At 66.3% G+C, this 57,671-nt stretch carries 50 protein-coding genes (1 of these 50 running past the window's edge); 23 read left to right on the top strand and 27 right to left on the bottom strand.

Annotation, left to right across the window (positions count from 1 at the left end; all coding sequences use genetic code 11):
* From TY25_RS05725 to TY25_RS05700, 6 genes are all read right to left on the bottom strand, one after another.
* Window positions 1–42: the beginning of an FAD-dependent monooxygenase gene (locus tag TY25_RS05725; protein ID WP_042254647.1), read on the bottom strand. It extends 1,401 nt beyond the left edge of the window; 42 of the gene's 1,443 nt are visible here — the first part of the coding sequence; its start codon is at window positions 40–42; its stop codon lies off the left edge, out of view.
* A gap of 20 nt (window positions 43–62) precedes the next feature.
* The gene (locus TY25_RS05720) at window positions 63–719 is read right to left on the bottom strand and encodes a response regulator (RefSeq protein ID WP_042254646.1); all 657 of its coding nucleotides are present in this window, start codon (window positions 717–719) and stop codon (window positions 63–65) included.
* Window positions 716–1,858, bottom strand: a complete 1,143-nt coding sequence (locus TY25_RS05715) for a sensor histidine kinase (protein ID WP_052382823.1) — start codon at window positions 1,856–1,858, stop codon at window positions 716–718. Before TY25_RS05715 ends, TY25_RS05720 begins: the two co-directional genes overlap by 4 nt.
* Window positions 1,855–2,634, bottom strand: a complete 780-nt coding sequence (locus tag TY25_RS05710; RefSeq protein WP_042254645.1) for a hypothetical protein — start codon at window positions 2,632–2,634, stop codon at window positions 1,855–1,857. Before TY25_RS05710 ends, TY25_RS05715 begins: the two co-directional genes overlap by 4 nt.
* Complete coding sequence (locus TY25_RS05705) at window positions 2,631–3,545, bottom strand: ATP-binding cassette domain-containing protein (RefSeq protein WP_042254708.1); 915 nt, start codon at window positions 3,543–3,545, stop codon at window positions 2,631–2,633. Before TY25_RS05705 ends, TY25_RS05710 begins: the two co-directional genes overlap by 4 nt.
* 91 nt (window positions 3,546–3,636) lie before the next feature.
* Window positions 3,637–4,608: a hypothetical protein gene (locus TY25_RS05700; RefSeq protein WP_146153955.1), complete on the bottom strand. Its 972-nt coding sequence runs from the start codon at window positions 4,606–4,608 to the stop codon at window positions 3,637–3,639.
* A gap of 146 nt (window positions 4,609–4,754) precedes the next feature.
* On the opposite strand from TY25_RS05700, the gene TY25_RS05695 reads away from it, so the two are divergent.
* The 3 genes from TY25_RS05695 to TY25_RS05685 all read left to right on the top strand — a co-directional run bounded on the left by TY25_RS05695 (window position 4,755) and on the right by TY25_RS05685 (window position 9,417).
* On the top strand, window positions 4,755–5,123 hold the full coding sequence (locus tag TY25_RS05695) for a hypothetical protein (protein ID WP_146153954.1): 369 nt from the start codon (window positions 4,755–4,757) through the stop codon (window positions 5,121–5,123).
* On the top strand, window positions 5,120–5,788 hold the full coding sequence (locus TY25_RS05690; RefSeq protein ID WP_146153953.1) for a hypothetical protein: 669 nt from the start codon (window positions 5,120–5,122) through the stop codon (window positions 5,786–5,788). The genes TY25_RS05695 and TY25_RS05690 overlap by 4 nt, the downstream gene beginning before the upstream one ends.
* Window positions 5,789–5,934: 146 nt before the next feature.
* A complete protein-coding gene (locus TY25_RS05685; RefSeq protein WP_042254640.1) occupies window positions 5,935–9,417 on the top strand; it encodes a WD40 repeat domain-containing protein in 3,483 nt (1,160 codons plus the stop codon).
* A 671-nt stretch (window positions 9,418–10,088) separates the two neighbouring features.
* On the opposite strand, the gene TY25_RS05680 is transcribed toward TY25_RS05685, so the two are convergent.
* Entirely contained in the window at window positions 10,089–10,541 is a 453-nt protein-coding gene (locus tag TY25_RS05680; RefSeq protein WP_115347047.1) for a hypothetical protein, read from the bottom strand.
* 106 nt (window positions 10,542–10,647) lie between these two features.
* Between TY25_RS05680 and TY25_RS05675 the strand changes: the two genes are divergently transcribed.
* Together TY25_RS05675 and TY25_RS05670 are read left to right on the top strand one after the other, a co-directional pair.
* The gene (locus TY25_RS05675) at window positions 10,648–11,904 is read left to right on the top strand and encodes a sensor histidine kinase (RefSeq protein ID WP_052382821.1); all 1,257 of its coding nucleotides are present in this window, start codon (window positions 10,648–10,650) and stop codon (window positions 11,902–11,904) included.
* Window positions 11,886–12,548, top strand: coding sequence for a response regulator transcription factor (locus TY25_RS05670; RefSeq protein ID WP_226887310.1), 663 nt, complete (start codon window positions 11,886–11,888; stop codon window positions 12,546–12,548). Before TY25_RS05675 ends, TY25_RS05670 begins: the two co-directional genes overlap by 19 nt.
* A 66-nt stretch (window positions 12,549–12,614) precedes the next feature.
* Here the strand turns inward: TY25_RS05670 and TY25_RS05665 are convergent, their stop codons facing one another.
* The 3 genes from TY25_RS05665 to TY25_RS41455 form a co-directional block, all read right to left on the bottom strand.
* The gene (locus tag TY25_RS05665) at window positions 12,615–13,262 is read right to left on the bottom strand and encodes a hypothetical protein (protein WP_146153952.1); all 648 of its coding nucleotides are present in this window, start codon (window positions 13,260–13,262) and stop codon (window positions 12,615–12,617) included.
* Window positions 13,263–13,471: 209 nt separating this feature from the next.
* Window positions 13,472–14,113, bottom strand: a complete 642-nt coding sequence (locus TY25_RS05660; protein ID WP_042254635.1) for a DUF6461 domain-containing protein — start codon at window positions 14,111–14,113, stop codon at window positions 13,472–13,474.
* Window positions 14,114–14,338: 225 nt separating this feature from the next.
* The gene (locus TY25_RS41455) at window positions 14,339–15,064 is read right to left on the bottom strand and encodes a helix-turn-helix domain-containing protein (protein WP_081868686.1); all 726 of its coding nucleotides are present in this window, start codon (window positions 15,062–15,064) and stop codon (window positions 14,339–14,341) included.
* A 512-nt stretch (window positions 15,065–15,576) separates the two neighbouring features.
* Between TY25_RS41455 and TY25_RS05655 the strand changes: the two genes are divergently transcribed.
* The 5 genes from TY25_RS05655 to TY25_RS05635 are packed head-to-tail and all read left to right on the top strand — an operon-like array spanning window position 15,577 to window position 26,041.
* Window positions 15,577–16,602: a DUF1702 family protein gene (locus TY25_RS05655; RefSeq protein WP_081868685.1), complete on the top strand. Its 1,026-nt coding sequence runs from the start codon at window positions 15,577–15,579 to the stop codon at window positions 16,600–16,602.
* Window positions 16,599–18,578 (top strand): CRTAC1 family protein, encoded by a 1,980-nt coding sequence (locus tag TY25_RS05650; protein WP_042254634.1) that lies wholly within the window; start codon window positions 16,599–16,601, stop codon window positions 18,576–18,578. Before TY25_RS05655 ends, TY25_RS05650 begins: the two co-directional genes overlap by 4 nt.
* A complete protein-coding gene (locus TY25_RS05645) occupies window positions 18,575–19,630 on the top strand; it encodes a hypothetical protein (protein ID WP_042254633.1) in 1,056 nt (351 codons plus the stop codon). Before TY25_RS05650 ends, TY25_RS05645 begins: the two co-directional genes overlap by 4 nt.
* Window positions 19,631–19,633: 3 nt before the next feature.
* On the top strand, window positions 19,634–25,558 hold the full coding sequence (locus tag TY25_RS05640; RefSeq protein WP_081868684.1) for a type I polyketide synthase: 5,925 nt from the start codon (window positions 19,634–19,636) through the stop codon (window positions 25,556–25,558).
* Window positions 25,559–25,561: 3 nt separating this feature from the next.
* On the top strand, window positions 25,562–26,041 hold the full coding sequence (locus TY25_RS05635) for an acyl-CoA thioesterase (protein WP_042254631.1): 480 nt from the start codon (window positions 25,562–25,564) through the stop codon (window positions 26,039–26,041).
* Between the two features lie 32 nt (window positions 26,042–26,073).
* Here TY25_RS05635 and TY25_RS05630 read toward each other — a convergent pair whose 3' ends face one another.
* From TY25_RS05630 to TY25_RS05605, 6 genes are all read right to left on the bottom strand, one after another.
* Complete coding sequence (locus TY25_RS05630; protein WP_042254630.1) at window positions 26,074–26,772, bottom strand: winged helix-turn-helix transcriptional regulator; 699 nt, start codon at window positions 26,770–26,772, stop codon at window positions 26,074–26,076.
* 399 nt (window positions 26,773–27,171) lie between these two features.
* Window positions 27,172–28,086, bottom strand: a complete 915-nt coding sequence (locus tag TY25_RS05625; RefSeq protein ID WP_042254628.1) for a homocysteine S-methyltransferase family protein — start codon at window positions 28,084–28,086, stop codon at window positions 27,172–27,174.
* On the bottom strand, window positions 28,086–29,213 hold the full coding sequence (locus tag TY25_RS05620) for a trans-sulfuration enzyme family protein (RefSeq protein WP_042254625.1): 1,128 nt from the start codon (window positions 29,211–29,213) through the stop codon (window positions 28,086–28,088). The genes TY25_RS05625 and TY25_RS05620 overlap by 1 nt, the downstream gene beginning before the upstream one ends.
* A gap of 5 nt (window positions 29,214–29,218) precedes the next feature.
* Complete coding sequence (locus TY25_RS05615; protein WP_042254624.1) at window positions 29,219–30,091, bottom strand: class I SAM-dependent methyltransferase; 873 nt, start codon at window positions 30,089–30,091, stop codon at window positions 29,219–29,221.
* Between the two features lie 13 nt (window positions 30,092–30,104).
* A complete protein-coding gene (locus TY25_RS05610) occupies window positions 30,105–31,424 on the bottom strand; it encodes an aminotransferase class V-fold PLP-dependent enzyme (RefSeq protein WP_042254623.1) in 1,320 nt (439 codons plus the stop codon).
* Window positions 31,425–31,456: 32 nt separating this feature from the next.
* On the bottom strand, window positions 31,457–32,155 hold the full coding sequence (locus TY25_RS05605) for a crotonobetainyl-CoA--carnitine CoA-transferase (protein ID WP_226887309.1): 699 nt from the start codon (window positions 32,153–32,155) through the stop codon (window positions 31,457–31,459).
* A gap of 66 nt (window positions 32,156–32,221) precedes the next feature.
* Between TY25_RS05605 and TY25_RS05600 the strand changes: the two genes are divergently transcribed.
* Window positions 32,222–32,872 carry an NHL repeat-containing protein gene (locus TY25_RS05600; RefSeq protein ID WP_042254620.1) on the top strand — a complete coding sequence of 217 codons (651 nt, stop codon included), beginning with the start codon at window positions 32,222–32,224 and terminating at the stop codon, window positions 32,870–32,872.
* On the opposite strand, the gene TY25_RS05595 is transcribed toward TY25_RS05600, so the two are convergent.
* Both TY25_RS05595 and add read right to left on the bottom strand, forming a co-directional pair.
* A complete protein-coding gene (locus TY25_RS05595) occupies window positions 32,859–34,157 on the bottom strand; it encodes an ABC1 kinase family protein (protein WP_042254618.1) in 1,299 nt (432 codons plus the stop codon). The two genes, TY25_RS05600 and TY25_RS05595, sit on opposite strands and share 14 nt — an antisense overlap.
* 18 nt (window positions 34,158–34,175) lie before the next feature.
* Window positions 34,176–35,252, bottom strand: a complete 1,077-nt coding sequence (gene add / locus TY25_RS05590; RefSeq protein ID WP_042254616.1) for an adenosine deaminase — start codon at window positions 35,250–35,252, stop codon at window positions 34,176–34,178.
* 350 nt (window positions 35,253–35,602) lie between these two features.
* Here add and TY25_RS05585 point away from each other — a divergent pair, with 350 nt between their 5' ends.
* The 9 genes from TY25_RS05585 to TY25_RS05545 all read left to right on the top strand — a co-directional run bounded on the left by TY25_RS05585 (window position 35,603) and on the right by TY25_RS05545 (window position 45,315).
* On the top strand, window positions 35,603–36,931 hold the full coding sequence (locus TY25_RS05585) for an aminotransferase class V-fold PLP-dependent enzyme (protein ID WP_042254614.1): 1,329 nt from the start codon (window positions 35,603–35,605) through the stop codon (window positions 36,929–36,931).
* Window positions 36,928–38,685, top strand: coding sequence for an ABC transporter substrate-binding protein (locus TY25_RS05580; RefSeq protein WP_052382820.1), 1,758 nt, complete (start codon window positions 36,928–36,930; stop codon window positions 38,683–38,685). The genes TY25_RS05585 and TY25_RS05580 overlap by 4 nt, the downstream gene beginning before the upstream one ends.
* Window positions 38,686–39,061: 376 nt before the next feature.
* A complete protein-coding gene (locus tag TY25_RS05575; RefSeq protein ID WP_162184183.1) occupies window positions 39,062–40,324 on the top strand; it encodes a sensor histidine kinase in 1,263 nt (420 codons plus the stop codon).
* Window positions 40,325–41,008: a response regulator gene (locus TY25_RS05570; protein WP_014985448.1), complete on the top strand. Its 684-nt coding sequence runs from the start codon at window positions 40,325–40,327 to the stop codon at window positions 41,006–41,008.
* Entirely contained in the window at window positions 40,998–41,372 is a 375-nt protein-coding gene (locus TY25_RS05565; RefSeq protein ID WP_146153951.1) for a hypothetical protein, read from the top strand. The genes TY25_RS05570 and TY25_RS05565 overlap by 11 nt, the downstream gene beginning before the upstream one ends.
* A gap of 340 nt (window positions 41,373–41,712) precedes the next feature.
* Window positions 41,713–42,246 carry an EF-hand domain-containing protein gene (locus tag TY25_RS05560; RefSeq protein ID WP_014985450.1) on the top strand — a complete coding sequence of 178 codons (534 nt, stop codon included), beginning with the start codon at window positions 41,713–41,715 and terminating at the stop codon, window positions 42,244–42,246.
* Window positions 42,247–42,554: 308 nt separating this feature from the next.
* Window positions 42,555–42,992: an SRPBCC domain-containing protein gene (locus TY25_RS05555; RefSeq protein ID WP_042254609.1), complete on the top strand. Its 438-nt coding sequence runs from the start codon at window positions 42,555–42,557 to the stop codon at window positions 42,990–42,992.
* A gap of 221 nt (window positions 42,993–43,213) precedes the next feature.
* A complete protein-coding gene (locus TY25_RS05550; protein ID WP_236639089.1) occupies window positions 43,214–44,017 on the top strand; it encodes an SAM-dependent methyltransferase in 804 nt (267 codons plus the stop codon).
* Between the two features lie 41 nt (window positions 44,018–44,058).
* Window positions 44,059–45,315, top strand: coding sequence for an MFS transporter (locus TY25_RS05545; protein WP_052382819.1), 1,257 nt, complete (start codon window positions 44,059–44,061; stop codon window positions 45,313–45,315).
* A gap of 43 nt (window positions 45,316–45,358) precedes the next feature.
* On the opposite strand, the gene TY25_RS05540 is transcribed toward TY25_RS05545, so the two are convergent.
* A complete protein-coding gene (locus TY25_RS05540) occupies window positions 45,359–46,330 on the bottom strand; it encodes an NAD(P)/FAD-dependent oxidoreductase (RefSeq protein ID WP_042254607.1) in 972 nt (323 codons plus the stop codon).
* A 106-nt stretch (window positions 46,331–46,436) separates the two neighbouring features.
* Between TY25_RS05540 and TY25_RS05535 the strand changes: the two genes are divergently transcribed.
* Complete coding sequence (locus tag TY25_RS05535) at window positions 46,437–46,979, top strand: EF-hand domain-containing protein (RefSeq protein WP_042254605.1); 543 nt, start codon at window positions 46,437–46,439, stop codon at window positions 46,977–46,979.
* A 3-nt stretch (window positions 46,980–46,982) separates the two neighbouring features.
* Here TY25_RS05535 and TY25_RS05530 read toward each other — a convergent pair whose 3' ends face one another.
* The 4 genes from TY25_RS05530 to TY25_RS05515 all read right to left on the bottom strand — a co-directional run bounded on the left by TY25_RS05530 (window position 46,983) and on the right by TY25_RS05515 (window position 51,286).
* On the bottom strand, window positions 46,983–48,335 hold the full coding sequence (locus tag TY25_RS05530; RefSeq protein WP_042254602.1) for a cytochrome P450: 1,353 nt from the start codon (window positions 48,333–48,335) through the stop codon (window positions 46,983–46,985).
* A 33-nt stretch (window positions 48,336–48,368) separates the two neighbouring features.
* A complete protein-coding gene (locus TY25_RS05525; protein ID WP_042254601.1) occupies window positions 48,369–48,908 on the bottom strand; it encodes an SRPBCC family protein in 540 nt (179 codons plus the stop codon).
* Between the two features lie 77 nt (window positions 48,909–48,985).
* The gene (locus TY25_RS05520) at window positions 48,986–49,474 is read right to left on the bottom strand and encodes an SRPBCC family protein (RefSeq protein WP_029903449.1); all 489 of its coding nucleotides are present in this window, start codon (window positions 49,472–49,474) and stop codon (window positions 48,986–48,988) included.
* A gap of 99 nt (window positions 49,475–49,573) precedes the next feature.
* Window positions 49,574–51,286, bottom strand: a complete 1,713-nt coding sequence (locus TY25_RS05515; RefSeq protein WP_081868681.1) for an ABC transporter substrate-binding protein — start codon at window positions 51,284–51,286, stop codon at window positions 49,574–49,576.
* Window positions 51,287–51,385: 99 nt separating this feature from the next.
* Here TY25_RS05515 and TY25_RS05510 point away from each other — a divergent pair, with 99 nt between their 5' ends.
* The gene (locus tag TY25_RS05510; protein WP_042254595.1) at window positions 51,386–53,098 is read left to right on the top strand and encodes an ABC transporter substrate-binding protein; all 1,713 of its coding nucleotides are present in this window, start codon (window positions 51,386–51,388) and stop codon (window positions 53,096–53,098) included.
* Complete coding sequence (locus TY25_RS05505; RefSeq protein WP_042254594.1) at window positions 53,095–54,354, top strand: DUF885 domain-containing protein; 1,260 nt, start codon at window positions 53,095–53,097, stop codon at window positions 54,352–54,354. The genes TY25_RS05510 and TY25_RS05505 overlap by 4 nt, the downstream gene beginning before the upstream one ends.
* On the opposite strand, the gene TY25_RS05500 is transcribed toward TY25_RS05505, so the two are convergent.
* The 4 genes from TY25_RS05500 to TY25_RS05485 form a co-directional block, all read right to left on the bottom strand.
* Window positions 54,341–54,979 carry an NHL repeat-containing protein gene (locus TY25_RS05500; RefSeq protein WP_042254593.1) on the bottom strand — a complete coding sequence of 213 codons (639 nt, stop codon included), beginning with the start codon at window positions 54,977–54,979 and terminating at the stop codon, window positions 54,341–54,343. The genes TY25_RS05505 and TY25_RS05500 overlap by 14 nt on opposite strands.
* Window positions 54,979–55,839, bottom strand: coding sequence for a class I SAM-dependent methyltransferase (locus TY25_RS05495; RefSeq protein WP_042254591.1), 861 nt, complete (start codon window positions 55,837–55,839; stop codon window positions 54,979–54,981). The genes TY25_RS05500 and TY25_RS05495 overlap by 1 nt, the downstream gene beginning before the upstream one ends.
* Window positions 55,840–55,980: 141 nt before the next feature.
* Window positions 55,981–57,192: a DUF6004 family protein gene (locus tag TY25_RS05490; protein WP_226887308.1), complete on the bottom strand. Its 1,212-nt coding sequence runs from the start codon at window positions 57,190–57,192 to the stop codon at window positions 55,981–55,983.
* A 194-nt stretch (window positions 57,193–57,386) separates the two neighbouring features.
* Window positions 57,387–57,671 (bottom strand): ClpB D2-like domain containing protein (locus TY25_RS05485; protein WP_042254589.1); only part of this gene is annotated, 285 nt, incomplete at its 5' end.

Raw genomic sequence — 57,671 nt, 5'->3', positions numbered from 1 at the left:
GCCGGTGGGTCCGGCCCCGCTGATGAGGGTGTGGATGCGCATGACAATGTCTCCGGGACGGGTCAGCCGGGTGTGACCAGACCGGTTTCGTAGGCAGCGATCGCGGCCTGGGTGCGGTCACGCAGCCGGAGTTTGGCCAGAATCCGGCCGACGTGGGTTTTCACGGTTTCCTCTGCGATGCCCAGGGTTTCGGCGATTTCGGCATTGGACAGACCGCGGGCGATCAGGGTCAGCACCTGGGTTTCGCGGTCGGTGAGGGCCTGTAGGCGCGCATCGTCCGGTCGGTGCCGGGCGGGTAAGCGGGCGAACTCGGCCAGCAGACGCCGGGTGACCGACGGCGCGAGCATCGCGTCCCCCAGCGCGATCGTACGGATGCTGTCCACGATCACGAGCCCACTGGTGTCTTTGAGCAGAAAGCCGCTGGCGCCGACGCGGAGCGCGCGGAAGACATATTCGTCGAGATCGTAGGTGGTCAGCACGATCACCCGGGCGGGTGCGCCGGAGGCGACGATGCGAGCGGTGGCTTCGAGCCCGTCGAGTCGCGGCATCCGAATATCCATCAGAACCACGTCCGGTCGGAGGTCGGCCGTCAGACGGGCCGCTTCGACGCCGTCGGCGGCCTCGCCGACCACCTCGAGATCCGGCTGGGCGGTCAGCAGCACCGAGAGTCCGTCGCGGATCAGGGCCTGGTCGTCGGCGATCAGCACACGAATCGTCATGGCGCGTTCCGCTCCGTCAGTGGCAGGACTGCCTGGACGGAGTAGCCGCCCTCCGGTGTCGGCATGGTCTCCAGACCGCCGCCCAGGACGGCTACTCGTTCGCGCATTCCGATCAGCCCACGACCGCCGCTTCGCGACGGCGCAACGGCGCCTCCGGGCCCGTTGAGCACCGATATCTCCAGTTCCGCAGTGCGATAACACAATTCGATTCGAACGTCGGCGCCGGGAGCGTGGCGTACCGCATTGCTCAGCGCTTCCTGCACAATGCGGTACGCACAGATCTCCACGCCCGTCGCAAGCTCCCGCACCGTCCCCTCGCGGCCCAGGAGCACCTGCCGTCCGGCCGCACGGATGCCCTCGACCAGGCCATCGATATCGGCGATGCGAGGTTGCGGCTGGGTGGGTTCGTCGGCTTCGGCGTGCAGGACACCGAGAATGCGCCGCATCTCGGTCAGGGCCGCCGAGGCTCCGGTGTGGATCGCCGACAGACTCGTCAGCAATTCCGGCGGCGGGTCGGCGATCCGGTAGCGCGCGGATTCGGCCTGGATCGCGATCACCGACATGTGGTGCGCGACCACGTCGTGCAACTCGCGCGCGATCCGGGCCCGCTCCTCGAGCAACACGGTGCGTTGCTGCTGGTGCGCCGATTCCCGCGCCTGCTCGTACGCGGCGCGGCGGGCGTCGATCACCGCCCGCACCGCCGCCGCGGCCACCAGTACCAAACCCGCCAGCACCGCGGACCCGACGATATCGGTCCACCGCGCGTGCGGCATCACCACAGTCAGCACAACGCCCATACCGGTGGTGGCGGCCCATACCACCGCGGCGGTGCGCCAAGGCACCCGCACCGCCAGCAGGGCGAGCACCACCAGGTAGCTGTTGAACATCGGCTCCACCCACGACGGCCCGCCCACCGCGACCGACGCGTACCCGACCGCTACCGCACTGACCAGCCAGCCGAGCACGGCGAACCGCAGCTGCAACACGATCGCCAGGGCTTGCAGCAACGCCAACCCGGTGGACTGCCGCAGGCCGAGGTCCGTGTCGGACACCAGCGTATGGTCGACCACCACGAACACGAACACCGCAACGACCAGCACCGCCGGCACCAGCCACCGCTCCCCGATCCGAATCGTCATACGTCCCTGCGTTCCAGCGCCCGCCGCGCCGAGTACAGCGCCGACACCGCGGTGGCGGCGACGAGGACCAGCCGTGGCCAGCCGCCGAGCGAACCCATGAGCTCGGGGGCGGCATCGGCGTTGTGTGACAGTTTCGCCACCACGGCGCTCGGCGCGGCCACGGTCGCCCACTTGTGCAACTCCCCGAATGCCTGTGCCGCCGTCAGTTGTGGCACCACGACATGTGCCGCCACCATCGCCACCGCACCCACCGACCCGCGCAGCAGCACCCCGGCGCCGACGCCGAGCAACGCGACCAACGGGAAACAACACCAGATACCGATCAGGCCCGGAAAGACTTCGCCGACTGGATATTTCGCCGCATCGATGGTCGCCGATCCGATCAGCAGCGACGCCGAGGGCGACAGCACGCCCACGACGGCGGCCACCACGGCGACCACAATCGCCTTCGCCGCCAACACCACGGTCCGCTGCGGCGTGGCGGCCAATACCGGGCGGATCGTGCCCGCGGAATACTCGGTCGTCACCACCAGCGCACCCCAAGCCGCGACCACCGCCAGTGCTGCCGACACTCCCGTCAGCGCGCCGCCCATCAGGGTGTCGCCCGGCGAGAGGCTCCCGGTCACCCCCACCAGCACCGCCGACACCGGGCCCAGCACCGACGCCGCCACGGGCAGTAGCGACAGCGTCCGTGCCGACCTGATTTTGACTGTCTCCGAACGGATCTGGTCACCCAGGAGCGACCGGTACGGCACGGCGACGCGCACCGCGCTCATGCCGCCCGCCCCGCCGCACCGTGCGCGAACTGCTGATGCTGCTCGACCAGTCCGGTGAACACGTCCTCCACCGAAGCGTGTATCGGCGTCAGCTCATCGAGCACGATGCCGTTGCGCGCCGCCAACCGGCCGATCGCGCGCGACGAGATCCCGTGCACCACAGCGGAATCGCCATGCAGCTCGACCCGCGCTTCGGCGCCGATCGTCTCGACCAACACCGGGAGCTCGGCCGCGCGGACCCGCACCACCGGATCCGCATGCCGCTCGATGAACCGCGTCATCGGCTCGTCCGCGAGCAACGTGCCCGCGCCGATCACCAGCAGATGATCGGCGACCAGCTGCATCTCGCTCATCACATGGCTGGACAGCAGCACCGTGCGGCCCTGGTCGGCCATTGAGCGCAACAGTCCGCGAATCCACCGGATGCCCTCGGTGTCCAACCCGTTGACCGGTTCGTCCAGCACGACGATCGCCGGATCGCCGAGCAATGCCGCGGCGATACCCAGCCGCTGCCGCATCCCCAGCGAGAACTCGCCGACCCGTCGTCCGGCCACCTCGGCCAAACCGACCGCACCGAGCACCTCGTCCACGCGCGAGCGGCGAATCCCGTTCGCCGCCGCCAGCACCCGCAGATGCGCGACCGCGGTCCGCGATGCCAGTACGTCACCGGCGTCCAGCAACGCGCCGACGACATGCAGCGGACGGACGAGTTCGCAATAGCGTTTGCCCGCCACCCGCACCTCCCCACTCGACGGGGTAGCGAGGCCGAGAATCATCCGCAGCGTCGTCGTCTTGCCCGATCCGTTCGGGCCGAGGAACCCGGTCACCCGGCCGGGCGCCACGGTGAACCCCCCGTCCCGCACCGCGACTGTCCGGCCATAAGCCTTGGTCAAGCCTCTTGCTTCGATCACCTCCCGACCATAAGCGGCCTCCGCCGCCACCCACATCCCACTGCAGAGCCCACTTCCGCGTAGCTCGCACGAGCGACGACCCGCGCTGCGCTCAGCGGGCGAATTCGTTGTAGAGGCGGGTGAGCTCCTCGGCGAGGGTGGTGGCGGCGGCGCAACCGCTGCGCGCGGTGACCTCGACGGTCTCGGTTTGGACGCCGCTCTCGGTCTCGGGCGGGTCGGTCGCAATATAGATCGCGCAGGTGCCCGGTTCCGAGTCGATGGGCTCGGGGTCCTCCAAGGCCTGGAATCCGCCGATCGTCAATTTCCGCTGCCCGCGCAGCGGTTTCATGTGGCTGTAGCTCCGATACACGTAATGGATCGCCTGGAAGCTCGACTCGTCTCCTTCGTCCAGGCGGTAACCACACCAGAACAGGAAGTCGTCGAAGTCCGGCTCGAGCACGGGACGGTGTCCGGGCCCGACCTTGCCGAGCACGGCGCATGGGTCGATGGCGGCCAATCGCGAATTCATTTGCGGATACTGCGATTCCGCGCGCAACGGGCGATCGGTGCGCCGGGCGGCAGGCGCTGCGGCGAGGTCTGCGGCCATGTTGCACGCTTCCACCGGCGTCGGCGGATCACCGATGTTCCGCCGCAGGATCACGCCGAAATCGACGCCATAGCTGTCATTCAGGCGCAGTTGGGCATAACACGAGTTGCCGGACTCGTCCGCATGGTGGATCCACACCGTGGTGCCACCGACCACGCGCGGCACGGCGTCGGCGACCACCTTGCCGATGTCGATCGTGATCCGCGGGCCGTCGAACCAGATCTCGCACGGCCCGAAGACGAAGCCTGACGCACCGCTCATCACCGGCTTCCCGATCCGGCTCAGTGCCACGGCATCGACGTAGGCACAGGGATCCAGCGCTCGAATACTGTTGCGGAAGTTGATCTTTTCCCGGTCCGCCGCCGACAACTGATCCGTGTACGACGGCAACTCCGGCAGTTCCGGCCGTTTCTGGGGTGTTGCCGTGGCACACGAACACAGCGCCGCGGTAACGACCCACGACAACACGATCGCCATGACCAGAACGATTCTTCGCTTGATGCGCGTCAACTCACGCGCGGGGATGGACATGCGGCAAAGGTAGTCGGCTGCCGATCAGGTCAGAAGACCACTGTGCCGAAGGTCGGCTCGCCGCCGTGGCAGGTGGGGTAGCTTTGGACATCGTGAACCTGACTCTCGTCGCGGCCAGCTCGATCATCGCTGCGGTGACCGCGTTCGGTGCGACGATGTACGAGTTATGGCAATTCACCAGTAAAGAAGGCAGATGGCCGTGGCGGTCCGAACAGGAGTCCGCCGCAGGGGATCTCACTCGCCCGCCACCAGGTTTCTGGTGGTGTAGCAATGTCGGCCTGCGCCTGCTCGCGACAGCCGTGCTCGCCGGTGCCCTGGCCGGCGCAGGCTGGATAGCGGATGCCAAGGCCGGAATCGCGGTCGGACTCACCGGCGCACTGTCTTTGAGTTCTCTCGCAAACGGCAAGGACACCGGCGTCGTACCCGCAACACCGGAGCAACCCGCCCGGGAGGAGACATGAACTCCATCCTGGGTACTTGGCGGCGCCCTACCGGACGCACGCTTGCCAGGCCCGCCACCTTTCTCGACCGGGTTGCGGCCGCCATGTCCAACCGTCCGCTTCCCAGCGCATCCCCCACTCCGCCCGCGGACATCGGCCGATCGCCGCACAGCAATCGTCGCGCGGGCGAGAGATCCGAATCCGAATACTCCGCACCGCTGATGGTAATTCCCGCCTGGCGCAGTGAACTTCAGGATGCGTCTACGACCGATGACCAAGAGCTGCCCGCGCATCATCTCCACCAGGACGGTAAAGATTTCGCCTGGGCACCTTTCGACAATCGATACCTGCTCACCGTGTCCCTGCCCCCAGCTTCGATCGATGCTGATCTCCTCAGAATTCATGCCGTCGGTCAGCCGACGACAGCCGACCTGCTGCTCGTGCTGCATCCTGGTCCGGACAACCGTCGCATCGGCCGGATCATCACCACCATCGCCGGTTACGACGAGCTGACGCTCACTGCGATCCTGGCCACGGAACTTCGCGCCGAGTTTCGCGAGCAGATCATCGCCGCGATCGGTGCGTCCCTCACCGGTGAACGCAATGCCTGGCGGCGAATCGCGCGCAATCTCCTTGCCGACGACCCTGTTCGGCGCGCAATCGTCGATGGACTCGAGCGGACGTGAAACTCCCGGCCGCGCTGTGCTCGCGTCCACGGTGGCGACATTCATGTGACGCCGATGATCACGATGGCGCGGCCGAAATCGACGTGATTGCATCATCTTTCATCGATTGACGACCGTCTCGTCGAGTCGCGAGCGGGAAGGCACTGATGGTGGACCCAGAGCAGGCGCCCGATCTGGACGAGCGTGCGTTGCGCGAGCTCTACGAACAGCTCACCGGCTCACGGGCACAGCCGACCTGGCTCGCGCAATGCCGACGTGCATTCTCGGACAGCATGACACGCGATCTGCTCGACCCGACCACGCGCGAAGCGCATGCCCTGACGTGCTATTCACGACAATGGCGGACCGACCCGCTCCGGGACGAGGCCGAGACACCGGACCAGTCCGGTAGTGTGCGCGCTCCGTTCGACTACTCCGCCGCATTGGCAGTCGCGCATCTCACCTGCGCGATCGCCGGCACACGCGAGCCCGCGCAAGGTGCCCAGACATTCCTCGACCACTTCGCTGCCAGCGGGCTCTGCTCGGTGGGCACCCCCTTCGTCGCGGGGCCTCGACCACACGGTCCCGCCACACTGGTACAGGTATTCGCGCAGCTGTGGCGCGATGCGCCGACGCAACTGCGAGGTTTCGCGATCCTGACCGCGCTGGAGGTCGCCGGAGTCCGGCCGGCCGAGCGACGCACGACCGAAATACCTGTCCTGCTCGTCGCCAGCGATCGCGACAGCAATGGCAACGAAAAGGGCGAGGTCGGCCGACTGACTCTGCACCTACTCGAATCCGGCCCCAGCGGAATGCATCCCGACCCGGCCTGGAGCGGATTCACCCAACCCGACCCCGAATTCATCCGAAGCCTGCATTCCGCCTGGAACAGCAGCACACTCACAGAAACCGACTCGTGTGTGCTCTGGTCAGTGACCGGCGAACATGGCGGTCCCTACGCGAGGCTGCGCGGCGCCTCGATGAGCGTCGCGATAGCGATAGCACTCAACGACATCGCGCCCCGCCACCCGCGCTTGCACGCACTCAGGCCACACACGCTCGACCCGAAAACCACAGCCACTGCCGATCTGAACACCGACGGCACACTCGCGCATGTCACCGGCTACGCGGCCAAACTCCCTGCCGCGAACAGCAAAGGCCTGCGGATCATCGTCCCCCTCGATGACTACAACGAAGCCAAAGACTCTGTACCGCATGGCTTCTGTCCGCAACTCGTACCCGCCCACACACTGGCGGACGCAATCGCCGAGGCGAGAACCAGACCCAACCCCACCCGACGGGTCGTGGCACTCGCCATCGCGATGGTGGCCGTCCTGGCGGGCGCATGGACATGGGTACTCGACGCGAACCACCGCGCCGAACTCGAGGTGACGCGCTCCCGACAGCTCGCCGACACCGCACGCACGCTGCGCGAGATCGATCCCGCCGTCGCCCAGCAACTAGCGCTGGCAGCGTTACGCATCGCCGACACTCCCCAAGCGCGCACGGAGTTGCTCAGCTCCTCAGCGGGCGATGTGCCGTACCGGATCACCGGCGCCGGAACGATTCTCACTACCGCCCCGAACACTGACCGTCTCGCCGCCGCCGCCCCTGACGGCCGAGTGACATTCGCGACGATCACTGCCAGCGGAGTCAACGAGTTGGCAAGATTCCCAATAGATTTCGAGGTATCCGGCATCTCTCTCAGTCCGGATGCGCAGCGACTCACTGCCTGGCATCAGATCGACCGGAAGCAATGCACGCCATTCGGCAACGACGCGGTCAGCTGTGACGCCGTCCCAGGCACCGCGCGCGTTCAAGTGTGGGATATGAAAGGTCGACCGCGCCCGATCTACGACCTTCCCGTCGGGGACGACGAAGTCGTCTCCACAGCGACCGCCGCAAACTCGCGCGAGATAGCCGTAGGGATGCGAAACGGCAAGATCCTGCGATGGGACATCAGCAGCGACACCGCACCGGCTCCGCTGCCCACCCTCGAGCTTCCCAGTGGCTATCCCATCGTGGCGTACAGCCCGGCAGGAACACTTCTGGGCGCGGCCGGGACCGTGTCGCCAGGGCAAACCAACCAGGTGCGCATCTGGGACACCACACGAGTCCGCTCCGACGGCGCGGTCCCGGATTTCGATCGTCCGCCGACCAGCATCGCCGTCATGACGAACCAGACACGCCGACTGATGTTCAGCCCCGACAGCCGAACTTTGATACTCCGGAACTCGAAACTGCCCGGTCTGGAATTCTTCGACCTCAGCAATGGACCAGCGCACGCCGAACCCACCAGCGTCGTCGCACCGATCGGAACCAGCACCGATCGACAGCCGCTGCTGGATCTGGACTACTCCAGCGACGGCGCCTACCAAGCCATCGCCGCACAAGGCCGAGAAATCACTGTGAACTCCAGCGACGCAGACAAAGGCCGAACCCTGCACACACCGGCAGACGTCTATTCTGTGCACTTCTTGCGGCAAGGGCGCTCACTCGCAGCCGCCACCAGCGACGGAACGGTCTGGATATGGTCGCTTCCGACGCAGCGCACAGACTTCGGCATCGCCATCGACGCCCTCCCGAACACACCGGGTGCCGGGTACTCCGTAAGTGCACCGCTGCTACGTCGATGGAACTCGGTCGGAGCAGGATTCCTTTCCAGCCGACAACTCGACGCAGCGATCATCACCCGGGACATGGACGCTTGGAGGTCTGCCGAACCAAGAAAGAACTTCGACGGACTGCACACCACCGTGTCGGCCGACGGACGAGTCGCAGCCATCAGCGAAGGCAGCAGCGGCGTGTACCTATGGGATCCAGGCGCACCCGATCAGAACTCCGCACACTCGCCATGGCGCGCCACCCGGCGACTACCCCCGGTCGATGTCCGCTCGAGCGGCACCGGTTCTGTCGCAACGAATCCCAGCGGGACGCTCCTCGCTGTCGCATCGCCTTCGAAGATAGCAATCTGGAACCTCGAAGAAGTCGCCGACGCGTCGACAAACCCTCGCGTCCTGGACAACGACAACCCGCTCGACCAGCCGGGCAGCTACCCTGACCATCCCACCATGGCCCTCACCGACACGGGTGTCCTGGCAGTACTCACCCGCGGCAACGATATCGACGTCTGGGATCTCCGCGGCTCGTCCGTCCCCCGCAAGCAGACCATCGCCCGCAATGACATGGCCCGGGATCCGCGTGCGATCGCCCTCAATCATCAAGGCGTGCTCGCTGTTTCGAACGGTGCCGCAGTCGAGATCCGTCGCATCGACGAAAGCCGAGCAGTGACCACCCTCGGGGGACCGTCCGGTGATCGAGCAACCATATCCGCTCTCGCCTTCGCGGCCGATGGCACCGAACTCGCGATCGGCCGCGACGGATCGATCGAGATATGGAACATCGCGGACCCCGCATCGCCACACGTGACGCTGGAATTGCATACCGTTGACGACGGTCCCCGGCATGTCAGCTTTGCGGGAACTCCCGGCTATCTCGCGACCGCCACCAGTAATGCCTTGCCCGCCCGCGTCTATGCCCTTCGAACCGAGGAACTCGCCGCAGCGATCTGCGAGAGTAAAACCACACTCCTCACCGCGGCGGAATGGCAAACCTACGCCAGAGAAGTCCCCATGCCGGCCTTGTGCTGAGCGACGGCTCCACGGCAATTGCTCACGGCTGGTGCCAACGGGAGCGTCCGTCCCCGGCGGGGCCACACACCATGGGTTTGCCGGTCTTGCTGATGCCCGGGGCGCCGTCGGGGCTGCAGAAAGCACCGGGCGTCACTCCCGCTCTGGGAGCAGGCGCGTCCGCTGTAGGTGCGGGCAGCGGACGGGGTGCGGGCGCCGGGGCGGGGAGTTCCGGCGCCGGCACCGGCGCGGCTGTCGACGGAACCGACGGCGCGAAAGGTTGGATCGCCACCGGAGTGGTCGGTGCCGGGGTAGCCGGGATCAGTGTGGGTTCAGAGCTGGTTGCCGGCGTGGGTGCAGGTTTGGGTATGGGTTTCGTAATCGTAGTGGCCGGTGTCGTGCTGGGCTCTGAGTTCGTTTGCGTGCCCGGTTCGACCGAATCCGCTTTCGGCGCAACGACTCCGATCATGATGAGCAACAGAAAAGACATCGCCAAGACCCATCCTGCCGTCTTGCGGTTGCGAATGCGCGCCCAACCCCAGTCGACCACGCACCAGTCCGCAACCATTACCGACTCCGCGGGTACGACTGCGTACCCATCCGCTTGCGCTCGTCGATGCACCAACGCGCTGACGGAGAATCGGCCTGCGGCGACAGCTGGGCCAGAGCCTGTTCGACTGTGCCACCACGGGTCAGCGGGTCGTGGTGGGGGTTTGGGAGGACCGGGCGGTCGGGGTGGCTGCGCGGGATTTGCGGTGGGCGGCGATCAGGAGGGTGAGGATCGAGAGCCAGGTGAGGAGGAGGGGGCTCGGGCCGCCGAGTAGGTCGCAGGCGGTGATCCAGAGGGCGAGGGTGCAGGTGAGGAGCGGGGGTGGGACCAGGTTGTGGTGGCCCATTCGGGTGATGGCCCAGCCGGTCAGGAGAAGTGGGATACCGAAGCTGGCTACCGAGACGAAGAAGGCGCCCAGGATCGGTTGGGGCGCTCGCAGATCCAGGGAGCTGTCCCAGAGATCGCCGGCCAGCCAGTCGTCGAAGAAGCCGCGGGTGAGGATGAGGGCGCCGACCGTGTGACCGGCACCGAGCAGGGTGATCAGACGGCCGGCCCAGACTACTGAGCGGGCGTTGTCGAATGTTTTGATAGTCATGGTTCGACTGTTCTGCACGGCGGCGTGCACCACTTCCCGCCGCGGAGTGAATCGACTCCCCCATTCGAGTGAATCGCCGTATCCGTGGTTCTGGGATGATCGACGTGTGCAATTCCGGCAGACGCTGCGGTCGGCGACGGGCCCGCTGGTGCGGCCGTCGACCTATCTGCGCGGCGTCTATCTGGCTCTCGGCGGGGTCGCGGTCATCCCCTACGTCGGCCTAGCAGCAACCTTCGTGATCGGCTTGCGGCGCGCGGAGGCCACCGCGGGTGACCTGGCCCTCGTCCTCGCGCTCGCCGTCGGTACGGCCGTGGTCGCCGTGGGCGTGACATTGCTCCCGGCAGTGCGGACGCTCGAAATAGTCGTTGTCCGAGCGCTTTTGGGGGTACCGCTGCCGGATCCGGACCCGCCGTCGAGTCGTGCGTGGGAATCACGGACACGGGGCGCCGTCTGGTACTTCCTGACGCTGATCGTCGGCGGTTGCGCGACGAGTGTGTTCATCTGGGCCGTCCCGACCGCCGCGACGATGCTCGTCGTGCCGTTCGCCGGTTCGCATAAGGCGACGCTGCATCTGACCGAGCGGTTCACGGTGTCGGCTCCCGACCTGCCGACGGCCATCCTGACCGGCTGTGCGGGTGCCGGGTTACTGGTTGTCGCGGTGTACGTCGTCGCGGGGGCGGGTTCGCTGCTGGTGCAGCTGGCCCCGGCGTTGCTCGGACCTACCCAGGCCGATCAGATGGCCGCGCTGCGCCGTCAGGAGCGCAAGCTCGCCGCAGGAAACCGGCTCGCCCGCGAACTGCACGATTCGGTCGGCCACGCATTGACGGCGATGACGATGCAGGCGGCGGCCGCCGGTCGGGTGCTCGACGACGATCCGGAGTTCGCCCGGCGCGCGCTACAGCAGATCGAGGCAGCCGGACGAGCCGCCCTGGACGAACTCGACCAGGCGCTCGGCATGCTGCGCCGGGGCGTAGACGAGGAGCTGTCCGGCTCGACCCTGGCGGGCCTCGATCGACTCACCGCCGGCTGCCACGGCGCGCGGATCGCGACTACCATAGTCGGCGATCTGAATACCGTGCCCGACTCGATATCTCGCGAGGCTTTCCGAGTACTGCAGGAGGCTTTGACCAATGCCGTGCGGCACGGTGACGGTGGCGCAATCGATCTCGTCGTTCGTGCGGCGCCGCCCGTCGTTCAGCTCGAGGTGTCGAACGGTGTGGCCCGCGGGTCGTCGACCGGACACGGGCGCGGATTGATCGGTATGCGGGAACGGGTTCTGGTGCTCGGCGGCGAGCTACGTGCCGGTGCGACGGGTGAGCGATGGTCGGTCGATGCCACCCTGCCGTGGGTGGTGACGCCGTGATCGCGGTGCTCGTCGTGGACGACGATCCGCTGGTGCGCACCGGCTTACGCGCAATCCTGGATGCTGAGCGCGACATCGATGTGGTGGGCGAAGCGCAGGACGGCAGCGAGGTGCTCGACCGCGTCCGCGCAACGCGACCGGACGTCGTGCTGATGGACGTCCGGATGCCGACCGTGGACGGTATCGCCGCCACGAGAAATCTGTTGGCCGCCTTGGCCGACCCGCCGAAGGTAGTGGTGATCACCACCTTCGAGAACGACTCGTATGTCTACGACGCACTGCGCGTCGGCGCGAGGGGCTTCCTGCTCAAGCGAGCTCGGCCCGAAGAGTTCGTGCAGGCCGTCCGCACGGTCACGACCAGCGACTCGGTGCTGTTCCCGAGCGCGATCCGCTCGCTGGTCGCCGCGCGCCCCCCACTGCCGAACAACGTTCTGGCACAGGCGAAACTGACCGACCGCGAAACCGAAGTACTGCGCGCCATGGCGAGCGGCCTGAGCAACGCCGAGATCGCGGCCTCGATGTTCCTCGGTGTCGAAACCGTCAAAACCCACGTCCGCAACGTGTTGATGAAACTGCGCGCACGAGACCGCACCCAGGCGGTCATCACCGCCTACGAGTCCGGTTTCATCGCACCGGGCCGTTGACCGGCGCAGTCCAGGCTCCAACTGTGGCGATGCCGAATAGTGTGCACCACATCCGAAAACGATTGGCTACGAGCGCAGCAGGGCGTCTACCTGTGTTCGTTCGGGATCAAAGGTTGTCGTCATGGTCCGTCTGCCACTGGAATCGGTGACACTTATCGTGGTGTCATCGCTGAAGGACACCCGCACCGGGCAATATCCTTCGGTCTCCTCCCACACCAGAGACTGCCTGCTGAACAACCCGCCGCGCTCCCGAAGCCACACGCGACAGCCCGAATCGAATGCGGAATAGGACACCGCGACGGCTTCGTGGCGACCATCCGGACTCACCTCGACCATGGCGGTCTTGCCCGTATGCGGGCTCAGGGACATCACCAATGCCGTCCATACCCATACCGGAACCGTAATCAGCGTCAGGACAGCAGCCGACGTGCGCCACATCCATTTGAGGTACGCCGGACGCCTCGGCGGGAAGACGACGAAGAGCACCACGGCGGCCGTCCAGAGCAGCGGAGCCACCGCGAGCGGGATGACGTCGAACCGGAAGAAGCGAACCGCCAAACCGTCTACAGGCCAGGCGATGATCCCCGCCACGAGCGCCGCGACGGCCAGCGCGAGGGCGGCGAGCATCGGCCGGAGCTGCCGCCAGGTCGAGCCTCGATCCGCTGCGCCCGCACCCGAAACAGGCGGACCCACGTCAATCGACTGCTCGGTCAAACGATCTACCCACCTCGTGCGATCCATGTCCGGCACATCTCGGCCGGACAACGTCATCCTATTGCGCCGACCCGCAATCGCCCGTCATCGTGCCATCCAGGTGGGCGATGCGATTACCGGCAACAGTTCGATTCCTTGCACAGCAACAGGTTTGCTTGCCGGGGCTGCTGACCGTGCTGCGCCGCCGGCCGGCGCGAGTGGCATCGCGCTCAGCCGAAAGGGGTGAGTAGCAACGGGATACGGCGGAGGTCGGCGAGGGTGGGTGGGAGGGCGGCCAGGGCGGTGACGGCGCGCATGCAGATGGCGTAGTCGGCGTCGCCCGGCTCGAGGTAGTCGAATTCGAGGGTGCCTGCGGCTTCGAAGGCCGCGCGGAGTTCGGCGGGGAGGTCGGCCAGGTCGGTGTCGAGTTCGAGGTCGTCGACGTTGATCCAGGCGATCTCGTTTCCGTCGGCACAGTAGGTCAGGCTGGCGTCCGCGTTGATCGAGTAGTAGCTGGTCGCCGCGACTCGCCCGTCGGCCGACAGGGCTGCCACATCGTCGGTGGCCCCGGCGTCGTCGTAGACGAAGGTCCATTCGCCGATCCGGCCCGCCAGCAGCGTCGCCGCGGCATCGCCGCGCTCGCCGCCGAGCGCCGCCGCGGGCAGGGACGTCCGCTCGTCCGGCTTGCCGGCCGGTAGTTCGCATGGACGGAACAGCCGTGCCTTGGCCCCCAGCACCTCCAGCGCCGCGGCGGGTTCGAGCCCACGGACGACGTGCACACAATGATTGGGGTCGTCGTCCGCCAGCTCGCTGATCCACAGCGGAACGCCCTCGGTATCAAGCGTATTCGGCGGGAAGCCGGGTGTTGCCATACATCCCTCATCTACCGGTGATCTTACGGTGCGCCGCCGGTGCCCCGGCACGACCGCGGTCTCGACCCAGTGAACATAGTTCACCTGATCTTTGATCGCCAGGCGGGGCCGGAGGTGCCGAGCACGTCCGCCCCAGGGCCGCAGGACGATTCACCCCAGCACGATCAGCCCGGCCAGACTGGCGGGCCGGGCTGAACGCGATCTTGCCGGGGCGCGGGGTGGGTTTCAGAGCTGCGGCAGCGCCAGCAAGAATGGGGCGCTCCGAATCGTCTGCTCGCTCAGCGTGATACCGATTTCGAGTCGATCGTTTTCCCGCAGCCGGAACTCACAGATTCCCGTGCGGACATCCCTGACTGTTCGACGATTTCTGTCGTCACAAACAGTGGAGACCGCGATCGCCCGAGCCACCCATTTCCCGGGTGGTAGGCAGCTGATACTGAACGCTCCCCGATCCGGAACATTGAATAACGCAACGGCGGACGTCAGCGGGTTCGCCGCGGAGTATATACTCATATACCTGCGGCTGGCCGCGATTCCGCCGGGATCGGACAATTTTCCACACAGCAACGGCCTGCTGGAATCCCTGCCACAATATGTGTGTTGCTCGGACCATCTCAGCGGAACATGTTCGCCGCGGATGTAGCGCCGATACTGCGACGGACTGAGTCCGACCGCTTCGGTGAATCGTGACGTGAAGGTCCCGTAACTCAAATACCCGACAGCATATGAGATCTCAGAAACTTTCATAGAAGTGGACGCCAATAACTTCTTGCTGCGCGCCAGCCGGATCGCCGCGAGAAACCGCACCGGCGACCAGCCGGTTTCTACGCGAAACCGTCTCACGAAGTGAAACTTACTGCATTTCGCCACGTCGGCGAGGTCATCCAAGGAAACTTGCTGCCCACAATTTTCCCACATGTACTTGATGCTGTCAGCGATATGATCGGACACGAACTCTCCAAACTCATAACAATCCAGGATGCCCGAGCCGGCAGCAGAATCAAGCCTTCCGCAGCCGTACGGCTGCGAAATAGCTGCAAAATAGCGTCTTTGCTGGGACAGCGAAACCAGGTCGCTGCCGCTGATTTTTCACTGACCGGCCGCCTCCGGCACCGAGGTCGAACCATTCAGGTGTCGCTCCCAAGACCGCACGCTCATTACGAAAATGTCGGTGACCCATCGGCCGTGGGATGAATGCTTGATAAGTGAAGCCGTCGATTCCGCAGTGGCGGTTGCACTTCCGCTCGGTACCCCCTTGCCCCGTAGCCCCGACGCAAGCCCCACAGCCCCGATGCAGCGAGGCAGCGCGCGGAGTGCCGCTGGTGGCTCAGTTAGCCACCCTGATTGTCATATCTAACTGGACGGTAGAATACTTCTATTTTGTAGATTGAGCAACGAGGAAGAAGCCCCAGACGCGGCCGGATGGCAATCTTGAGTACAGGTTCCGCGAGGGAGGACTTCGGATGGTCTCCGCACTGGGAAAGCTTCGCCGGAAGATCTTTACGCCGGACACGCGGCAAGCATCGTTGAGGGTTCGGGGATTCCCCGCACGCAATCCACACGCCGCATCATGCCTGGAGACGGCCGGCGCGACGTTCCTCGAAGGATTCGGGGTGGCCGCGGAGTGTGGCACAGCAGCCGAAGCCGCGCAGAGATTATCCGAAATAGAAAGCAACAGAAGAGGTTTCGCATTCGAAGGTGCCGCAATGGCGCTGGCGATCCGCGACGGGCTGCCGCTGGGCCACAACCATCACGTGACAGATTTCATCGCGGCAGCCGACGAGCATCTCTACATGATCTACGTCGGCGTCGGCTGGGCGCTGGCCAGACTCCCCCGGCCGCTGCACCGGGCGGCGCTCACCGGCGCGGCGGATCCGGTTCTGATGTGGCTGGCGCTAGATGGTTACGGGTTTCACCAAGCCTATTTCCATACAGATCGCTACGTGAAACAGCAGTATGTTGATGCGAAGCCGCCCGTCGTGTCGAACCGGCATCCCGGCTATACACCGCGCGCGATCGATCAGGGCATCGGGCGCGCACTGTGGTTCGTCTCGGGCGCCGATCCGGCCGCCGCGTGCACGCTGATCGACGGGTTCGCGGCGGCCCGGCAGCCAGACCTGTTCGCCGGCCTCGGCCTGGCGGCGACCTACGCCGGCGGCGCCACCGCGGACGAGCTCGCCGCGTTGCGCGACCGCGGCTCGGCCTACCGCCGAGACCTCGGTCAAGGTGCGATATTCGCCGCCGAGGCACGTGCCCGCGCCCGCATCGTGCAGCCGAACACCGCGACCGCTCTGGCGATACTCACTGGTCAGCGCGTCGCCGACGCGTCCGCGATCGCGATCGACGCCCGGCCCGTGGTGCACACGATCAACGGCGGCCCTGGCTTCGAGCTCTGGCGCGAGCGGATCCGGCGCCGATGCCTGACCGCGGAACCACCCGACCCGACCGCTTCCGCAGACCCGGAAACAACCGCAAAGGCCGAATCATGAACTCCCGCACGAGAGCCCTGGTGCCGACCATCTGCGCGGTGGCGGTATTGCTGGCCGCCTTCCTGATCGCCCAGGCACAGGTGACCACCGACGACCCGGCCGACGTGGCGCAGGACTACAGGTTCGAATCCATGTCGATCGCGATGCCACCCGGATACGACCGATTACCTGCGAAAACCGTACGTGAGGTGAACCCGGCGTATCAGAACATCCGCTCCTGGATCTCTTCCGTCGGTGCGTCGATCGCCATCAACGATCTGGTCGGACACGGGCGGTCCAACGGCATGTGCATCGTCGACACGCGCACCGATTCGGTGATCGTGACCCACACACCGACCGCGCCGCAGGAGGATCGCTTCACACCATTCCTGCTCCGGCCGGACCCGCTCATCATGGATTCGACGATGGCGCCGATGGGTTGTGCCCCCGGCGATTTCAACGGCGACGGCGGCATGGATCTGCTCGTCTACTACTGGGGACGCACTCCGATCATGTTCCTGCACAGGGACAATGCCGCCGATCCGGCCCCGGCGTACGTCCCGGTCGAGGTGGTCCCGCCGGGTAACACGCGCGATCAATACAACGGCGAGCGCTGGAACACCAACGCTGTTTCGATCGCGGACTTCGACGCTGACGGCCATCCCGACATCGTGTTCGGGAATTACTTCCCGAACTCCGGCGTCCTCGACCCGAACGGCCGGCCCGACGTCGTCATGAACGACTCGATGTCGAATGCGAAGAATGCCGCGGGCGAGCGCGTACTGCGGTGGAACGGCAACGACCCCAATGGCATCCCGATCTACACCGAAGAGAAGCAGGCCGTCCCGTACGCCCAGGCCACCGGCTGGACGTTGGCGCTCGGCGCGGGCGATCTGACCGGTGACCTGCGGCCCGAGCTCTATATCGGCAACGACTTCGGCCACGATCACCTGCTGTACAACCAGTCCACGCCGGGCAATATCCGCTTCGGCATCGCGCGCGGTCAGCGCACCTGGACCGATCCCAAATCCTTTGTGCTGGGCGCAGATTCGTTCAAGGGCATGGGCGTTGATTTCGTCGACCTGTACAACCGCGGCAAATTCGACATGCTGGTCAGCAACATCACGACCCCGTGGGGAATCCAGGAGAGCAACTTCGCCTGGCGCAACGACACCGCCTCCCCGGAGGACATGCGCCGGGAACTCGCCGACGGACGGGCCCCGTTCTCCCAGCAAGCCCAGCAACTCGGCTTGGCCTGGTCGGGCTGGGGCTGGGATATCAAGGCCGCCGACCTGCGCAATTCGGGAACCCTCAACGTGCTCCAGACGACCGGATTCGTGCAGGGCGACGGCGAGAACCGATGGACCTGGCTGCAGGAGCTGGCCACCAGCAACGACGTCCTGGTGCACGACCCGAGGGCGTGGCCGCGGGTGGCGCCCGGTGACGACATCGCCGGGGATCACACCATGGCGTTCTACGCCAAGGGCACCGACGGCAAATACGTCAACATCACCGATCAGCTCGGCACCGACGCACCGATACCGACCCGCGGCGTCGCTATCGCCGACACCACCGGCACCGGGACCCTCGATTTCGCGGTGGCCCGCCAATGGGGACCGCCCGCGTTCTTCGCGAACCGCTCACCGAGTATGGGAAATCCGTTGCAGCTGAGCCTTTATCGGCCGGCACCGCAGGCCCGCAGCGGGTCGGCCGCGGTCATCGGCCAGCCTGCGTACAACGCGACCGTCACGGTGCGCACCGCCGACGGCCGGACCATGCACAGCCAGCTCGACGGCGGCAGCGGCCACAGCGGTAAGCGCAGCTTCGACGTCCATTTCGGACTCGGCGCGAGCACCGGTCCGGTCACCGCCGAGATCGCATGGCTCGACACCAACGGTGTCCCACGGCACCAGACACTCCAGCTGAGGCCCGGCACGCACGCGCTGATGCTGACCGACACGGCCACCGAGATCGCCGAGGGGATCACCGCACCATGACTCTGCTCAACCGTAAACGAATCCAGCGCGATCATCCGTCCGTGACGACGGCCGCACCGCCGGCCACCAACGGTGCGGGCCCGAGCGACCGGCAGCGCGACCCCCAACCACCCAAGAAAGATGTGCGGTATCTGGCGCTGCGCAATTTCGCCATCTCGCTCAGCGTCCTCAATATCATCGGCTACACCCTGCTCGGCTTCGAACAACCACCGTTATGGCCCATTCTGGCGCTCTTATCGGCTTACGTGCTGGATCTGACCTTCGAAGCGATCACCGCGTGGTCGCGGCACGCTACCCCGCGGTTCCAGGGTCGCGGGGCCCGCGGCGTGTACGAGTTTCTCCTGCCGGCGCATATCACCGCTCTGGCAGTGAACATGCTGCTCTACGCCAACAATCAGTTCTGGCCGGTCCTGTTCGCCGTCGCGGCCGCGATCACCGGCAAGTATGTGTTCCAGGCCCCGTTCGCCGGGCGGATGCGGCATTTCATGAATCCGTCCAACTTCGGGATCACGCTGGCGCTGCTGTGCTTCAGCGCCTGGGTCAGCATCGCGCCGCCCTACGAATTCGGCGAGAACATCAACACGATGTTCCGGGTAGCGGTCCCGCTCGTGCTGCTAGTCGCGGGCTCGGTGATCAACGCGACGCTCGTCGGCCGGGTGCCGCTGATCGTCGGCTGGCTCGGCGGATTCGTGATCCAGGCCCTGGTCCGCGACGGACTGTTCGATATCGCGCTCGTCGCCGCGCTCGGCACCATGACCGGTACGGCGTTCATCCTGTTCACCAACTACATGATCACCGACCCCGGCACGACACCGTTCCCGGCCAGGCTCCAGTTCATGTTCGGTGCCTCGGTGGCGACCGTGTACGGGGTGCTGATGGCTCTCAATGTGGTCTACACGTTGTTCTTCGCCCTCACGATCGTGTGCGCGATCCGCGGCTGTTACGCCTGGTTCACCCACTGGCGCAAGGCCGCCGCCGACCGCGACGCCGAACGTCGGCGCGGCGAACGGGTTCCGGCGCTGTCTCCCGGCGCCCCCACGCAGCGAGCATGACCGATGGCTCGGTTAGCGATCGTAGGTATGGCTTGCCGGTTTCCCGACGCCGCGACTCCGGCTCAACTGTGGGACAACGTCCTTGCCCGCAGGCGCGCATTCCGGCCGATCCCGTCCGTCCGGTTGAACGCGGCCGACTACTACGCGAGTGACCCCGCGGCGGCGGACCGCCATTACGCGACACATTCGGCGGTCATCGAAGGCTGGACCTTCGATCGTGCCCGGCATCGCGTCGCCGCCAGTACCTTTCGCGCCACCGACATCGTCCACTGGCTGGCCTTGGACACCGCCGCGGCGGCGCTCGACGACGCGGGCTTTCCCGCGGGAGAAGGCTTGGACCGCAAGCGGATCGGCGTGGTGCTCGGAAATACGCTCACCGGCGATATGACCCGTGCTTCGACCATGCGGCTCCGGTGGCCCTACGTCCGGCGCACGCTGGCCGGGGCACTGCAGCGCAAGGGTTGGCCCGCGGCGGAGATCGCCGTCTTCCTCGACGAATACGAGGCGGACTACAAGGCGCCGTTTCCGGCGATCACCGAGGACAGCCTGGCCGGCGGTCTGGCGAACACGATCGCCGGGCGGATCTGCAACCACTTCGATTTCGGCGGTGGCGGTTTCACCATCGATGGCGCCTGCTCGTCGTCGCTGCTGTCGGTCGCGCAGGCCGGTGACGCCCTGGGCGCCGGGCATATCGACGCCGCGGTCGTCGGTGGCGTCGACCTGTCCATCGACCCGTTCGAACTGGTCGGGTTCGCGAAGACCGGCGCGCTGTCGCGGTCGGAAATGCGCGTGTACGACGAGCGATCGAACGGCTTCTGGCCAGGTGAGGGCTGCGGGATCCTGGTGTTGCTGCGCGAGCAGGACGCAATCGCCCGTGGCGCGCGCATCTACGCGACGATCGCCGGCTGGGGTATCTCCTCCGACGGGCGCGGTGGCATCACCAGACCCGAACGCAACGGCCACCTGCGGGCCATCGAACGCGCTTACCGGATGGCGGGATTCGGGATCCACACCGTCGACTATCTGGAAGGCCACGGGACCGGTACGGCGGTCGGCGACCGAACCGAGCTGGAGGTGTTCAACACGGCCGTCGCCGCGCGGGATGCGGGCAGGCCCCCGGTGGCGATCGGATCGATCAAGGCGAACATCGGTCACACAAAAGCGGCGGCCGGCGTCGCGGCGCTCATCAAAGCCGCACTGGCCGTGCACCACGGCACCATTCCGCCGATCACCGGAACCGACCGGGCCCATCCGGTCCTCGCGGGTGCCGAGAATCGACTCCGGCTCCCCGACCGGGCCCTCGAATGGCCGGGCGCACAACAGCTTTCCGCGGACGCGACGCCGCACGACCCGGACACCGTGCCGTCGCGCCGGGCCGGAGTATCGTCGCTGGGTTTCGGCGGCAGCAACGCCCATGTCGTGCTGGAGAGCCGGATACCACCGCGCGCGCTGTCGCGCACCACCGGTACTCGGCTGGCACGCAGCGCACAGGACGCCGAACTGTTCATCGTGTCCGCCGCGACACCGCTGGAGCTGGCGGACAAGCTACGCGCGGCCGCCGCACTCGCCGCGCGCTGTTCGTTCGCCGAACTCGGTGATCTCGCCGCCGAGCTGACCCGGGTCGACTCCCGGCTGCCGAGCAAGGCGGCGGTGGTCGCGGCCGATCAAAAGCAAGCCGCGGACCGGTTGACTGAACTTGCCGACGCCCTCGCGGCCGGTGAACGGCACCGGTTCGCGCCGGGCACCGGCCAATTCCTCGGCGCGGACCTCGGTTCCGCGCCGCGCATCGGACTGATGTTTCCGGGGCAGGGTGCGCCGGGGCACGGCGACGGCGGCCGGCCCGCACGCCGCTTCGCGGGCATCGCCGACCTGTATCGACAGGTCGGCGTGCACGCCGAAGGCGAAGCCACCGAGGACGCGCAGCCACGCATCGTGACGGCCTCGCTCGCCGGTCTGCGGGTGCTCGATGCCGCCGGCGTGCACGTCGTCGGCTGCGTCGGGCACAGCTTGGGCGAACTGACCGGGCTCTACTGGGCGGGCGTGTTCGACGAAACCGAACTGGTGCGCGTCGCGACATTTCGCGGCCAGGCGATGCAGGCCGTCGCCGTCGACGAGCCCGGCACCATGGCGACGATCTTCGCGGCCGCCGATCATGTCGCACCGCTGCTGAACGACAGCCCCGTGGTGATCGCCGGATACAACAGTCCGAAACATACGGTGATCGCGGGCCCGGCCAAAGCCGTCGACGCGGTGCTGGTGAGCGCGCGCGCCGCCGGCCTGCGCGGCCGCGGGCTGCGCGTCTCGCACGCGTTCCACTCGCCGCTGGTCGCACCGGCCGCGCACGCCTTCCGCCGCTACCTCGACGAACTCGATCTCGGCGATATCAAACGATCCGGCCTGTTCTCTACCGTCACCGCGGGTCCGCTGGAGGCCGGCTGCGCCGTGGCCGATCTGCTCGAACGCCAAGTGCACGCACCGGTCCGATTCGCCGACGCGTTGTCGCAACTCGCGCAGACCTGCGATCTGCTCGTCGAGGTCGGTCCGGGTGCGACGCTGTCGGCCCTCGCCGCCGAGGTCTGTCCCGGAGTACCCACCCTCGCCATGGAAACCGACGGCGATTCCGTCGCCGGGATCCTGCGCACGCTCGCCGCGTGCTATGTCCTCGGCGCCCGGCCCGATCTGGACGGATTCGCCGCCGAACGTTTCACGCGCTCGCTCCCGCTCGACAAACAGTTCGTTTTCCTCGAAAGCCCTTGCGAGCAAGCACCGAACGACTCGTTCCTCGCCCAAGCACGGTCCGCGGCGCACGCGGAAGTCCCACCGGCCGTGGCCGAACAAGCCGACCCGGCAGCGGTCGACGACACCTCGACCTTGCAGACGCTGCGGCGGTTGATCGCCGAGCGCGTCGAACTCCCCGTCGACGGCATCACCCCCGAGACCCACCCGCTCGACGATCTGCACCTGAGCAGCATCACGATCACCCAATTGGTCGCGGACGCACTGCAATTGCTCGGCACCGAGATCCCGGAACCGACCACCAACGTCGCCACCGCCACGATCGCCGAACTCGCCGAGGCGATCGACGATATCGTGCACGCGGCGCGCGACGATGCGCCGCCGAAGCCGGCCGACGATCTCACCGGAGTCGATATCTGGGTGCGGCCGTTCACCATTGATCTCGTCACCGCCTCGGTGCCGGCCACCTTCCGTGGCGACGAGCCGGGCCGGTGGCGGGTGTTCGCACCACCGGACGACGAACTCACCACCGCCCTCCGGCACCGGCTCGACACCGCCCGCCTCGGCGACGGTGTGCTGCTCCGGCTCGGGCCGGCGACTGCGGAATCAACCGAGATCGCTATCGACAGAATGCTTTCCGCGGCCCGCGCCGCGATCGACGCCGGGTCTCGCCTGGTGGTTGTCGACGACGGCCGCGATGCGGCCGCGCTGGCCAAGACGGTGCATCTGGAGGCGCCTGCGGTCCGCACGACCGTCGTCCACCTGGCCGCCGGGCCGGCGCCCGCGGAGAGCGCGCGGCTGATCTGCGCCGATATCGCCGCGACCACCACCTTCCGGGAGGTCCACTACGACCCTGCGGGCACCCGGACCGAGCCGGTCCTGCGTGAGCTGCCCGTGGTCGGCGCTCGCCTGCCACTCGGCGCCAGCGACGTGGTCGCCGTGACCGGCGGGGTGCGCGGTATCGCGATCGAATGTGCCGTCGCGCTCGCCAGACAGACCGGATGCGTGCTCGCGATCATCGCGCGTACCCCCGCGGACGATCCCGATATCGCCGCGAATATGGTTCGACTGCGCGAATCCGGTTTGACCGCACACTATTACACCGCCGACGTCACCGACCGGAACCAGGTCGCCGACGCGACCGCCACGATTCGACGCGAACTCGGTGCGATCACCGGCATTCTGCATGGTGCAGGCATCAACATTCCCGCGGCGATCGGATCACTGACCGAGGACCAGATGGCGCGAACCATCGCGCCCAAGGTCGACGGCCTGCACAACCTGCTCGAATCGCTGCACCCGGCCGAACTCCGTCTGGTGGTCGGCTTCGGCAGCATCATCGGCCGGGCGGGACTGCGCGGTGAGGCGCATTACGCGATCGCCAACGACTGGTTGCGCTCGGCCATCGATACCCTCGCGGGCGAACTACCGGCCTGCCGGTGCGTCACCATCGAGTGGTCGGTCTGGGCGGGAACCGGGATGGGGGAACGGCTCGGCGTGCTCGATTCGCTGGTCCGCGAGGGTATCGAGCCGATTCCGACCGACGTCGGCGTCGAACTCATGCTGGATCTGCTGCGCACTCCGGCCTGTCCGAGCAGTGTGGTGGTGATCGGGAGAACCGGCGGCTTGCCGACGATCCGGTTCGACGAGATCGAACTGCCGCTGCTGCGCTTCCTGGAACGTCCGCGCCTGCATGTCCCCCGGATCGAATTGCTCGCCGACGCCGATATTTCGACGGCGACCGACCCCTATCTCACCGATCATCAGTTCTCCCGCGACGCGCTGTTCCCCGCGGTGCTGGGCATGGAGGCGATGGCGCAGGCCGCCACCGCGCTGTTCGGCGAACAGCATCCGGTGCAGTTGCACGATCTCGAATTCCTCCGCCCGATCGTCGCGGCACCGGACCGCGTCACCACGATCCGAGTCGCCGCGCTGCGCTCGGGCGACACCGTCCGGGTGGCCATCCGGTCGAACACCACCGCGTTTCAGGTCGACCATTTCCGCGGCGTTTGCCGGCAAGCCCGGCAGCGCAACGACATTGCCGTCGGCGCGACGCCGGCGATTCCGGCGGCGGCGACCGAACCGCTGCAAAGACTGGTCGAATTCGCGCACACCGCGCGCACGGCGACCGCCGGCCTGGGGATGGCTGTCGACACCGACTTCTACAACCGAATCATGTTCCACGGACCGATGTTCCGGTCCATCGAGGATTATCACCATCTGTCCGCTCGACAATGCGTGGCCCGGATTCGCGTGCGCGACGAACGCTGGTTCTCGCCGATGCTGCCGGGTGCGCTCGTGCTGGACGATCCAGCGGCGCGCGACGCGTTCATGCACGCCATCCAAGTCTGTGTGCCGGATTCGACTCTGCTGCCGTCGAAAGTGGCACGGGTGCTGTCGTTACCGGTGGCGCCCGACGTCCGGACCGTAGTCCTGGCCGCCCGCGAACGGTCTCACGAACAGTCGACGTATATCTACGACGTCGTCGTGCACGACGAGAACGGCGCGGTCGTCGCGATCTGGGAGGCGCTGGAACTCACCGCGGTCGCGCCTATTACGTCACCGTCCGGATGGACACCCGAATTGCTCGGTCCACACCTGCAGCGGCGTCTCGAAACCCTGCTGCCCCGGCCTGTGCAATTGGCGATCGTCCGGGATCAGCCGCGGCAGGTCGCCGACGACGACACCGACCCGCGGGTCCCGGGCCGCCGTGCCGCAACCCGGCGCGCGCTGGCTGCCGCGCTCGGACGGGCAGCGGTCCTGCGGCACCGCCCCGACGGGCGGCCGGAGATACCGGACGGATACGCGAGCTTCTCGCACGGCGCCGGACTCACCGTCGCCGTGGTGGCCGCCTGCCCCGTCGGCTGCGACATCGAACCCGTCCAGGCGCGCACACCGGCGCAATGGACCGGCCTGCTGGGCAATTCGGGTGTCTCGCTCGCCCAGCTGTGCGCCCGCGCCACGGGTCAGTCCTTCGATACCGCCGCGACCCGGGTGTGGAGCGCGCGCGAGGCCGTCACGAAACTCGGCGTCACGGTGAGCCGGGCCCGATTGACCCTGGACAACCGGTCCGCGGCCGACGGGTGGCTGGCGCTGCGGCACGGTACCGATGTCATCTGGTCGTTCAGCACCACCCTGGCGTTACCGGCATTCCAGCAATCGATGGTGTTCTCGGTGACCGAGAAAGGTTGATACGTGCGCGCTTACGAGATCTCCCATATCGTCGGCTTCGAGGAGACCAACCTCGTCGGCAACGTCTATTTCGTGCACTATTTTCGCTGGCAAGGCCGCTGCCGGGAAATGTTCCTGATGGAGCACGCCCCGGACGTGCTCGACGAGATAAACCGGGACCTGAAACTTTTCACGATCAGGTGCGAATGCGAATACTTCGCCGAACTGACCGCGTTCCAACGCCTCACCATCCGGATGACCTTGGTGGACCTGACCCAGACGCAGATCGAATTCGAATTCGCCTACCTCGACATCGACGACCAGAGCGCGGTCGAACACCTGGTGGCCCGCGGCCGGCAACGGGTTGCGTGCATGCGCGACAACGGAACTCGGATCGAGCCGACCCGGGTGCCGGAAAGCCTGCGGCGCGCACTCGAGCCCTACGCCGAATCCGACCATCCGAGAAGCGGCGTGCGCGTCCCGGCCGGTCGCCGTGCCGACTGAGTCATGGCCGATCAGTCGCGCGCGGAGCGCGGTCAGGACACGTCGGCGTGGGCCTCGGCCGGCTGCGCCTTCGAGGTGAGCTCGAGGTCGAGCAGGCGCAGGCAGCGCGTCAACGAGGTGGTATCGCCGCTGACCGTCAGGTTGCCGGACAGCATCGCGTCGAGGATGCCGATCTGCTCGGTGCCGATCCGGATGAACGTCTCCGGATCGGCGGTGACGACGAGCGCCGGTTCATCCGGCGGGATTCCGTCGACGACGCGCGCCGTGTGGTCTTCGCACCGCACGTGGAACACCTCGTCGCCGATCCGGAACTCGTACGCCTCGTCGACCTCGGGCGGCGGGCCGACCGAGATCATCGCTTCCAAGGCCAAGCGTCCCCACTCGGAGCGGACGAGCCCGTCCTGCTCGTAGGAGGAGATGTGGGTGAGACCCCACGACGCCAACCCGATGATCACCGGCCGGAGCGCTTCGCCACTGGCCGTCAGCCGATACTGGACACCGCGGCCGTCGCCGGATACCGGCTCGCGCTGGATGACCCCGTGTTCGGTGAGCATTTGCAACCGCGCGGCGAGCAGATTCGGCCCGATGCCGACCAAGGTCTCTTCGAGCAACTGGTTGTATCGCTTCGGACCTGTCGTGAGATCGCGGATTATCAGCAGGGTCCAGCGCTCGCCGACCAAGTCGAGCGCGGCCGCTACTGCGCACATCTGCGCGTAGCGCTTCGTTCCCATGGGGGCACCTCGGGTCTCGGGTCACTACAACTTACTAGTGACATAGATACTACGTTAAGTGTTTCCCTTCGGTAGCTGTGGCCGACCCGCCGACCGCCAGTACCTTCCGAGCTAACGGTGCGGCAACGGCGGTGCCGGACCGGTCCGCAGGCTGTGCCACGAGAACTGATCCATCCGGAAATAACACTTCGATGCGGGGGCCGGAGCGCGAGCGGCCGATCCGGCCCGCGTCCGTACCGGCCCCGGGCCGCAAGCCGCGACCGGCTGTCGGACGGTCGCCCGACAGCCCGCAGCACATCTCCCCGATAAAAATATCTTAATATATAGTTATCTATGCTAAGCCTACGCCTCGGAAGGGGCTGGGACCACTCGGGCCGAGGTCGCCGTCGAACCGGGACCTCACGTCGCGACAGCCGCGCTCAGCAGCCCTTTCGCCGCCGCGAGGTGCGCGGGCGAGGTGCCACAGCAGCCACCGACGATGTCCAGGCCGTAGTCGGTGCACCACCGCGCGACCAGTTCCGCGTACTCGTCGGGAGACAACGCCGCGGGCACGGCGCGATCGACATGTTCGTAGGGCGGCAGGCCGGTCCGGTCCTCGATATTCGGATAGGCCCCGATCAGCCCCGCCCGCCCACGGCACAGCACCCGCAAGGCGACCTCCGTGCCGTGCGGTGAGGTGCAGTTGATGAGCACGGCCTCGGCGCCGTCGCGCTGTACCGCGTGTACCGCGCCGGTCAACGGCTCCCCCGACAGCAGCGTCGCATCGTCCGCGCAGACGAACGACACCCACGCCCGCCCGCCCGCGGCGAGCACCTGCGCCAGCGCGATCCGGGCTTCGCGGATGGTGTTCATCGTCTCGATCAGGAACAGGTCCACGCCGGCCCGCGAGAGCTCGCGCACCAGCCAGCCGTGCTCGGCGCGCAGTTCCTCGTCGGAGGGCACCAGGTCAGGTCGATAACAGTCTTCGACCGGTCCGATCGAGCCCGCGATGCGCGCCTCGGGCACGCGGGCATGTTTGCGGGCGGCCCCGGCCACCCCGACGGCCGCGTGCACCATCCAGGCCCGGCCCGCGTCGTCGAGCTTGGTCCGGCTCAGCGCGCGCAGGTTCGCCCGGAAGGTGTTCGCGGTGATCACCTGGGCGCCGGCGGCGAGATACGCCTCGTGCACCGATTGCAGCACGCTCCGGTTCGCGTCCGTGAGCATGGCCCGCGCCGTCCACCACGGCGGGCGCACCGACAAGCCGGCGCGTTGCAGCTCGGTCGCACCGCCTCCGTCGAGCAGCACGACCCCTTGGCCAGCATAGGAATTCGTCATCAGTCACCCTCCAGCGCAGTCGTCAGATCCTCGACCAGATCGGCCGGATCCTCGATCCCGATCGAAAGTCGAACCAGGTCGTCGGTGATGCCGGCGGCGTGCCTGATCGCGCGCGGTATCGGCCGGTGCGTCATCAATGCCGGGCACTCGATCAGCGAGCGCACCCCGCCGAGACTCACCGCGCAGGCGAACAGCTGCGTACGCGCCATCAGTTTCTCGGGATCGCCGCGGTAGCGGAAACTCACGATCGAACCCGGCCCCGACATCTGCCGAGCGGCCAGCCGGTACCCGGGATGCGACGGCAGGCCGGGATAGCACACCCCGCGGACCGCGGGATGTCCGCACAGCTGCTCGGCGATCGAGCGCGCGGTGGCGGTCTGGCGATGCACGCGCAGGGACAGCGTTTTCACGCCGCGATGCACCAGGTAGCAGTCCAGGCCGCCGGATACGGCACCGGTCACCGTCCGGTGCTCGACGAATCGGGCATGCAGCGCTTCGTCGCCGCACACCAGCGCACCACCGAGCACATCGGCGTGCCCCGCGATGAATTTTGTTGTGCTGTAGAGGCTTACATCAGCTCCCAGATCCAAAGGCCGCTGCAGGGCCGGGCTCGCGAACGTGTTGTCGACCACCACCAGGGCACCCCGCGCCCGCGCCAGCCGGCTGACCTCGGTGACATCCGTGATCTTCAGCAAGGGGTTGCTCGGCGTCTCCACCCACACCATCGCGGTGTCGGCCGCCAGCGCACGCCGCACCTCGGCCGGATCGGTCAGATCCGCATAGTCGACCTCGATGCCGAATCGCCCCAGGGTCGAGAACAACGCGTAGGTGCCGCCGTACACATCGTCGGACGACACCAGACGCTGCCCGGGCGACAGCACGGACAACGCAGTGGTCGCGGCCGCCTGCCCCGAGGAGAAAGACGCGCAGCACCGCGCGTCCTCCAGCGCGGCCAGGCATTCCTCCAAGGCCTCCCTGGTCGGGTTCTCACCACGAGAATAGAAGAGCCGCAACGGTTCCTGTGCGAAGCGATCGTAGGTGGTGGCGACATGGATCGGCGCCACGATGTCACCGGTGCCGGGCGCGGGCCGCTGCCCGCTGTGCACGAGCCGGGTGTCGAAGCGCATGGCGATCAGCCGATCGGCGCGACGGCCCGCACCAACAGGGCCTTGCTCGGCAGGGCGATCTCGCCCGCGGAGGTGCGATACGGCTCGACGGCCTCGCCCACCGCGGTCCAGGTTTCCGGATCGTCGGCACTGCCGAACTTCTCCCGCAGCATGGTCTTCAGGCCGGGCGGACTGACCACCTTGCTGAATTCGATGTAGTGCTGCGGGGATTCGAGCACGAACGGAACCCGGAACGGGGTCACTTCGACATCGGTGAAACCGGCCTTCGTCACTTCGGCGGCGAGTGCCTCCGGGTCGCCCATGCTGAACGGCCCCGGCGTTCCCGGTGGCGCGGGCGGCAGTTCGAGTCGTCTGCTGAGGACTTGGAAGGCGAGGGACATCATGGGTACTTCCGACCCCGGCACCGCCCACACTGCGGCGGCGAACAGCCCGCCGGGCACCAGCACCCGCGCCAGGGACCGGAACGTCTCGACGTGATCGACCGCGAACATCAGGCCCCATCGGCTGAGCACGACGTCGAACGACGCGGCGGGAAATTCCAGCGATTCGACGTCACCGACGGCGAATTCGACATTGTCCCGACCGCGCGCCCGCTCCCGCGCCCGGCTGATCATCTCCGGCGCGAGGTCGATTCCGACGACCGCGCCGGCCGAGCCGACGACCACAGCGGCCGACAGCGCCGGTTCTCCGGTGCCGGTGCCGACGTCGAGCACCCGATGACCCGGCCGCACTCCGGCGAGTTCGAGCAGTCGCGCGGTCACCGGCGCGCCGCCCCTTTCGAAGTCGGCCGCACAGGACACCCAGCCGTCGCTGATCGCGTTCCAGTTGGCTCGTTGCGTCCGTTTGAAACTCACCGGATCGAAATCGGCAGTGGTCATGACACCTGTCCCGTCAGTTCTGGTGCGGGGTGGACGGATCGATCGCCAGGAACCGTTCGGTGGGATGCTCTTCGGTCCAGAAGCCGGGCCGCACGGTCGTGAGTGCGCGCCGGACCAGATCTATTTCGGCTTCGGTGTTGTAGACCGCGAACGACAGGCGAACCGTGCCGACTTCACTGAAGCTGTCGAGGAATACGTTGGCGCAGTGCACGCCGCTGCGCACCGCCACACCGTGCGCGTCCAGATGGCCGCCGACGTCGTAGGGGTGGATGCCGTCGACGACGAACGAGACGATCCCGCTCGGCTGAGCCGCAGGATCGCCCAGAATACGCACGCGCGCAACGCTTTCCAGCGCATCGACGGCGGTGCGCACCAGCAGGTCGTCGTGGCGCCGGACGTCGTCCCAGCCCAAGCGCTCGACATAGGCGAACGCCGCGGCCAGTCCGATCGCGCCCGCGATGTGCGGCGTGCCCGCTTCGAGCCGGGCCGGCACCGGAACATAGGCGACCGGCTCGTCGAAAGTCACACCCTTCACGGTGCCGCCGCCCACCTGATACGGCGCCAGTCGCGACAACCGCTCGCGCTTGCCGTACAGCACACCGATACCCATCGGACCGTAGATCTTGTGCCCGGAGAAGCAATAGAAATCGGCGCCGAGGGCGCGCACATCCACCGGCCGGTGCGGCACCTCCTGGGCGCCGTCGACGAGCACCGGAATGCCGTGCCGATGCGCCGCGCCGATCATGTCCCGGACCGGGTTGACCGTGCCGAGCACATTGGACACCTGCGCGACCGCGGCCAACTTGACCCGGGGCCCGAGCGCTGCGGCGAACCGGTCGAGGGCCACCCGTCCCCCGGCGCCGACCGGAACGACCACCAGCTCGGCGCCGGTCGTCTCGCACAACCTGCGCCACGGCAGCATGTTGGAGTTGTGTTCCATTCCGGTGACGACGATTTGGTCGCCGGCGGTGACGGTGGACCGGCCGAAGGTATCAGCCAGCAGGTTGACGGCCGCAGTCGTGCCAGGGGTGAAAACTACTTCGTCGGGGTGCTCGGCGTTGATCGCCTGCCGAATGGTCTCGCGTGCCGCTTCATAGGCATCGGTGGCCGCCATGCTGAGCTGGTAGTAGCCCCTGCCGATATTGCTGTTGACACCGGAGTAATAGTCCACGAGCGCGTCGAGCACGGCGCGCGGTTTCTGGGTAGTCGCCGCATTGTCCAGGTACACCAACGGATTCGGGCCGAAACGCCGCTCCAGGATGGGAAAGTCGCGCCGGACGGACTCCCCCAGAGTCGAAGAGCTGATCTTCCCATTACTCACCAGATCAGTCATTAGATAACCATATCTAAATGAAGTTACTTTGCCTAGAGCTGGAACAGTTTCCGGAACTCGGTCAGATAGCGGCACGGGAACTGGAACACCTTCTGCGGCGGGTACCGGCGCTCGCCCGCGTAGGGACCGAAGAAGTACCAGCAGATCTGGGCGACCTGCTCGGTGAAGAGCACCGGATGGACGCTCGGGGAGTACATCCCCATGTGACAAAAGGCCGCCCCGAACTCACCGCGCGCCGAGAACCCGTGCCCGGACATCACATGCCCGAAGACGTCGTGCACGACCCGGAACACGTCGTTGTGGCAGAGCTCGATGCCCTCGACCACGATGCCGGAAGGTTCCAGGAGCGGGTGGAACTCCTCGTCCGGACCGGGCCCGTGCCCGGCACGCGTCAGATAAACGTACAGCTCACCGCGCGTACGCACGGACGCCCGCAGCTCGGCCGAACTCCGGTAGGGCTGCCCGGGCGCCAGCCAGGGCCGCACCGCGATGCCCGCGTCGGACACCACCGCGTACTGCTGCAGGTTCTCCCGCTTGAATCGGTCGTAGCGCCGGGCGAGCGCCGGATCGTAGGCCAGCCGCGGCGCCTGATCGAAGTACGCGGCCACCCGGCGGCAGTAGTCCTCGTCCCAGTCGAGCGTGCACGCGGCCGAGGCGGCGAGCGCGCACCCGCCGGCGGGCAGGTGATGATCGACGTACGCCTGCGCAAGATCGGCCAGTTCCGCTGCCATCAACATCACCCCTGATTCACAATATATTCTTGAAGTGAGATCGACGCCAGGTCAGGAGAGACCGAGATGACCTACTGCGAATCCGTACCCGTCGCCAAGACACTGCGCGCGCCCACCGGCTATCTGTGCGGGCTCACCTGGGACGGCTCGATGCTGTGGCATTCCGACCAGGACGCGAAAGCGATCTATGCCCTCGACCCGTCCGACGGCACGGTCGCTCGATCGTGGGCCTGCGCCCGGGTCCGGGCGGACCTCGCCTACGACGGCGCCCGGCTGCTCCAGGTCGGCGGGCACCCCAAACGGCTCGTGCTCATCGATCCGGACTCCGGGGAGTCCGTCGGCGAGAAGGCGGTACTTCCGTCCAGCGGCAGGCTGACCGGAATCGAATTCGGCCCCGAGGGACTGTGGCTGTGCTTGCGCGGACCGACCGTGGTGCAGCTGCGGAACTACGCGACCATGGAGATCGAACGCGAATACCCCACCGGTGGCGAATCCCCTTCGGGCCTCACATATGTCGACGGCATGGTGCTGCACGGCGACTTCGGCGACGCGCTGGTGCGCGCGCTCGACGCGCGCACCGGCGCGGCGATCGGTTCGTTCCGCGTCCCGGGCCATCCGACCGGAATGACCTGGGACGGAAGCCATCTCTGGTATTGCGACTTCCCCGCACGCGCGCTGCGCGCCGTCGCCCTCGACTCCGTGCTCAATCGAGCGTAGAACGGCCGCCTTCGGTACCGAACAGGCCACGCATCAGCTGCGGCTTGGCCGCCTCCTGGAAATCCATGTCCGGATCGAGTTCCCGGATGGTCCCCTCGATCACCAGCAACGACAGCAGCGGGAAGATCAGCTCGGACGCGGCGTTGATGCCGAAGCGCCGTTGCAGGTCGAACATCTCCATGGCGAAGGCGATCAGACTGAACTCACTGGCCGCTTGGCCGTGGCTGCGTTCGACCAGGTCTGCCATCCGCACCGTGAACCCCTCGAGGTCGGCGTCCGCGGCGATATGGGCCGCACTCTGGATCACGATCTCGGCCGCATGGCGTCCGCGTCCGATCGCCATGTTCATGAAGAACTCGGCGAACAGGCGGCGCAGGCGATCGGTGAGCTGGACGCTGAAGCCCGCGTCGAGCACCACCACCTGAGCGCTACGGGTGAAGTAGAGATTGCCGGGATGCATGTCGCAGTGCACGAATCCGTCGACGAAGAGCATCTGATACATCGCGGCCATGCCCGAGGCCGCGAAGCGCCGGCGGGCCGCCGGGGAACAATGTTCAGCCGTATCCACCGCCAGGCCCGGGATGAACTCCATCACGATGCACCGGGGACGGCAGGCCTCGGGGTAGACCTTCGGCACCCACACCCGTGGCACCTCGGAGAGGTTCTTGCGCAACCGCCGCAGATTGTCGGCCTCGCGCTCGAAGTCCAGCTGGCCCAGGATGGCGTCGGCCATATTCGCGACGACTTCCGTCACCGGAACGCCGCGGAAAATCGGCAGTCGCGCGACGAAGGCCGCACCGCCGCGGATCAGCGCGAGGTCGGCGGACATGGTCTGCTCGATACCGGGTCTGCGCAGTTTGACCGCGACCTCCTGGCCGGAGCGCAACCGCGCCCGATACACCGAGGCCACGCTGCCGGAGGCGACCGGCCGGGTATCGAGCGAGGCGAAAATGTCGTCCACCTCCGCGCCATAGGCCTCGGTCAACGCGACCGCGGTGTGCGCCGCGTCCAGTGGCGCAACGGAATCCTGCAGCAGCGACAGCTCGTCACACAGCGCCGGCGGCAACAGGTCGCGGCGGGTACCGAGCACCTGTCCCGCTTTGACGAAGGTCGGTCCGAGCAACATCAACAGCGCGACGAGCCGCCGATACACGTGCCGCCGGCCGGACTCGGGGCCGTAGCGCAACCGGCGGAGCAGACCACCCGGTATCGCCGGGACGGCTACCGCGACAACGGTGCCGGTGACGCGCATTGCCCGCAGCGTGAGCGCGAATCCTGCTCGCATATCTCATCTCCCTGTTCTCTACCGTTGTTCGAGCCGCGCCCGCGCCTGCGCGAGATCACGACGAATGTCCGCGGCCACGTGGGTCGGGCAGAAGGCCGCATCGATTCCGGCGACCACCACGTCGGCGAGCGCGGCGACCGACAGGCCCAGACGGTCGTGGCACAGTTGGTATTCGCGGTTCAGCGAGGTGCCGAACATCCCTGGATCGTCGGTGCCGAGCGTGACCGGGACACCCGCGGCGAGTAGCGCGGGCAGTGGATGCTCGTCGAATGTCCGCACCGCACCGGTGCGGACATTCGACGACGGACACACCTCGAGGGTGATATTCCGTTCCGCCAGATAATCGAGCAGGCCGGGGTCGGTCACAGCCCGAATGCCGTGCCCGATCCGCTCCGCGCCCAGATCCCTTGCAGCGGACCAGATTTCACCGGCGTCGGAGATCTCCCCCGCGTGCGGAACGGCGTGCAGCCCACTGGCCCTTGCCTTTTCGAACGCGGTGCGGAACAGCCGACGCGGCGCGGCGAGTTCCGGGCCGCCCAGCCCGAAGCCCACCGTGCCATCGGGCTGATGGCGCAGAATCCAGTCCAGGGTGGCGAAGGCGCCGGCGACACCGTCATCCGCCGACGCGTCGAAGATCCAATTCAGGTGGATGCCATGACGTTCGGCCACGAGACGGCGTCCGGTCGCCAGCGCCTCGGCGAGTTCGGCGGCGGCGATGCCCCTGCGCAGATGCGACAGTGGCGTCACGGTCACTTCGGCGTAGCGCACAGTGTCCAGCGCGAGCTGGTCGCCGAGACCGGTCACCAGCGCCACCACCGCGGCGCCGCTGGTGACCAACCGGTTGACCGCGGTGTACACCTCGATGAAATGCGCGAAATCGGTGAATCGGTAATACCGGCGCAATTCGGCGGGCTCGGCCGGGACCCCGACGTCCGGCCGGGCCGCGGCCAATTCGGCCACCGTGTCCACCGCGGCCGAACCCAGCAGGTGCACATGCAATTCCACCTTCGGCAGCGCCGCGAGGAAGCTCGCGGCGGACTGCCCGTCGCCGTGCACCGCGCCGCCGCTCGGCTCCGTCCGGTGCGGCGTGACCATCCGAAACCCCCTGGATAGCAGCGGCATCCGCGTGGCGCACGGTGTGCCACGAGGCCGACTCGGCGCCGGAACCGGCCGCCAGATACACCATAGCTTTTTGAAGCCAACTGTCGAGGCGGAACGAATCGCCCAATCGCGTCGAACACCGCAAGATCCCTGCGGCAGCCGCCAGAAGGCTGCCCGGCAACAGAACAGAAAGAGGCAGAGCCGCAGAATCTACAGAAAACTTATGTAACATATAGCTAGTTGGAATGTCGCGGACGCACGGCGGCGATGGCTGGCCGACCGGGCGCACAGGCGACGGAGTTGAACGGCTCATCCGGCCGAGCCCATCGTGGAAGAGGTCCCCCATGAACGGCGCCGTGGATCCCACCCTGCAGCATCGAGCGGCGACGATCACCGCCGAACCGCCGCGCAGCCTGCGCACCGCGACCTGGCCCGAGATACGCAGGTTGTTCGCGCTGGATCCGGGCGCCATCCATCTCAACACCGGCACCGTCGGCGCGATGCCGCACGCCGTGCTCGACACCGTCGACCGGGTGACCAGGCACTGGGCCGGCGGACTCGGCGATGTCTATCCACCGGGTATGTACCAGGACCACCGAGCGGTGATCGCCAAGTCCTACGGGGTCGATCAGGACGAGATGGTGATCACCCACAACGCGACCGAAGGCGTCGCGCGGGTCATCCACGGCCTGGATCTGCACGCCGGCGACGAGGTCGTCACCACCACGCACGAGTGCTACTCCGTGCTGTCGAATTTCAACCTGCTGCGCAACCGGTTCGGCGTCACGCTGAAAACGATCACCCTGCCCACCGGCTTCGACGTGCGCGCCGAACAGATCGTCGAACTGTTCGAGGCGGCGATCACCCCGCGCACGAAAGTGCTTGCCTTCGCGGGGATCACGCTGTTCACCGGCACCAAGCTGCCGATGCGCGCCCTGTGCGAACTCGCGCACCGGCACGGACTGATCACGGTGATCGACGGCGCGCTGCTACCCGGCATGCTCGATATCGACATGCGGGCCATCGGCGCGGATTTCATCTCCTGCTCCGGCTCCAAGTTCCAGTGCGGCCCACTGGGCACCGGATTGCTCTACGTGCGCAACAAGATTCACCCCGAACACAATCCGCTGCCGCTGCCCATCTTCTGGCCGATCATCTCCACCTGGTATCCGATGAAGGGCAGCCCCCCGCCACGGACGAGGACCTCGATCGAGAGCGACAACATGGCCGACTATCTGCAGAGCGCGGGCAGTGCCAGCATCGCCCGCGGGGCCGCACTCGCCACCGCGTGCCAGATGTGGGACGAGATCGGCCGCAGCCGCATCGAACGACGGATCATGCGGCTGGCGGACTACGCGCGCGATCGCGTCGCTCAGCGTTTCGGGCGCGAGGCGATGTACTCGCCCGGCGCCGACCCCCAGCTGCAATCGCCGTTGATCGCCTTCCATCCCTTCCGCCGGCCGCAAGACGCGTGGAATGTGAAAAAGATCCACGAATTCACCATGCGGCTGCAGCGGGAGCATCGACTCTTCACCAGGTGGACCGAGTTCGACGTGGCCGGCTCGCCGCACCAGCATTATGCGTCGCGGATCACGACACACATCTTCAACGACTACGACGAGATCGATCAGGCCGTCGACATCATGGCCAGGCTCGCCGAGGAGATGTCATGACCGAGCCGGCGGCCCTGCGGCTGTACGGTCCCGGCGTGCTCGACCAGTTGGATCCGGTGTGCTGCCCGAGATTTCCGATCGACCAGGTGGTCCGGCTCTTCGCCCGGCAGCTGTTCACCTATCGGACGCAGGCCGATCTGCGGAATTGGCAGGCCGTGGCGCCGACGCCGGATCTGGCCACCGAGATTCCTTCCATGTACAACGCCGGCATGGGCGCGAGCCACACCAGCTACGTGGTCCATCTGCGCCCGGATGTCTGCTGGGACAGCGACCCCGAGCGTCCGGTCACCACGCACGACGTGGTGCGGGGCTTCAAGCGAATGGGTAATCCGGTGCGCCGCAGCGCGTTGCTGTCCTACTTCACCGACACCATCCGCGGCATGGCGCAGTTCTGCGACGACTACGCCGCCGCGTTCGCCGATACCGAGCCCACCGCGCACGAACTGGCCGAATACCAGAGCGCCCACGACATTCCGGGCCTGCTGGTGCTCGACGACACCACGATCGTATTCGAATTGCGCAGGCCCGCGTTGGATTTCATCGACATGCTGACCCTGCCCGGCACCTCCCCCGCGCCGGTCGAATACGACTCGTTCGTGCCGGGCAGCGTGGAGCTGAGCCGCAATATCCGTTCCACCGGCCCGTATCGGCCGATCGATTTCACCCCGGGCCGGGAACTACGCCTGAGCCGGAATCCGGTGTGGCGCGCGAAGTCCGATCCGGTCCGGCACCGGCATGTCGAAGCGGTCGAGGTCATCGCCGAACAGGTCACCGCCGACGACGTGGCGCACCGAATTCGTGCGGACGAGGCGGATCTGGCGTGGGGTGTGCGCATCGCGGATCCCGCGATGCCCGCCGGCCATGATCTCGGTTTCGCGCTGGACCCCTACCTGGTGTTCAACACCCGCAGCCCCAACGCCGCGGGCGCGTTGCGGAAAGTGCAGGTGCGCCAGGCGATATCCCTGGCGATCGACAAGGCCGCGATCGCGGCCGGCGTCGCGACCCTCGGCCGGGACACGATCATCCGGATCGCGGGCTCGATCGTCCCGCCGAACAACGACGGTCACCAGGACCTCGATCCCTATGCGACGCTGGACCATCGCGGCGATCCGGCCACGTGCGCGGCGATGCTGGCCGCCGCGGGACATCCGGGCGAGATGACGCTCACCGCGGTCCATCCGGGCACCGAGCACGCCCGCCTGGTCGCCCAGCGCTACGCCGCCGATCTGGCCGAGGCCGGAATCACCGTCATACCGGTCGAATTCGCTGTGCCGGAGTACCTGGATCTGCTGGCGGACCCGGACCGAGCGGCGGCCGGCGATTGGGATATCGCCCTCGCCTCGTGGTCACCCACCTGGATGCACGACAACAGTCGCGTCTTCCTCCAGCCGCTGTTGCACTCCGGCTCCCCCGCCAACTCGGGCCGCTACCGCAATCCCGAAGTGGACGCCCTCATCGAACGGGCACTCGCCGCGGCGGAGGACCGCGTGACGGCCGAGGCCGCGTGGCGCAAGGCCGAACTCGTCGCACTGGCCGACGCGCCGATCGTCCCGCTGCTCTTCCAGGTCCCGGCATCCCGGGAATTGTGCGGTCGGCGCGTGCGGGCCGCCGCCATGCTGCCCGCGCACGGATTCGCGATCGACCTGACCACGCCGCGGCTGGACCCCGCCCTCGACGGCATGAACGGGCACTCGGACCAGGAGATGCCCGCGATGATCCTCACCCTCATGGGCGCCATCGAAAAGTGGATGTGAAGGGAGTGCGGAAGTGGACGAGTACGACGCGCAACTGCTCACCACGATTGCCGCCGGCACCGCCGTATCCCTCTGGGCGGCAGCGGGTCCGGAGGCCAACTACGCCGTACGGCTGTGGACCCGTGGCGCCGAACGACTGTACGGATACTCGAGTGCAGAGATCCTCGGCGAGAGCTATATCGACCTCTTGATCAATCGGCTGGAGCATGACCGGGCGATAGCCGAGCACAAGGAGATAGTGCGATCCGGCGTCGAGATCCGGAGCCTGGTCGACGATGTGATGCACTCCGGCTCGGAGCGCTTGCTGCTGACGATTCGATTCCCGCTGTTCGACCGGGCGACCAACGCACATCTGCTCGCCGAGGCCGGTATCGACGTGACCGATATTTCCCTCGAGGACGCGGCGCGACTCACCAAGACCCGCGCAGAGGCCGTCCATATCAGCGAAAGCGCGGCGCGAGAGGACCTTTCGGAACAGCTGCGCCGGCTCGTGGGCGCGATGACGCTGTCGGGCACCGGTGAGGACGAGCGCGCCGCCCTCGCCCTGGGCATGGAGCTGCTGCGGCAGGCGCTCAATGTACCGGCCGAATCGAGCGTCTGGCACGCCGACGAGGGCGGGCAATTCAGCGAAGTGTTCCGCAGCGGCGGGTGGGTCATGCCGGCCGGCCTGGATATCGGCCGCGCGCTCGACTGGTTCACGTCGAACACCAAATCCATTCTGCACGACTCCAAGTCCCGCCCGCACCGGCTACTCAAGCAACTCTTCGACACCTACCAGGGGCCGTTGGACACGGTCGGTTTGATTCCGCTGCACGCCGAAGGCGAGTTCCTCGGACTGCACGTGCTCCGGGTGGCCGCCCCCCATGCGTTCACCCAACTGGAACGTGATGCGCTGCCGGTCTTGTCGTCGACCGTGCTGGCCAGCGCCCGCCTCGCCGCCGAGATCCGCAGGCGGCGGGAAGAGGCCGCCGAATCGCGCGCCGAGGCGACCAGACTGCGACTCAACGGTGACTTCGCCCATCGCATACGCAAAGCGGTGGACCCGATCCTGCGTAATGTCCATGCGATTCGCGAGGAACTCCATTTACGTGGGGTGGAGATAGACGGCGAACTCGCGCAGTGGATCGACGATATCACCGAAGGTTGCACCGAACTGGCCCGCGCGCCGGCCGAACTGCATCGTGCGCAGAAGGTCGCCCAGATCAGCGTGCGCGGCGTATTGACCGCACTGCGGAATCGGCTCGGCCTGGAATTTCCGGACAGCACCATCGAGCTCGATATCGATGGCCTCGCCGGCGTTCTCGTGCGTGGTGTCAAAGGCGATGTCACCGCATTGTTCGAGAACCTGCTCTACAACGCGATCGAGGCCATGCACACCAGAGGCCGGGTGTTCGTCAGCGGGACGGTGACCGGCAGGTCCGTCTCCATCGTGGTGTCGGATGAGGGCCCCGGCATCAAAGCCGAAGACGTCGAAGGAATCTTCCAACTGGGTTTCTCGCGAAAGGGCGAGGGTCGCGGGCTCGGCTTGGCGCGGGCCAGAGAAATCGTGACAGACCTGGGCGGCAAGATCACGGTCGAAATCGACCGCGCACCCGGCGCCACTTTTCTGATAGTGCTGCCAACCTGCAGGAGGTCGTAGATGGCGATCGTGTTGTTACTCGAGGACAATCTCAAATTCGCCCGGGCGGTACAGCGCGTACTGCGCGGGCACGAGGTCCGGCATGTGACCAGAGTCGATGCCGCGATCGACGAACTCCAGCGCCCCGACGTGGATTGCGCACTGATCGACCTCAATCTCACCGACGAGGACGATTACTCGGGTTACGAGGTCCTGTCGTACATCCTGCGGAACAGACCCGATCTACCCCGCGCGGTGGTGACCGGCTCGCGCCTGAAAGGCGCGATCAGCAAGAACATCCTGCTCCGGTACGGCGTCGGCGATATCGTGATCAAGGGCGATGTCGACCGGGAGGGTTACGGCACAACGGATCTCATCGACACGGTGAGCGACCTGCTCGTGGGCTCGGATCGGCGGCGCCGCGAAACGGCGCGCAACGAGGTCGCGTCGATATCGCTCGCGGCGCAGACCGAGCTGCGCCGGCGCATCGCCGGGCTCCAGCAACTCGCCGAGCAACTACGCAGCGGCGCCAAGCGCCGCGACCCCACGGTGAACAGCCGCACCGCGCTGACCCGGCGGGCCGAGAAACTGATCGAGCTGGAGGCGGCCGCGAAGGCCAGGTGCGACGTGGTCGCCCTGAGCGAGCTGGCACACGAGGTGGAATTGTTCGAGGCGGAATCGGCGAGGGTACTCGGTGATTCGTAGGATCAGTGCCAGTCTCGGCCAGGTGCATCCCGGCGCCTACTACCTGGCCAGCGCAGTAGTACTTTCGTTGGCGACGGAATCGTTCATCGAGGCCTACGGCGCGGTGCCCGCTCCGCCGAATCAGTTGTCCCTGTTGCTGTGTGCGCTCACGGCATTCGCTTCGGCGGTGGCGTTGTCGACGTTGGCCTGGCGCATCGAGACCATCCGTTCGCTGGCCATGGAGCGTTCCGCGGATGTCGGTTTGCCATCGCGACATCTCATCGGCGAAGCGACGCAGGCGTTCTTCGTCGAAGTATTCGCGAAAATGACGGTCGGAGTTGTCACGGCAATAATGTCGATCGTTTTCATGCTCGCGCACTGGTAGGCACACTCTCGCAAACACTCAGCACAATTCGACCCCCGCACGATAATGGCTGTCTCGCGTCGATGCACGACTCGCAGCGCGGCTTTCGATGCGGGGGTTCCGGCGCGGCCCGGCCTCGCCGTGGCACCGCGCCGTGCACCGGGTGGCAATACCCTGCACACCGCGCTGACCACTGCTTTTCACCGATAACAACACTTGGAAACACCCTTGCTTCACTTCCGCAGCGACCTGCAAGTAACTTCACTAAAATATAATTACCTCTTGAAGAGCCGCCCCACCGGCAGTAAAGTAGGGGTAGTAGAGGTCCGCAGACTGAAGACCGAATGAGATAGGGAGTCCCATGGTCACGCAAGCCCGGCACCAGAAATTCGCGAAGCACTTCGAGCGGTACGACGCAGACAATGACGGCAAGATCGATCAGTCGGACATCGACGCGTTGATCAACAAATGGTGCGACGCATTCAAAATTCCCCCCGGTTCCGACAAATGGCGGATCACCATCAAACGCGCCAATCGGCTGTGGCAGGACCTGCAGGGCCACGCCGATGCCAACGGCGACAAGGAAATCAGCAGGGAGGAATGGATCGCCGCGCACGAAGACCCCCGCTTCGTCGACGAGGTCGCAATTCCCTTGGCGCAGCTCACCTTCGAACTCGGCGATGTCGACGGTGACGGCGCGGTGTCGTTGAGCGAATGGATGACCCTGCAGTCCATCTCGGGGGTCAATCAAATCGACGCATTGAAGATGTTTCAGATGCTCGACGGCAACGGCGACGGGTACATCACGACCGACGAACACGATGCGGCGCTTCGTGACTTCTTCGGCAGCGACAACCTCGAAGCCGCGGGAACTCAATTGGCGGGCCGTCTGTAACAGGGTCGCACCCGACCACGAGATCCGGGACCTGCACGGGGTCGCCGGCCCATCATGACACCGGCCCCCGTGCAGTGCCGTCGCCATCGACAGCACGCGACGGCATACCACCGTCTCGCCGGTCGTGCCGCCGGAGCGTCGGCGGCAGCGCAGAATCCTTCCGACGCCAGGGTTTTGGGCCAGACCTGGCGTCGACATCCGATTCCCTCTCGGCGGGACGGCCAAACGCGCTACCGTGGGATTGCACTTCTTCGCCATAGTGAGCAGCTCGCCACGAACAGTCATGCCGACCGAAGAGGAGATTCCCGATGATCACCACCGACAAGATCGAGCACGAGGTGGACATCAACGCACCCGTCGCGCGGGTGTGGGAGCTGGTGACCGAGCCCGGCTGGTGGGTGGGCGACGGCGACAGATCGGGTCAGAGTCGTTCGCGGGACGGCGATTTCGTGGTGATCGAGGACCCGAAGTACGGCCGGTTTCCCGTTCGGGTAGAGACGGTGGAGCCGCAGGACTACGCGTCCTACCGGTGGGCTTCCGCCTTCCCCGGCGCGACGCCGGGCAAGGGCACCGCCACGCTGGTGGAGTTCCGGCTCGCCGAACACGACGGGGGCACGCGCGTGCGCGTGATCGAGAGCGGCTTCGCCGCCCTGGACCTGCCCGAGGAAGAGCGAGCGAAGCGGGTCGACGACAACCGCGGTGGCTGGAAAATGCAGTTGGACGTGCTGAAAGCCAACGCGGAGTAGCTCCGATCGAGGGCGGCCGAGGGGCGTTACCGCACAGGCCGCCTGCCCGTTTCTCACTGGCCATAGCTGTATCCGAGCTTAAATAGCTATACTTTTTAGAAGTATCTTTTTCGTGGGTCGCCGCTGCGTGGCCTGCGGAGTCGGCCGAACGCTGCGGCCTGAATCGAACAGCGGACCGGTAAGAGAACGCGGAGATCGCAATGGCCGAGAAATCAGCTGACATGACCGATGAGGTCGCCGAGTACTACGACGGTGTCGGCGAACTGGTGGAGATCGTCGGGGGGAACCTGCACCTCGGATACTGGGACGACGACCAGGACGACACACCGTTCCTCGAAGCCATGGGCAGGCTCACCTGGATGATCGCCGAAAGACTGCCCCTGCAGCATGGTCAGCATCTGCTCGATGTGGGTTGCGGCGTGGCCGAACCGGCAATTCGCCTGGCCGAGCGCCTCGGCATCTCGGTCACCGGTATCACCATCAGCGGTTGGGAGGTCGCGGAGGCGAGCAGGAATGTCGCGCGGGCCGGCCTGTCCGAACGAATCACCATCACCATGGCCGACGCCGCCGCACTTCCCTTCGCGGACGCCGAGTTCGACGCCGCCATCGCCTTCGACTCGGTGCCCAACGCCGGGGACAAGAACAAGTGGTTCGGCGAGATCCATCGCGTGCTGCGCCCCGGCAGCCGGCTCGTGTACTCGGAATACCCGCTCATCGCGGACGTGACGGCGGCGCAACGGGAAATACTGCGGGCGAATACCGTGCCGGATCCACCGACCACCATGGGCGAGGCCGTGGCACCGGCGATCGCGGCGGGTTTCGAGGTGCTCGAGGAACTCGACTGCAGCGATCGGGTGCGCCGATTCTACCGGGCGTTCCTGCAGCGCTTGGCCGACCAACGAGCCGACTTGGCCGCGGCCTACGGCAAGGAACGGATCGATGCCTTCGAATCCGGCATGACCACCATGTTCGAACTCTGTCGCGAAAAGATCGGTTACTACCTCATTGTGTGCCGAAAGACGTAAGGTCGGCGGCACAACTATATGAACAAGGAGTGTGATCGGGCGTGTCCGAGATCCGACGGCGGCTGTTCAAAACGACTGATCGTGACGATCAAGCCCCCGCGGAACCTCGCGTCTCCAAACGCCTACCGATCGGCGTATACGTCCTCGGAGCGAGCGTATTCGCCCTGGGCACTTCGGAATTCATCGTCTCCGGCCTGGTCGATCAGATCGCGGGTTCGCTCGATATCTCGGTGTCCCAGGTCGGCCAGCTGATCACCGCATTCGCCATCGGCATGCTGGTCGGCGCGCCCACCATGGCCGTCCTGACGCTCGGACGGGACCGCAAGACCGTGATGGTGGTCGCCGTGGTCGTCTTCTGCGTTTCCGATCTGCTGACGGTGATCCCGGTCTTCCCCGTCATGTTCGCGATGCGGCTGATCGCGGCCGTGGCCTGTGCGACCGCGCTGACCGTCGCCCAGGTGATGGCCGTCGCGCTGGCCGGCCCCGGCCGGATGCCGCAGGCGATCGCGGTGATCCTCGGCGGTATGACGCTGGCGAACGTGGCGGGCGTACCGCTCGGCAGCCTGGTCGGCGCGGTATTCAGCTGGCAGGTCATCTTCGTGCTGATCGGCGTGATGAGCGCGGTGGGCGCCCTGCTGGTCACGATCTTCGTACCCCGGCTGCCGCGCGACCGCGGCCCCGAGGTCAAGCTGGGCACCCTGGTCGCGCGCGAACTGCGATCGCTGGTGCAGACCCGGGTCTTCGTCGCTCTCGCCACCACGGTGCTGTTCGAGACCGCACTGTTCAGCGTGTACGCCTACATCCAGCCGATCCTCACCGACGCCAGCGGTATCAGCGTGCATCAGGCGCCGATCGTGCTGTTCCTGTTCGGCGTCGGGTTGTTCGTCGGCAACACCCTCGGCGGCCGGCTGGCGCAGTGGTCGGCCATGAAGAACGTCATCGGCTCTCTGGTGGCGATGACCGTCATGATGGTGGTGCTGCGGACCGTCGTGCACCACAGCATCGCGGCGGCCGCGGCGATCACCGTGCTCGGCGTGTGCGCGTTCTCGATGACCGCCGCGCTCAGCTCGCGGGTGATCGGTTTCGCGGTCGGTGCGCCGACCCTGGCGGTCGCAATTGTCATGTCCGCCTTCAACATCGGCAACGCGATCGGCCCGGCGATCGGCGGCGTCGTCATCGCGCACCGGGCGATCGAGGACGTCATCTGGCTCGGCGTGATCGTCGCGACGCTCGCGCTGGCCACCGCGTTCGTCTCCGTCGCCATCGAACGCCGGCATGCGCTCGCACCGGCCCCGTGAGGACGACGGATGTCGGCGGCCACGGCCGCCGACATCGGGTCCGCTACCGAGGGCCGGCAGCGGCCCGCCGGGAGTCGACGGCGCCGCGCACCTCCGCCGAGATCAGATCGTCGATGATCGCGACGGCGACCTCGGCGCCCATCGCCGCGGCGCCGATCAGCTGTTTGGCCGGATCGGCGACGTTGCCCGCGGCCCACACCCCCGGCACGGCGGTGCGGCCGGCCGCGTCGACGGCGATGTGGTCGCCGATGCCGCTCGGGTGCGCGGTCGGGGTCAGGCCGAGCGGAGCGAGCAGATCGGCGCGCGCGGAGAAGCGCGGACCGCACACGAGCGCCTGCAATTCGACGACCTCACCGGTCCGCAACCGGACTCCGGTGAGGCGATCATCGCTGACCTGCACAGCTTCCACCTCGCCGGAAATGATCTCGATATCGCGTGCGGCCAACTGCTCGACCTCGGCGTCGGTCAGCGCAGGCCCGGTGTGCGACAGGAAACTGAGCCGCGGCGACCACTGCCGGAACAGCATGGCCTGGTGCATCGACATGGCCGTGGTGGACAGCACGCCGATGACCTGATCCCGCACCTCCCAGCCGTGACAGAAGGGGCAGTGCAACACATCCCGGCCCCACCGCTCGGCAAGTCCCGGCAGCTCGGGCAGATCATCGGTGAGACCGGTCGCGACGAGCAGGCGGCGTCCGCGAATCGTTCCGGAATCGATGACGTCCACGGCGAAACCCCCGTCCGCGGCCGCCACCGCCGTCACCTCGCCGGTGATGAACTCGACGCCGTATCCCGCCACCTCCGCGCGACCCGCCACCAGCAACTCCCCCGGTGCCACGCCGTCCCGGCTCAGGAACCCGTGCATGTGCGCGGCGGGGGCGTTGCGCGGCCGGTCGCTGTCCACCACCACGACCGAATATCGCGCCCGGGCCAGCATCAATGCGGCATTCAAGCCCGCCGCGCCACCACCGACGATCACTACATCGCAGTGATATCCGGATTCTCGGATCGTCACTCCAGCCTCCCGTAGTCAGATAGGTATATGAGATGATAGCATTTGTTGGCTGATCGAGTATCGACAGCATTCCCACTATCCGGTTCGAATACACGGAGATTTCGCGATGACCAGTGCACTGAGAACGACCAAACTCCGCAAATTGTTCAGCGCCTACGATGTCGACCAGGACGGTGTCATGGACGAACTGGATGTCACGGCACTGGCCCAAATGTGGTGCGACACATACGATCTGCCGCCACGATCGGCGGACTGGAGCAGTATTCACCGGCAGGCCCACCGCATGTTCCGGGATATGCCCGGGTCGCTGGACGCCGACGGCGACAAAAAGGTGACCGTCGAGGAATGGGTGGCCTGGGGCGATCATCCGGAATTCCGGAAATTCGTCGAGAATTCCGCGATACCGTTCAGCATGGCGGTATTCGCCGCCGCGGACAAGGGCCGCGACGGACGAATCAACGCGCAGGAAATGATGGCCGCCCAGATCAAAGGCGGAATGTCCGAGGAGGAGACGAACAAGGCCTTCGCCCTGTTGGACGCCGATGGTGACGGCTACGTCACCACCGACGAATACGTGCAAGCCTCCAGAGAATTCTATTTGAGCGACGACCCGGGCGCCCGGGGAAATCACATCGCCGGCGAACTGTAGGCCCTAGGCCGTGGCGGCGGACCTGCGGTGCACCGTCATCGGGAGCGCGTCCACCGGCATCGTGACCGCCGGTTTAGGCCGGGGCTGATGCCCCGGCACGGACGCCAGCCGCCAGCGCCCCATGATCGTCGCGAGCACGATGATCAGCTCGGTCCAGGAGAACGTCTCGCCGATACAGCCGTGCACGCCCGCACCGAACGGCATGAACGCATTGCGCTGCGTCGCGGTCAGCCGCTCGGGCAACCAGCGGTCGGGATCGAACCGCTCCGGCTCGGCGAAGATTCCGGGATTGTGCATGAGCGCGTAGAAGCTGTAGAGGATCGCCTCATTACCCGGTATGCGGTAGCCGCCGAGTTCGGTGTCCTCGGTCGTCATCCGGGTCTGGAAAAACCCTTGCGTGCGCAGGCGCAATGTTTCGGTGAGCACCCGGCGGGTGTATTCCAAGCGGGCGACATCGTCGAATTCGGCGGCCCGGCCGGCGAGCACGCTGTCCACTTCCTCGTGCAGCTGCTTCTCGACCTCCGGATGGCTTGCGATCTCGTGACAGGCCCACGCCAGGGTATTGCTGATGGTGTTGCTGCCCGCGATGAAAAAGGTCAGCACCTCGTCGTGGATCTGCTGATCGCTCATGCTCGGGCTGCCGTCCTCGTCGCGCGCGCGCAACATCATCGACAGCAGGTCGCCGCGGTCCTCGCCGCTGGCCCGATACTCCCGGATCGTCTCGTGAATGGTCCGCCGCAGATAGTCTTCCGACTCCCGGTAGCGGCGATTCGCCGCGGTCGGCAGCTTCGTCAGCACGCCGGTGGTGTCCGCGATGCGCCGGAACAGCCCGCCGAGCACCACACCGGTGGCGTCCATGAACCGGCGCTGATCCAGCGTGGTGCCGGGCGCGAAGATCACCTGGGTCACGTTGGCCAGGGCGAGTTCGTCCATGTCCCGCTCGATCCGCCGGGTTTCACCCTCGGACCAGCCCTCGATCCGCGCCGCGACCAATTCACTGATCAGCGAGCAGTAGTGGATGATCCGCGTGCGATGAAAGGCGGGCTGCAGCAGGCGGCGCTGGCGCCGATGAAAAGCGCCGTCGGAAATCCCGAGGCCGTTGCCGAACATGACGCGGAACCGTTCGGTGATCGGGCCGCCCCTGGCGAAGATCTCCGGTGCGCGCATGACCTGCCGCATGAGGTCGGCGTCGTTGACGACGTACATCGGCCTGCGGCCGAGGCGGATCATGGTCACCGGGTCGCCGGACTGCAGCGAGAGCAGCAGTCGACCCGGATTTCGTTTCATCTCCAGCCCGTGGCCGAGCAGCGGCAGTCCGCCGGGAGTGATGGTCGGCTGTCGAGAAATAGTGGTCATCGGTTCGCCACCTTCTGAATCGATCCGCGTGGGTTATTCGTCGCCGCGAATGGCATGCGCGGCCGACGGTGTGGCGGCGAGAACCGTGCCGGTCTCCAGCAACGCCTTCAGATTGTTCATCAGCCCCGGCCAGCCGCCGCTGCCCGGGAGTTGGCCGCTGATCGCCTGGTACATGACGCTGCCGGGCTCGAAGCCGTCGTGGGTCACCGTCAGCCGGACCGCGCCGTCGCCGTCGGGCGCGATCTCGAAGGTGACCATCGTGCGCGGTTCCTTCATGTACTCGGCGAGTTCGGCGTCCGACCAGCCGAAGAGCATGGCGTGCGCGGGTTGCAGCAGGTGCCAGCTATAGGAAAGGACGCGATAGGGGTCGGCCGCCAGCACGACCTGCCCCAGATCCTGAGGCTCTTCCTCCGGCATGTTCTGCCATTTCACCGGCGAGCCGACCCGCCAGTCCGAATGCATGGCGACGCCGAACCAATATCGACGGGTGAATTCCGGCTGGGTCAACGCCGTCCAGAGCTGCTCCGGTGTCGTCGCGATGCGTGTCGTGTAGGTGAATTCCATGATGCTCATCCTCATTCACTGTGTGATTTCCACACCGCATCGCGACGTCACCCGTCAGCCGAGTTACCGCGCCTGTGAATTAACGATCAGTGCCGTTGCAGATTCGGTGGATTCTCGTCCTGCACCAACCGAAGTGTCACGTCGTGTTCGAGGGCCGCTTTCAACGCGGCGATCAGATAGGCGAATCCGGCCGTGGAATCCCGGACGCCGTCGACCTGAGCTTGGAGATCGCCGCCATAACCGGTTTCGGTGATATGCAGATACGTGGTGTCGTTCTCATACGGTATCAAGGTGAATTCTACCGTAGTCGGCTCCTCGGGATTGTAATTATCCCAAGTGAATTGGATTTTGCTGTCGGTGTCGAACTTCTGGACCCGAATCGTGCGGGCGACGCCGTACATTTCCCATTCCCAGGTGAGTTCGGCGCCCTCGGCCATGCGGCCGCTGCTCTTCGTGTACCAGAATTTGGACGTTATCGACGGGTCGGCCAGGGCCTCGAAGACGTCGTGCGGTGGCCGGCGGATGAGCATGCCCAGATCCACGGACGGCGGTTCGATCGGTTGCGATGCAACCATGGTGCCTCCTCTACGTTGATGAGATTCGGTAAAGCTTTCGATAGTAGTTCGGACACACAGTAACGGCGGATGGGCGTTACCGTGGGCCGTTCCAGCATGTCAACGGCTCTTTCCCGCGAGCCACAGGTTGGTGAGATCGCCGTTGAGCACCGGGTAGGGCAGCCAGTTCCGGACGGTCGTGGCGTGGAACCAGTACTGGTGCGCGAAGAGAACCGGCACCACCGCGGCGTCGTGCAGCACCTCGGCCTCCATCCGGCGGAAGAGCTCGGCGGCTCGCGTCTCGTCCGCCGACGTGAGCGCGGCGCCGAGCAACTCGTTGACCTTCGCACTGCGATAGCGGCCGAAGTTCGAACCCCAGTCACCGCCCTCGACCACACCCCGGCTGTCGAACAGGGGCTGCAGATAGGTGCGCGCGTTGTTGCCGTACCAATCCGGTTCCCAGCCGGTGAGGGCGATATCCCAGCTCTTACGCGTGACCGACGACGAAAAGTAGTCGGAGAACAGTTCATTGATCGAGACGCCGACCAACTCGACGCGGATTCCGGCCCGCGCCAGCGCCGCCTTGACCACCTCGGCCGTTTCGGGGTGGATGTCGCGGTCGCGGAATATCAATCGCAATGTCAGCCCGTCCGGATAACCCGCGTCGGCGAGCAGCCGCCTGGCCAGTTCCGGATCACCGCGGCCACCTTCGGTCCCGTACGGACGAAATTCACGGTGCGCGGTGCACAGCGGCGGCAGGATCTGGTCGGCGATATCGTTCAGGCTCGGCCCGCCCCACACGCGCGACACCGCGGCCTTGTCCACGGCGTACTGCAGTGCGACGCGCACCGCGCGGGCGGTCATGACGGGACTGCAAAAGTTGACCACGATATAGGGACTGAACAATCCGGCGGGGTATACCTCCAGCCGTGGATCCGCGCTGCCGAGCAACTGCGGGAGTTCCTCGGTGAGCGGTTGAGTGTCCCACAGCATTTCGGCCGCGCCGGTGGCGACCAGTTCGTGGGCCGCGCGCTCGGACATTCCCTCGCGCACGACGATGGTGTCGACGTAGGCGGCACGCAGCCGATCGGATCTCGGGTCCCAGGCGGGATTACGCTCGAGCACGATCTGTTCTCCCGGAACGTAATTCACCACTTGGTACGGCCCATTGGAGGCGAGCACCCGGTTGAACTCGGGACTGCCGGGGACGAAATCCAGGTACTCCACCGGCGCGGGCGTGGCGAACGGCAACGCGAGCATGTTCAAGAAATCCGAGGACGGATGCCGGGTGGTGAAGAATATCTCGCGATCTCCTTGCGCCCGGACACCTTTGATCTCCGTGTGTTCGAGCCGAGCGGCGACGGACTCGGCCGGCGCGCCCGCCACGGCGTCCCGGAACTCGCGCATGCCCTCGATCGTGCTCAGGTAGTAGGCGAGGCCGGGACTGCTTGCGAGCGGATGGGCCAGTCGTTTGATCCCGCGCACGACATCGCCCGCGACCAGTGGGCGGATGCCCCATGGCGTATTCCACCGCAGGCCTTCGGCGAGGGTGAACCGATATTGCGTACCGTCCGCGCTGATCCGGCCGTTCGCCACGGTCGGCACCTCGGTCGCCAGGTCCGCGACGATCTTTCCGGCCTCCTCGCGGTTGCGGCTAGCGACGCAGCCGACCAGCTGCCGCGTGTAGCCGCGCACGATCCCGCGGGTGGCCGTGTGATACGCCAGCGCGGGGTCGAGATAGTCGACGTCACCGGCGCCGACCAGGGTGAGCGTGCCGCCGCGGCGGGGCGCCCGAGGCTCCGCAGCGCCTGCTCGCGTGGTTGTCTCCCGCACTGCCGCACCACCTTTCCGCATTCGCCCCAAAGTATACTTCCATTACATATAGTGATCTAGAGGATCTTTCGGCACGGTTCGGACCAGGAGGTCGGAGCAATGAACGGTGATCAGCCCGAGTACGGCGGCATCTTGCGCCTGTACGGGCCGGGAAGCATGGATCACGTGGACCCGGCGAGCTCCTACTACATGCTGTCCGGGCAGATCATCAGGCTGTTCACCCGCCAGCTGTTCACCTATCGCCCGGTGGCACACCTGCACGACTGGAATCAGGTCACGCCGGTGCCCGATGTCGCGCTGGAAATCCCCACGGTCGACAACGGCGGCCTCAGCCGTGACCACCTGACGTACACGGTTCGCCTGCGCCCAGGAGTCCTGTGGGACACCACTCCCCCGCGCGAGGTGACCGCGCACGACTTCGTCCGCGGGTTCAAACGCATGTGCAACCCGGTGCTCCGGGCGGGTGCGATCCACTACTACACCAGCACCATCAAGGGAGTGGCCGAATACTGCGACGACTACGCCGCCGCCGTGCCCGATCGGAACCCGGCGCCGGCCGAGCTCGCCCGGTTCCAGAACTCTCGCGATATCCCGGGGATCACCGCGGTCGACGATCGCACGCTGGTGTTCGAGTTGATCCGGCCCGCCCTCGACTTCATCCACATCATCTCGATGATGTTCGCGTCACCGGGCCCGGTCGAATATGACGACTTCGTCCCCGACAGTCCGGAATTCCGGCGCAACGTCAGGTCGCTGGGGCCCTACCGGCTGACCCACTACAGCCATGGCAAACACCTGCGCATGGCCCGAAATCCGGTGTGGCGGCAGGAGACCGATCCGGTACGGCACCAATATCTGGACGGTGTCGAGGTGGTCATGGAGAAGGCGACGCCGCAGCAGGTCGGGCAGCGGATCAGGGCCGGGCACGCGGACCTGTCCTGGGCGTCGCCGGTCACCGAGACCTACGACGAGAACCCCACCGATCCGGGTAACAACCTCGGTTACGCGTTGAACCCGTACCTCGTGTTCAACACAGTCAGTCCGAACGCCGCCGGGGCCATGGGCAAACCCGAAGTGCGCCAGGCGATCTCCTACGCGATCGACAAGACGGTGATGGTCCGCATCTTCGACGAGCTGAGCGTCGGCACGGTGATGTGGCCCGCCCGCTCCGCGATTCCGCCGGGCAACTACGGCTACGAGGATTTCGATCTCTACGCGACACCGGGCGATCGCGGCGATCCGGAGAAGGCGCGGGCGCTCCTGGCCGCCGCGGGCTATCCGGACGGCCTGACGCTGACGATCGCGCATCGCGATGTCGACGCGAACCCCGAAGTCGCCGCCGCGGTGGCCATCGACCTCGCCAAGATCGGCATCACCCTGCGTGTCGTCGCCCTGGGGCACACCGACTTCTACCCCTTCCTCCGGGATCCGGCCAATGCGCGCGCGGGCGCATGGGATATCTCGACGCCGGCCTGGACACCGGACTGGTTCGGCAACAACGGGCGCGCCTTCTTGCAACCGATGTTGCAGACCAACGAGATTCGCGGCACCGGCAATTACGGGTGCTACAGCAACCCCGAGGTCGACCGCATGATCGACGAGGCGCTCTCGGCGACCGATCCGGACCACGCGCACGCGGCCTGGCACGCGGTGGATCTGCAGGTGATGAAAGACGCGGCCATCGTGCCGATCCTGGTGCACGCGCCGACCATCCCGCACATCAAGGGTGCCCGGGTGCGCAACGCGATCGCCATGCCCACCATCGATCGCTGGTTCGACCTGTCCAACCTCTGGCTCGACCCCGCCGAATGAGCGGCGCCGAATCCGAGCACCCGGCCTACGAGCCGGTGGTCCGCGAATACCTGCTGTTGGGGCTGCGTCTGGGGAAACTGATCGACGGTTTCGTGGACTGCTGGTTCGGTGATCCACGACTCTCGGCCCGAGTCACGGACGAACCACCCGCCGCCCCAGCGGATCTGGTTCGGCAGGCGGCGCGGCTGCGGACCGAACTCGCCGACTCGGGGCTGCCCGACTCGCGGCAGCGGTATCTGTCGGCGCAACTCACGGCGCTGGAGTGCGTGGGAAAACGACTGTCCGGCATCGACCTACCGTTCCTGGACGAGATTCGTCAGTACTTCGATGTGGAGATCACCCTCGGCGATCCGGCGTGCTACGCCGACGCGCATGCGGCGATCGCCGAGTTGCTACCGGGCGGTGGCGGATTGCAGGAGCGGCTCGACGCGTACTACGAGCGCAATCGCATCCCACCGGACCGCTTACAGCAAGCCGCACAGGCGGTTTCCGACGAACTGCGAGGGCTGACCCGACCGCTGTTCGGCCTACCGGCCGGCGAACGCGTCGACTACGAGGTGGTGCACGGCAAGCCCTGGAACGCCTTCAACCGGTATCTGGGCGGCTTCCGCTCGAAGGTCGCGCTCAACGACGAGGCCGGGCGCGCGATCGCGGCCTTGCCGATCCTGGTGACCCACGAATCCTATCCCGGCCATCACACCGAGCACTGCCTCAAGGAGGCCGGGCTGGTGCGCGAGCACGGACACGGCGAGCAGCTCATCGCACTGGTGAACACGCCGCAATGCCTGATCTCGGAGGGCACCGCCGAACTCGCGCATGTGGCGGTCCTCGGTGCAGGGTGGGGCGAATGGACAGCGCAAATCCTCGCCGCGGAAGGGATTTTCAGCGACGGTGAGCTGGTCGAGCGGGTGCGGACCCATCTGCAGCGGCTGTTCGCGGCGCGCCAGGACGCGGCGATCATGTTGCACGACCGGGGAGCCACGGTCGACGACGTCACCGACTATCTCGAGCGGTGGCTGTTGCTGCCGCGCGACCGAGCCCAGCACATGGTGCGTTTCCTGACCGACCCGCTGTGGCGGGCGTACACGGTCACCTACATCGAGGGTGCACGGCTGGTCGGCGCCTGGCTGGCCGCCGGGCCGGCGGATCAGCCGGTCGCCGAACGCTATCTGAGCCTGCTGCGAGAACCGTTGCTGCCCTGCGACCTACAGCGCGATCTGGACGCGACGAACGCGAAACCGGTTATCCGGCACTGATGCCGGGCACCATGATCGCCCGCAGCTGCAAGGTGGTGTGGTCGCAGTACCAGATCCGGCTGCCGTCCCAGGTCAATCCGGTCGGATTGCCCGCGACATGGTAGGAGGCGACCTCGCGGCGGCTCACCAGGCTGACCAGATTGATCATGGCGTTCTTGTAGTCGGCGTAGGCGAGGTAGTCGTCGGAGACGGTGACGCCCGCGGGCCGGGCGTGCACCGGAATGGTGTCGACCAATTGCAGACCGTCTGGCGTGCGCAGATCGATCGCCTTCCGATTCTCGTAGCCGAGCCACACCCCGTGCTGGGCCGCCTCGATTCCGGACAAGCCTTCGCCCGGACGGGGATTCGGCAACTCCGCGACCGTATCCGCGGTCGCCGGATCGATCACGCGTAGGGCGCGCTCGTCACCGACGACCTGGATCAGATGACCACCCATCGTGGTCAGATCGGATCGGACTGCCGCACAGGGGATTCGATGTTCGACCGCGCCCGTCGCCGGGTCGATCGCGATGATCTGGTTGAGCACTCCTTCGGAGAACCAGAGCAGATCCCCCGACCAGGTCAGGCCGCACAGCTTCAGCGCTCGTACGGGGATGTCGCGCACAGTTCCGACGGAAATCGGCATCAGCCCTGACCTTCCCGAGCGATCGTGCAGTCCAGCCGCCATTCGGTGACCACTCTGGACCGGGCGGAGCCGGACGGCCGATGCACCGTCGCCTGGATGGCATCGCCGGCGCGTACCGGCGTGTGACGTAGCGGCCAGATCCACACCGCCCAGTTACATCCCTGGTACGAAGGGAAATTCGACAGGGCGACGCCTTCGATCAGGTCGGCGGTGAAGAACCCCATGACGGCGTGCAAACTGCCGGGCCGTGCGATGGGTAGCCGCACGCGGTCCGCGATCGGCACGGGATCGCTGAGCAACCGCGGCGCACGCTGGAAGAAGTGCAGCTGGGCGCGTGGCTCGGCGAAATCCTGCACGGCGTCCAACCGGAAGCCGTGAAAGTCCTGTCCCCACATCCCCCAGCCCTCGTCATCGAATTCGATGGCGGCCAAAGTGGTGGTCAGCTCGCGCGGGATGATCCGGCCGTTCGGCGCCAGGTTCTTGCGGGCGACGCTGTCCAGCACGCGCATCATGTTCTCTTCCGGGCCGAGATTGCCCATCATCTCCGAGACGATGACATCGGCCTTGCGCGGCAGCCGGACCGCCCGCGCGTCACCCTGGATCAGGGTGAGCTGTTCTTTCAGATCGTTGGTCGCGATGATGCGTTCGGCCACCGCCGCCATATCCGGGTCCGCCTCGATCGCGTACACGTGCTCGGCGCCGTGTTTCAGCGCCAGCAGCGACAGCGCCAAAGTTCCTGCGCCGACGTCGATCACGATCGAGCCGGGCGCGACGACCTGGGCGAGCGCCTGCTCGTAGGCATTCATCCGCGGCCGATCGGAGAGCATCACCTGGTGCATGAGAAGAGTCAACGGGTCCACAGTGCCTGCCTCCGGTCGTGGACGCTGGTCCCTCCCGACAACGCGGTGAGGGACCAGCAAGGCTGAACTATCGCTATTGATAACTCAAGGGAACTCACCCGAGCGGCCCGCGTCAAGCAAAGACCGCTCGGGAAAGCCCGCCTATACGTTGACGGCCGCGTGCTCGCCGACAAACGAATCCCGCATGACCAGGTTGATACCCGTCAGCCTGGCCTTGACCTCGTCCTCCGTGGTGACCAGCGCGGTGTCCGTGCCGTTCATCTGGAGTTCGGTGCCCGTGGCCTCCATGCTCGACAGCTTGCCGAACACATGCACCGGGTTCGTCGCGTACAGCGTCACGTCGGGCGTGACCAGCTCGAACTCGGTATCGATGTGCAGCTCGCTGGGGTAGCGGATGCGGCTCAGGCTGTCTTCGCTGCCTTCGCCGAGCGTGCCACCGGACACCCGCGGGAAGCTGACGCGCAGCATCACGCGGCCGCCGAGCGCGGCGCAGTGGCCGGAGATCGCGACGCGCGAGATCTGTGCCAGCACGCCAGCACCCTCGTCGTGCTTCTCCGGTCCGAACAGCAGGATCTCCGTGCCTGCGGCGTTCTTGTAGTCGCCGGCCAGGTCGACGGTCACTTCCTTACCGCCCACCTCCAGCTTGGCCTGGCCCTCCAGCGACACCTGCATGATCATCGACGGATCGACCAGCATGGAGATGCAGGGTCCGGCGCTGGGCATGAAGAACATGCTCGGCGTGATGCCCACCGGCTCGTTCTCGTCGTTGGCGGGGTACCAGGCCTCGGGCAAGGTGGTGCCCCGGACCACGTTGGGCCCGACGATCACGTCGAACGGTCCGTCACCGCGCGGCTTGCCGAGGTACGGGCCGGTCAGTGGCTTCTTGAACGGCGGGATGTGGTCGACGACCCCGTAGATGTCGATCACGTTGCGGTGTGCCAGGCGCAACGTGCTGGACTCCAGGATGCCGAACCGGCGAATGTTGAACTCCGCGGGGAAGTTCTTGCCGGGCGTGATCTGCCGTACGTGACCGGTATTGGGCAGGAACGGGTTGGACAGCACCTGGATGCGGTCGTCCAACTCGTAACTGAAGCCCTTGATACCGACCTCGGGCGCCGAGATCAACTCGGTCTGGAACTCCGCGTATCCCCTTTCGTCGACGCGGTGCTCGAACCCGGGCATCGGCCACTTGTTCAGTTGGACGAAACCGGAGAGATTGATGGTCTCTTTCCGTGCCGCGTAGTAGTCCTCGCCGAAGGCCACGGTAGCGGCGGCGAGGATGTGCGGACGGATCGGCTTCGGTTCTAAGTTCAGCGATTCGTACGTCTCTTTGATGGCGCTCAATCCAGACACCTCCAGCGTCTGCGGTACTAGTTGGAACGATCCTCATTAACTATATGTTTTTTAACTTATCTAGGTCAATGATATGAGCACAATCAAAGGACGAAGTATCAAGATTAATTTCCGGCCCCGCCGAATTAGCACTGATTAATTGCATGCCGAAGCCGCACAACACGTCGTGTGTTGCGCGGCGGATTACAGCGGAATCAGGTCAGCGAAATCTCCCGGCTTTCCACTCGAAATACCAAACTCGCGGCTTCCGCGCCGTCGGGATCCGCGGCACGATCCCACCCTTCGACGTCGACGACGACGGTCTGGCCGGGGCCGATCTCGCCGAAGAGGATCTTCTCCGAGAGCGCATCCTCGACCTCGCGCTGGATAGTGCGCCGCAGCGGCCGGGCACCCAGTACCTGATCGAATCCACGTTTGGCCAGCAGGGCCTTACCCTGCTCGGTGAGCTCGATTTTCATGTCCTTGTTGCGCAGTTGTTT

The sequence above is a fragment of the Nocardia brasiliensis NBRC 14402 genome (genome assembly GCF_000308475.2).
Classification (GTDB): domain Bacteria; phylum Actinomycetota; class Actinomycetes; order Mycobacteriales; family Mycobacteriaceae; genus Nocardia; species Nocardia brasiliensis.
Note: the sequence above shows the minus strand (reverse complement) of the source record. Positions and strands in the feature narration are given on the sequence as shown.

What these genes read in the sequence shown, in the direction of transcription:
- TY25_RS05505 (WP_042254594.1), top strand. Translation starts at nt 53,095, where the DNA reads ATGAGCGGCGCCGAATCCGAGCACCCGGCCTACGAGCCGGTGGTCCGC.
- TY25_RS05525 (WP_042254601.1), bottom strand. Translation starts at nt 48,908, where the DNA reads ATGAGCATCATGGAATTCACCTACACGACACGCATCGCGACGACACCG.
- TY25_RS05510 (WP_042254595.1), top strand. Translation starts at nt 51,386, where the DNA reads ATGAACGGTGATCAGCCCGAGTACGGCGGCATCTTGCGCCTGTACGGG.
- add (WP_042254616.1), bottom strand. Translation starts at nt 35,252, where the DNA reads ATGGTCACGCCGCACCGGACGGAGCCGAGCGGCGGCGCGGTGCACGGC.
- TY25_RS05650 (WP_042254634.1), top strand. Translation starts at nt 16,599, where the DNA reads ATGAACTCCCGCACGAGAGCCCTGGTGCCGACCATCTGCGCGGTGGCG.
- TY25_RS05625 (WP_042254628.1), bottom strand. Translation starts at nt 28,086, where the DNA reads ATGACGAATTCCTATGCTGGCCAAGGGGTCGTGCTGCTCGACGGAGGC.
- TY25_RS05640 (WP_081868684.1), top strand. Translation starts at nt 19,634, where the DNA reads ATGGCTCGGTTAGCGATCGTAGGTATGGCTTGCCGGTTTCCCGACGCC.
- TY25_RS05500 (WP_042254593.1), bottom strand. Translation starts at nt 54,979, where the DNA reads ATGCCGATTTCCGTCGGAACTGTGCGCGACATCCCCGTACGAGCGCTG.
- TY25_RS05630 (WP_042254630.1), bottom strand. Translation starts at nt 26,772, where the DNA reads ATGGGAACGAAGCGCTACGCGCAGATGTGCGCAGTAGCGGCCGCGCTC.
- TY25_RS05585 (WP_042254614.1), top strand. Translation starts at nt 35,603, where the DNA reads ATGAACGGCGCCGTGGATCCCACCCTGCAGCATCGAGCGGCGACGATC.
- TY25_RS05685 (WP_042254640.1), top strand. Translation starts at nt 5,935, where the DNA reads ATGGTGGACCCAGAGCAGGCGCCCGATCTGGACGAGCGTGCGTTGCGC.
- TY25_RS05715 (WP_052382823.1), bottom strand. Translation starts at nt 1,858, where the DNA reads ATGACGATTCGGATCGGGGAGCGGTGGCTGGTGCCGGCGGTGCTGGTC.
- TY25_RS05610 (WP_042254623.1), bottom strand. Translation starts at nt 31,424, where the DNA reads ATGACTGATCTGGTGAGTAATGGGAAGATCAGCTCTTCGACTCTGGGG.
- TY25_RS05720 (WP_042254646.1), bottom strand. Translation starts at nt 719, where the DNA reads ATGACGATTCGTGTGCTGATCGCCGACGACCAGGCCCTGATCCGCGAC.
- TY25_RS05535 (WP_042254605.1), top strand. Translation starts at nt 46,437, where the DNA reads ATGACCAGTGCACTGAGAACGACCAAACTCCGCAAATTGTTCAGCGCC.
- TY25_RS05700 (WP_146153955.1), bottom strand. Translation starts at nt 4,608, where the DNA reads ATGGCGATCGTGTTGTCGTGGGTCGTTACCGCGGCGCTGTGTTCGTGT.
- TY25_RS05605 (WP_226887309.1), bottom strand. Translation starts at nt 32,155, where the DNA reads ATGGCAGCGGAACTGGCCGATCTTGCGCAGGCGTACGTCGATCATCAC.
- TY25_RS05555 (WP_042254609.1), top strand. Translation starts at nt 42,555, where the DNA reads ATGATCACCACCGACAAGATCGAGCACGAGGTGGACATCAACGCACCC.
- TY25_RS05560 (WP_014985450.1), top strand. Translation starts at nt 41,713, where the DNA reads ATGGTCACGCAAGCCCGGCACCAGAAATTCGCGAAGCACTTCGAGCGG.
- TY25_RS05530 (WP_042254602.1), bottom strand. Translation starts at nt 48,335, where the DNA reads ATGACCACTATTTCTCGACAGCCGACCATCACTCCCGGCGGACTGCCG.
- TY25_RS05655 (WP_081868685.1), top strand. Translation starts at nt 15,577, where the DNA reads ATGGTCTCCGCACTGGGAAAGCTTCGCCGGAAGATCTTTACGCCGGAC.
- TY25_RS05615 (WP_042254624.1), bottom strand. Translation starts at nt 30,091, where the DNA reads ATGACCACTGCCGATTTCGATCCGGTGAGTTTCAAACGGACGCAACGA.
- TY25_RS05550 (WP_236639089.1), top strand. Translation starts at nt 43,214, where the DNA reads ATGACCGATGAGGTCGCCGAGTACTACGACGGTGTCGGCGAACTGGTG.
- TY25_RS05620 (WP_042254625.1), bottom strand. Translation starts at nt 29,213, where the DNA reads ATGCGCTTCGACACCCGGCTCGTGCACAGCGGGCAGCGGCCCGCGCCC.
- TY25_RS05710 (WP_042254645.1), bottom strand. Translation starts at nt 2,634, where the DNA reads ATGAGCGCGGTGCGCGTCGCCGTGCCGTACCGGTCGCTCCTGGGTGAC.
- TY25_RS05690 (WP_146153953.1), top strand. Translation starts at nt 5,120, where the DNA reads ATGAACTCCATCCTGGGTACTTGGCGGCGCCCTACCGGACGCACGCTT.
- TY25_RS05580 (WP_052382820.1), top strand. Translation starts at nt 36,928, where the DNA reads ATGACCGAGCCGGCGGCCCTGCGGCTGTACGGTCCCGGCGTGCTCGAC.
- TY25_RS05645 (WP_042254633.1), top strand. Translation starts at nt 18,575, where the DNA reads ATGACTCTGCTCAACCGTAAACGAATCCAGCGCGATCATCCGTCCGTG.
- TY25_RS05600 (WP_042254620.1), top strand. Translation starts at nt 32,222, where the DNA reads ATGACCTACTGCGAATCCGTACCCGTCGCCAAGACACTGCGCGCGCCC.
- TY25_RS05660 (WP_042254635.1), bottom strand. Translation starts at nt 14,113, where the DNA reads ATGGCAACACCCGGCTTCCCGCCGAATACGCTTGATACCGAGGGCGTT.
- TY25_RS05520 (WP_029903449.1), bottom strand. Translation starts at nt 49,474, where the DNA reads ATGGTTGCATCGCAACCGATCGAACCGCCGTCCGTGGATCTGGGCATG.
- TY25_RS05595 (WP_042254618.1), bottom strand. Translation starts at nt 34,157, where the DNA reads ATGCGAGCAGGATTCGCGCTCACGCTGCGGGCAATGCGCGTCACCGGC.
- TY25_RS05680 (WP_115347047.1), bottom strand. Translation starts at nt 10,541, where the DNA reads ATGACTATCAAAACATTCGACAACGCCCGCTCAGTAGTCTGGGCCGGC.
- TY25_RS05570 (WP_014985448.1), top strand. Translation starts at nt 40,325, where the DNA reads ATGGCGATCGTGTTGTTACTCGAGGACAATCTCAAATTCGCCCGGGCG.